At 59.6% G+C, this 55,683-nt stretch carries 58 protein-coding genes (2 of these 58 cut by a window edge); 44 read left to right on the top strand and 14 right to left on the bottom strand.

Going from position 1 to position 55,683, the window contains the following annotated elements:
* Positions 1-819, top strand: partial view of a glucans biosynthesis glucosyltransferase MdoH gene (gene mdoH / locus EA797_RS06575; RefSeq protein ID WP_122164321.1) — the final stretch only. It extends 1,761 nt beyond the left edge of the window; the window shows 819 of its 2,580 coding nt (coding positions 1,762-2,580); its start codon lies beyond the left edge, outside the window; its stop codon occupies positions 817-819.
* A 47-nt stretch (positions 820-866) separates the two neighbouring features.
* Here mdoH and EA797_RS06570 read toward each other — a convergent pair whose 3' ends face one another.
* From EA797_RS06570 to EA797_RS06550, 5 genes are all read right to left on the bottom strand, one after another.
* Entirely contained in the window at positions 867-1,505 is a 639-nt protein-coding gene (locus EA797_RS06570) for a c-type cytochrome (protein ID WP_122164320.1), read from the bottom strand.
* A gap of 10 nt (positions 1,506-1,515) precedes the next feature.
* Complete coding sequence (locus EA797_RS06565) at positions 1,516-2,514, bottom strand: copper resistance protein B (protein ID WP_167468770.1); 999 nt, start codon at positions 2,512-2,514, stop codon at positions 1,516-1,518.
* Positions 2,504-4,399, bottom strand: coding sequence for a copper resistance system multicopper oxidase (locus EA797_RS06560; protein ID WP_122164319.1), 1,896 nt, complete (start codon positions 4,397-4,399; stop codon positions 2,504-2,506). Before EA797_RS06560 ends, EA797_RS06565 begins: the two co-directional genes overlap by 11 nt.
* A 141-nt stretch (positions 4,400-4,540) precedes the next feature.
* Positions 4,541-4,984, bottom strand: a complete 444-nt coding sequence (locus tag EA797_RS06555) for a DUF411 domain-containing protein (RefSeq protein WP_122164318.1) — start codon at positions 4,982-4,984, stop codon at positions 4,541-4,543.
* A 25-nt stretch (positions 4,985-5,009) separates the two neighbouring features.
* Positions 5,010-5,273, bottom strand: coding sequence for a heavy-metal-associated domain-containing protein (locus EA797_RS06550; protein ID WP_122164317.1), 264 nt, complete (start codon positions 5,271-5,273; stop codon positions 5,010-5,012).
* A gap of 213 nt (positions 5,274-5,486) precedes the next feature.
* Here EA797_RS06550 and EA797_RS06545 point away from each other — a divergent pair, with 213 nt between their 5' ends.
* The 3 genes from EA797_RS06545 to EA797_RS06535 all read left to right on the top strand — a co-directional run bounded on the left by EA797_RS06545 (position 5,487) and on the right by EA797_RS06535 (position 8,153).
* Positions 5,487-6,170, top strand: coding sequence for a heavy metal response regulator transcription factor (locus tag EA797_RS06545; RefSeq protein ID WP_122164316.1), 684 nt, complete (start codon positions 5,487-5,489; stop codon positions 6,168-6,170).
* The gene (locus EA797_RS06540) at positions 6,167-7,534 is read left to right on the top strand and encodes a heavy metal sensor histidine kinase (protein ID WP_122164315.1); all 1,368 of its coding nucleotides are present in this window, start codon (positions 6,167-6,169) and stop codon (positions 7,532-7,534) included. Before EA797_RS06545 ends, EA797_RS06540 begins: the two co-directional genes overlap by 4 nt.
* Before the next feature lie 163 nt (positions 7,535-7,697).
* The gene (locus EA797_RS06535) at positions 7,698-8,153 is read left to right on the top strand and encodes a hypothetical protein (RefSeq protein WP_122164314.1); all 456 of its coding nucleotides are present in this window, start codon (positions 7,698-7,700) and stop codon (positions 8,151-8,153) included.
* Between the two features lie 22 nt (positions 8,154-8,175).
* On the opposite strand, the gene trhA is transcribed toward EA797_RS06535, so the two are convergent.
* A complete protein-coding gene (gene trhA / locus EA797_RS06530; protein ID WP_122164313.1) occupies positions 8,176-8,793 on the bottom strand; it encodes a PAQR family membrane homeostasis protein TrhA in 618 nt (205 codons plus the stop codon).
* A 27-nt stretch (positions 8,794-8,820) separates the two neighbouring features.
* Entirely contained in the window at positions 8,821-9,507 is a 687-nt protein-coding gene (locus EA797_RS06525) for a DUF4197 domain-containing protein (protein WP_122164312.1), read from the bottom strand.
* A gap of 138 nt (positions 9,508-9,645) precedes the next feature.
* On the opposite strand from EA797_RS06525, the gene EA797_RS06520 reads away from it, so the two are divergent.
* The gene (locus EA797_RS06520; protein WP_122164311.1) at positions 9,646-10,116 is read left to right on the top strand and encodes an N-acetyltransferase; all 471 of its coding nucleotides are present in this window, start codon (positions 9,646-9,648) and stop codon (positions 10,114-10,116) included.
* Here the strand turns inward: EA797_RS06520 and plsB are convergent.
* Together plsB and EA797_RS06510 are read right to left on the bottom strand one after the other, a co-directional pair.
* Positions 10,080-12,575, bottom strand: a complete 2,496-nt coding sequence (gene plsB, locus EA797_RS06515) for a glycerol-3-phosphate 1-O-acyltransferase PlsB (protein WP_122164310.1) — start codon at positions 12,573-12,575, stop codon at positions 10,080-10,082. The two genes, EA797_RS06520 and plsB, sit on opposite strands and share 37 nt — an antisense overlap.
* 147 nt (positions 12,576-12,722) lie before the next feature.
* Positions 12,723-13,199 (bottom strand): YqhA family protein, encoded by a 477-nt coding sequence (locus EA797_RS06510; RefSeq protein ID WP_122164309.1) that lies wholly within the window; start codon positions 13,197-13,199, stop codon positions 12,723-12,725.
* Between the two features lie 306 nt (positions 13,200-13,505).
* Between EA797_RS06510 and EA797_RS06505 the strand changes: the two genes are divergently transcribed.
* The 4 genes from EA797_RS06505 (at position 13,506) to EA797_RS06490 (ending at position 17,461) form a co-directional block, all read left to right on the top strand.
* Complete coding sequence (locus EA797_RS06505; RefSeq protein ID WP_122164308.1) at positions 13,506-14,429, top strand: ABC transporter ATP-binding protein; 924 nt, start codon at positions 13,506-13,508, stop codon at positions 14,427-14,429.
* Positions 14,426-15,157 carry an ABC transporter permease subunit gene (locus tag EA797_RS06500; protein WP_122164307.1) on the top strand — a complete coding sequence of 244 codons (732 nt, stop codon included), beginning with the start codon at positions 14,426-14,428 and terminating at the stop codon, positions 15,155-15,157. The genes EA797_RS06505 and EA797_RS06500 overlap by 4 nt, the downstream gene beginning before the upstream one ends.
* A gap of 10 nt (positions 15,158-15,167) precedes the next feature.
* On the top strand, positions 15,168-17,003 hold the full coding sequence (locus EA797_RS06495) for a GldG family protein (RefSeq protein WP_122164306.1): 1,836 nt from the start codon (positions 15,168-15,170) through the stop codon (positions 17,001-17,003).
* 248 nt (positions 17,004-17,251) lie between these two features.
* Positions 17,252-17,461 carry a cold-shock protein gene (locus tag EA797_RS06490; RefSeq protein ID WP_122164305.1) on the top strand — a complete coding sequence of 70 codons (210 nt, stop codon included), beginning with the start codon at positions 17,252-17,254 and terminating at the stop codon, positions 17,459-17,461.
* Between the two features lie 229 nt (positions 17,462-17,690).
* Here the strand turns inward: EA797_RS06490 and EA797_RS06485 are convergent, their stop codons facing one another.
* Entirely contained in the window at positions 17,691-19,346 is a 1,656-nt protein-coding gene (locus tag EA797_RS06485) for an electron transfer flavoprotein-ubiquinone oxidoreductase (protein WP_122164304.1), read from the bottom strand.
* Positions 19,347-19,678: 332 nt separating this feature from the next.
* On the opposite strand from EA797_RS06485, the gene EA797_RS06480 reads away from it, so the two are divergent.
* The 7 genes from EA797_RS06480 (at position 19,679) to EA797_RS06450 (ending at position 25,586) form a co-directional block, all read left to right on the top strand.
* Entirely contained in the window at positions 19,679-20,428 is a 750-nt protein-coding gene (locus tag EA797_RS06480; protein WP_122164303.1) for an electron transfer flavoprotein subunit beta/FixA family protein, read from the top strand.
* Positions 20,429-21,358, top strand: coding sequence for an electron transfer flavoprotein subunit alpha/FixB family protein (locus EA797_RS06475; protein WP_122164302.1), 930 nt, complete (start codon positions 20,429-20,431; stop codon positions 21,356-21,358).
* A gap of 126 nt (positions 21,359-21,484) precedes the next feature.
* Complete coding sequence (locus EA797_RS06470) at positions 21,485-22,309, top strand: substrate-binding periplasmic protein (protein ID WP_122164301.1); 825 nt, start codon at positions 21,485-21,487, stop codon at positions 22,307-22,309.
* Between the two features lie 10 nt (positions 22,310-22,319).
* Positions 22,320-22,670, top strand: coding sequence for a DUF4398 domain-containing protein (locus EA797_RS06465; RefSeq protein WP_244214065.1), 351 nt, complete (start codon positions 22,320-22,322; stop codon positions 22,668-22,670).
* A 23-nt stretch (positions 22,671-22,693) separates the two neighbouring features.
* A complete protein-coding gene (locus EA797_RS06460; RefSeq protein WP_122164300.1) occupies positions 22,694-23,467 on the top strand; it encodes an OmpA family protein in 774 nt (257 codons plus the stop codon).
* 121 nt (positions 23,468-23,588) lie between these two features.
* Positions 23,589-25,019 (top strand): aminotransferase-like domain-containing protein, encoded by a 1,431-nt coding sequence (locus tag EA797_RS06455; RefSeq protein ID WP_122164299.1) that lies wholly within the window; start codon positions 23,589-23,591, stop codon positions 25,017-25,019.
* Between the two features lie 24 nt (positions 25,020-25,043).
* Positions 25,044-25,586 (top strand): hypothetical protein, encoded by a 543-nt coding sequence (locus EA797_RS06450; protein WP_122164298.1) that lies wholly within the window; start codon positions 25,044-25,046, stop codon positions 25,584-25,586.
* 79 nt (positions 25,587-25,665) lie between these two features.
* Here EA797_RS06450 and EA797_RS06445 read toward each other — a convergent pair whose 3' ends face one another.
* Positions 25,666-25,833, bottom strand: coding sequence for a DUF2897 family protein (locus EA797_RS06445; protein ID WP_122164297.1), 168 nt, complete (start codon positions 25,831-25,833; stop codon positions 25,666-25,668).
* 157 nt (positions 25,834-25,990) lie between these two features.
* Here EA797_RS06445 and pyrF point away from each other — a divergent pair, with 157 nt between their 5' ends.
* On the top strand, positions 25,991-26,686 hold the full coding sequence (pyrF, locus tag EA797_RS06440; RefSeq protein ID WP_122164296.1) for an orotidine-5'-phosphate decarboxylase: 696 nt from the start codon (positions 25,991-25,993) through the stop codon (positions 26,684-26,686).
* A 55-nt stretch (positions 26,687-26,741) separates the two neighbouring features.
* On the opposite strand, the gene EA797_RS06435 is transcribed toward pyrF, so the two are convergent.
* A complete protein-coding gene (locus EA797_RS06435; RefSeq protein ID WP_122164295.1) occupies positions 26,742-27,746 on the bottom strand; it encodes an NADP-dependent oxidoreductase in 1,005 nt (334 codons plus the stop codon).
* A 216-nt stretch (positions 27,747-27,962) separates the two neighbouring features.
* Here EA797_RS06435 and EA797_RS06430 point away from each other — a divergent pair, with 216 nt between their 5' ends.
* Positions 27,963-28,724, top strand: a complete 762-nt coding sequence (locus EA797_RS06430; RefSeq protein WP_122164294.1) for an SDR family oxidoreductase — start codon at positions 27,963-27,965, stop codon at positions 28,722-28,724.
* Positions 28,725-28,735: 11 nt separating this feature from the next.
* Here the strand turns inward: EA797_RS06430 and EA797_RS06425 are convergent, their stop codons facing one another.
* On the bottom strand, positions 28,736-29,935 hold the full coding sequence (locus EA797_RS06425; protein ID WP_122164293.1) for a benzoate/H(+) symporter BenE family transporter: 1,200 nt from the start codon (positions 29,933-29,935) through the stop codon (positions 28,736-28,738).
* A 296-nt stretch (positions 29,936-30,231) separates the two neighbouring features.
* Between EA797_RS06425 and fliE the strand changes: the two genes are divergently transcribed.
* From fliE to flhB, 18 genes are all read left to right on the top strand, one after another.
* Positions 30,232-30,561 carry a flagellar hook-basal body complex protein FliE gene (fliE, locus tag EA797_RS06420; protein ID WP_073301514.1) on the top strand — a complete coding sequence of 110 codons (330 nt, stop codon included), beginning with the start codon at positions 30,232-30,234 and terminating at the stop codon, positions 30,559-30,561.
* A 15-nt stretch (positions 30,562-30,576) separates the two neighbouring features.
* Positions 30,577-32,364, top strand: a complete 1,788-nt coding sequence (gene fliF / locus EA797_RS06415) for a flagellar basal-body MS-ring/collar protein FliF (RefSeq protein ID WP_122164292.1) — start codon at positions 30,577-30,579, stop codon at positions 32,362-32,364.
* Positions 32,357-33,376 carry a flagellar motor switch protein FliG gene (gene fliG / locus EA797_RS06410; RefSeq protein WP_122164291.1) on the top strand — a complete coding sequence of 340 codons (1,020 nt, stop codon included), beginning with the start codon at positions 32,357-32,359 and terminating at the stop codon, positions 33,374-33,376. Before fliF ends, fliG begins: the two co-directional genes overlap by 8 nt.
* Before the next feature lie 17 nt (positions 33,377-33,393).
* Positions 33,394-34,182 carry a flagellar assembly protein FliH gene (gene fliH, locus EA797_RS06405; protein WP_122164290.1) on the top strand — a complete coding sequence of 263 codons (789 nt, stop codon included), beginning with the start codon at positions 33,394-33,396 and terminating at the stop codon, positions 34,180-34,182.
* A complete protein-coding gene (fliI, locus tag EA797_RS06400; protein ID WP_122164289.1) occupies positions 34,172-35,530 on the top strand; it encodes a flagellar protein export ATPase FliI in 1,359 nt (452 codons plus the stop codon). Before fliH ends, fliI begins: the two co-directional genes overlap by 11 nt.
* A gap of 3 nt (positions 35,531-35,533) precedes the next feature.
* A complete protein-coding gene (gene fliJ, locus EA797_RS06395) occupies positions 35,534-35,986 on the top strand; it encodes a flagellar export protein FliJ (RefSeq protein WP_122164288.1) in 453 nt (150 codons plus the stop codon).
* 169 nt (positions 35,987-36,155) lie between these two features.
* Positions 36,156-36,461: an STAS domain-containing protein gene (locus tag EA797_RS06390; protein ID WP_122164287.1), complete on the top strand. Its 306-nt coding sequence runs from the start codon at positions 36,156-36,158 to the stop codon at positions 36,459-36,461.
* Positions 36,461-38,164, top strand: coding sequence for an ATP-binding SpoIIE family protein phosphatase (locus EA797_RS06385; protein ID WP_122164286.1), 1,704 nt, complete (start codon positions 36,461-36,463; stop codon positions 38,162-38,164). Before EA797_RS06390 ends, EA797_RS06385 begins: the two co-directional genes overlap by 1 nt.
* Positions 38,157-38,549, top strand: coding sequence for an Hpt domain-containing protein (locus EA797_RS06380; RefSeq protein WP_122164285.1), 393 nt, complete (start codon positions 38,157-38,159; stop codon positions 38,547-38,549). Before EA797_RS06385 ends, EA797_RS06380 begins: the two co-directional genes overlap by 8 nt.
* Positions 38,550-38,681: 132 nt before the next feature.
* Positions 38,682-39,923, top strand: coding sequence for a flagellar hook-length control protein FliK (locus tag EA797_RS06375; RefSeq protein WP_122164284.1), 1,242 nt, complete (start codon positions 38,682-38,684; stop codon positions 39,921-39,923).
* A 192-nt stretch (positions 39,924-40,115) separates the two neighbouring features.
* Positions 40,116-40,646 (top strand): flagellar basal body-associated protein FliL, encoded by a 531-nt coding sequence (gene fliL / locus EA797_RS06370; RefSeq protein ID WP_122164283.1) that lies wholly within the window; start codon positions 40,116-40,118, stop codon positions 40,644-40,646.
* A gap of 12 nt (positions 40,647-40,658) precedes the next feature.
* A complete protein-coding gene (gene fliM, locus EA797_RS06365) occupies positions 40,659-41,630 on the top strand; it encodes a flagellar motor switch protein FliM (protein WP_122164282.1) in 972 nt (323 codons plus the stop codon).
* Between the two features lie 40 nt (positions 41,631-41,670).
* On the top strand, positions 41,671-42,141 hold the full coding sequence (gene fliN, locus EA797_RS06360) for a flagellar motor switch protein FliN (protein ID WP_122164281.1): 471 nt from the start codon (positions 41,671-41,673) through the stop codon (positions 42,139-42,141).
* Position 42,142: 1 nt separating this feature from the next.
* Entirely contained in the window at positions 42,143-42,562 is a 420-nt protein-coding gene (gene fliO / locus EA797_RS06355; RefSeq protein ID WP_122164280.1) for a flagellar biosynthetic protein FliO, read from the top strand.
* The gene (gene fliP / locus EA797_RS06350) at positions 42,562-43,338 is read left to right on the top strand and encodes a flagellar type III secretion system pore protein FliP (protein ID WP_122164279.1); all 777 of its coding nucleotides are present in this window, start codon (positions 42,562-42,564) and stop codon (positions 43,336-43,338) included. Before fliO ends, fliP begins: the two co-directional genes overlap by 1 nt.
* Positions 43,339-43,357: 19 nt before the next feature.
* The gene (gene fliQ / locus EA797_RS06345; protein ID WP_122164278.1) at positions 43,358-43,627 is read left to right on the top strand and encodes a flagellar biosynthesis protein FliQ; all 270 of its coding nucleotides are present in this window, start codon (positions 43,358-43,360) and stop codon (positions 43,625-43,627) included.
* A gap of 36 nt (positions 43,628-43,663) precedes the next feature.
* Entirely contained in the window at positions 43,664-44,443 is a 780-nt protein-coding gene (gene fliR, locus EA797_RS06340; RefSeq protein ID WP_122164277.1) for a flagellar biosynthetic protein FliR, read from the top strand.
* A 36-nt stretch (positions 44,444-44,479) separates the two neighbouring features.
* Positions 44,480-45,616: a flagellar biosynthesis protein FlhB gene (gene flhB, locus EA797_RS06335; RefSeq protein WP_122164276.1), complete on the top strand. Its 1,137-nt coding sequence runs from the start codon at positions 44,480-44,482 to the stop codon at positions 45,614-45,616.
* 188 nt (positions 45,617-45,804) lie between these two features.
* On the opposite strand, the gene sodC is transcribed toward flhB, so the two are convergent.
* Positions 45,805-46,326 (bottom strand): superoxide dismutase family protein, encoded by a 522-nt coding sequence (gene sodC, locus EA797_RS06330; RefSeq protein ID WP_122164275.1) that lies wholly within the window; start codon positions 46,324-46,326, stop codon positions 45,805-45,807.
* Positions 46,327-46,565: 239 nt separating this feature from the next.
* Between sodC and flhA the strand changes: the two genes are divergently transcribed.
* The 8 genes from flhA to EA797_RS06290 all read left to right on the top strand — a co-directional run.
* Complete coding sequence (gene flhA / locus EA797_RS06325) at positions 46,566-48,686, top strand: flagellar biosynthesis protein FlhA (RefSeq protein WP_122164714.1); 2,121 nt, start codon at positions 46,566-46,568, stop codon at positions 48,684-48,686.
* A gap of 16 nt (positions 48,687-48,702) precedes the next feature.
* Positions 48,703-49,977: a flagellar biosynthesis GTPase FlhF gene (gene flhF / locus EA797_RS06320; RefSeq protein WP_122164274.1), complete on the top strand. Its 1,275-nt coding sequence runs from the start codon at positions 48,703-48,705 to the stop codon at positions 49,975-49,977.
* Between the two features lie 91 nt (positions 49,978-50,068).
* Positions 50,069-50,896, top strand: coding sequence for a flagellar synthesis regulator FleN (gene fleN, locus EA797_RS06315; protein ID WP_122164273.1), 828 nt, complete (start codon positions 50,069-50,071; stop codon positions 50,894-50,896).
* A 16-nt stretch (positions 50,897-50,912) separates the two neighbouring features.
* Positions 50,913-51,638, top strand: a complete 726-nt coding sequence (fliA, locus tag EA797_RS06310) for an RNA polymerase sigma factor FliA (protein WP_122164272.1) — start codon at positions 50,913-50,915, stop codon at positions 51,636-51,638.
* Positions 51,639-51,755: 117 nt separating this feature from the next.
* Positions 51,756-52,130: a chemotaxis response regulator CheY gene (locus tag EA797_RS06305; protein ID WP_172830728.1), complete on the top strand. Its 375-nt coding sequence runs from the start codon at positions 51,756-51,758 to the stop codon at positions 52,128-52,130.
* Between the two features lie 23 nt (positions 52,131-52,153).
* Positions 52,154-52,948: a protein phosphatase CheZ gene (locus tag EA797_RS06300; RefSeq protein ID WP_122164271.1), complete on the top strand. Its 795-nt coding sequence runs from the start codon at positions 52,154-52,156 to the stop codon at positions 52,946-52,948.
* Positions 52,949-52,960: 12 nt separating this feature from the next.
* Positions 52,961-55,159 (top strand): chemotaxis protein CheA, encoded by a 2,199-nt coding sequence (locus EA797_RS06295; protein ID WP_122164270.1) that lies wholly within the window; start codon positions 52,961-52,963, stop codon positions 55,157-55,159.
* A gap of 47 nt (positions 55,160-55,206) precedes the next feature.
* Positions 55,207-55,683 carry the 5' portion of a protein-glutamate methylesterase/protein-glutamine glutaminase gene (locus EA797_RS06290; protein WP_122164269.1) on the top strand. 636 nt of this gene lie beyond the right edge of the window, so the window shows 477 of its 1,113 coding nt (coding positions 1-477); its start codon is at positions 55,207-55,209; its stop codon lies beyond the right edge, outside the window.

Here is a 55,683-nt window from a genome sequence, read left to right as displayed (position 1 = left end):
ACGCTGCTGTTTCTGCCCAAGTTGCTCAGCGTATTGCTGATCTGTATTCAGGGTGCCCATGAGTACGGCGGCCGCCTGCGGCTGGTGCTCTCGATGTTGCTGGAAACCTTGTTCTCGATGTTGGCCGCCCCAGTGCGCATGCTGTTTCACTCGGTGTTCGTAACTGCTGCGTTTCTCGGCTGGTCGGTGCAGTGGAACTCACCACAGCGCGCCGACAATGCGACGCCATGGGGCGAGGCGCTGCGTCGGCACGGCCCGCAAATGTTGCTCGGCGCGCTGTGGACGGCACTGGTGGCCTGGCTCGATCCGTCGTTCCTCTGGTGGTTGGCACCGATCGTGGTCTCACTGATGCTGGCGGCGCCGGTGTCGGTGATCACCAGTCGCACGGGGCTCGGGCTCGCTGCGTTCCGGCGCAAGCTGTTCCTGATTCCGGAGGAGTTCAACCCACCCCAGGAGCTGTCTTCTACCGATCGCTATACGCGGGAAAATCAGGCCAATGCCTTGCACAACGGCTTCATCGCGGCGACGGTTGATCCGATCTACAACGCACTGGTGTGCGGCATGGCGCGGGCCCGTCATGCCAAGGTCGTCCATGGTGCTGAGGTGCTGCGCGAACAGCGCATGCAGCAAATCCTTGATGCCGGTCCAGACGGTGCTGCCGAAGCGGCGCGCTGGCGGCTGCTGAACGATCCGGATGGTATGGCGCGGTTGCATCTGCGGGTCTGGCAGGATCAGCGTTACCAGAACTGGCGCGACGCTTATCGCTACCCGGGTCTGGCCAGCACTCCGCAAGAAACTATCGCATCCCCGCAAAGCTGATCCCGTGATCGTCGCGACGTCCTGGGACAGGACGTCGCGACGGCGAGTCAATGATGATGGTCGGTTCCGTCCGCATGATGGTGAACGTCGGTGGAAGGCGCACCTTTCGATTGCTGTGGGTCAGCGCCAGTCGGTTGATCGCTGCTTACATGACTCTCGCCACCCCCATGCTGATGGCCATCGCTCGCTGCCACCAGCGCCTGATACTCCATCGGCGTGAGGGCCGGCAATTGCTCTAGAAGGGCAACCATTCCCCATATGTAAGAGTCAGCCATGCTCTTGCCCCAGGCGGGCATCGCCGTGGATCTGATCCCGTGTTTGATGGTCCAGAAGTCCTCAGCCGGTTCGTGCTTACGATTGGCGTCCGTCAGGGCAGGCGGCGGTGGGTTGAGGTTTTCGCTGAGCTCGGTCGAAACGACGCCTGGCGCCAGATGGCAGCCGGCGCACATGGCATCGTAGTTCCCGGCGCCTGAGCGAATCAGCTTGGTATCGTTCAGATCAGGCACTTCAATGTCCTTGGCGCGTACTGCAATGGAACGGTGGCGGGCAGTTTCCAGCAGTGCGTGGATGGCATTGGCATGAGGCGCATCTGCACCGACATTGATGACACCGGAATACACAATGCCCGCCCCAATGACGATCAGGGCAAGCACGGCCAGTAGAAGTGTCACCAGTATCTTGAGCATGGCCACAGCCTCAGAACCAGAATCGGATGCCCGCCACCAGGCGCGCTTCGCTCGTGTCTTCATCCTCGGACCGCAGCATGTCGGCGCTGTTGCCATAGGCGCGAGTCCAGCTCACACCCACATATGGCGCGAGTTGGCGGTTGATCTCGTAGCGTAGCCGCAGACCGATACTGGCGTCACTGAAACCTGCACCCACGCCGCGGCTGGCGTCATTGCGCCCATGCAGGTTGACCTCGGCTTTGGGCTGCAGCACCCAGCGCTGGGTCAGCAGCATGTCGTACTCGGCCTCAAGCCGCAGAGAGGTCTGGCCACCCTCGCCGATGAAGGCAGTGGCTTCGGTTTCGAGTCCGTACAAAGGCATCCCCTGGATGCCGAACGCCGCCCATGTTTGCGGCGACCCTGGCTTGAAGTCCTGGCGAACGCCGGCAACCGTCTCCCACCAGGGGCCGATGGCATGACTCCAGAGCAGCTGCAGCTCCGCCTCTTCCGTATGACCATTGGTTCGCTCGCCTTCGGAACGGAACGCCAGGCGGTCGATATCGCCGCCCCACCAGCCGTTGAGATTCCAGGCCAGAGTGCTCCCGTCGTTGGCGTCCTGCCACTCCAGTTCGTCGGCGACAAACATGAAATGGCTGCCGCCCTGATGCATGTCATGCGCCGGCAGATCGGGGAACGCTGCGGCACGATCGGCGGGGGTGATGGCCGGAATCGGTGTGCGTGAGTGCTGTTCCGCCGGAACTGCCACTCTGGACGGGTGCGGCATCTCATGCCGGGAGTGATCCATGGCGTCATGGTTCATCTGGCCATGAGCGGGCTGTTGGTGATGGCCATGATGTGGGCGATCGTGCGCCGTTCCGTCAGCCCCGGCCCGTGAAGGTGCATGACCCCGATGCTCTTGGCCGCCATGACCGCCATGGCTGGAATAACTGGAATCATGCGTGGCGTCCTGCGCCTGAGCATTGACGGCGATCAGGCACAGCGCGGTGATCAATGACAGCTTAATGGTCATGCGATGAACTCTTCTTATGATCCCGTACGTGACCCATCTGGCCATGGTCCATGTCTTCAACCCGGACTTCGCGAAACATCCCGAGGTCCATGTGCATCAGCATGTGGCAGTGGTAAGCCCAACGCCCCAGCGCATCGGCCGTCACGCGGTAGCTGCGCCTGGAGCCGGGAGGCATGTCGATGGTGTGCTTGCGCACCATGAATTCGCCCTGTTCGTCCTCGAGATCGCTCCACAGACCGTGCAGGTGAATGGGGTGGTGCATCATGGTGTCGTTGACCAGCACAAAACGCACGCGCTCGCCGTATTTGAGCCGAATCGGCTCGGCATTGGCGAACGGGATGCCGTCGAAGGACCAGGAAAAACGCTCCATATGACCCGTCAGGTGCAGCTCGATAGTACGTGTAGGTGAGCGGCCGTCCGGGTCTGGGAAGGCGCTGCGCAGGTCGGCGTAGGTGAGCACTCGGCGACCGTTATTGCGCAGGCCGATGCCGGGATCGTCCAGCTTGGGCACTGGCGTCATGGTCTGCATGTCCACCAGCGGGTTGCCTTGTTCACTGGCCGGGTGCGACTGCATAGAGGCTACGCCGGACGCGTGGTTTGCAGCCGAATGATCCATACCGGCCATGCCGTGATGATCCATCTGGCCATGATCGGCGTGTCGTCGATCACCGCTCTCATGGCCCATGTGGCCATGATTGGTAGGTTGCGCAGCCGGCTGCGATTGTTGGCCATGACCGCCATGGGAGCCGTGATCGCCATGGCCCATGTCGTCCATGCTCAGCTCAGGGCGTGGGTCAGGCTTGGGCACCGGAGCGCTCAGCCCATGCCGCAGCGCCAGGGTGCCGCGCGCATAGCCGCTGCGGTCCATGGCCTGAGCGAAGAGGGTGTAGGCGTCTTGGTTGCCATCCGGCGAGACGAGAACATCGACGGTTTCGGCTACGGCCAATCGCAGTTCGTCCACCTCGACCGGCACCACGTTCTGGCCATCCACGGCGACGACGGTGAGCTTCAGCCCCGGAATGCGAAAGTCGAAATAGGTCATCGCCGAGCCGTTGATCAGGCGCAGACGCACCCGCTCGCCCGGCTCGAACAGGCCCGTCCAGTTGCCGTCCGGCGCGTGGCCGTTGAGCAGGAAGGTGTAGGTTTCGCCGCTGACATCGGCGAGGTCGGTGGGCGTCATATTCATCTTCGCCCAGGCCCAGCGATTGCCAACAGTCTCGCGCCAGCCCTGCTCGGCGACATCGTTGATGAAGTCGCCGAGCGTGCGCCGCCCTCGGTTGTAGTAGTCGGATTGCTTTTTCAGTTTGTCGAGAACCCGCGCCGGGCTTTCATCCGTCCAGTCGGTGAGCATCACCACGTAGTCGCGCTCGTAGGTGAAGGGCTCGGGCTCCCGCGGGTCGATCACCAGCGGGCCATATACGCCGAGCTGTTCCTGAAATCCCGAATGGCTGTGATACCAGTAGGTGCCGCTCTGCTTCACCCGGAATCGGTACTCATACATGCCGTCCGGTGCGATCCCGGCAAAGCTGAACCCGGGCACACCATCCATGTTGGCGGGCAGCAGAAGGCCGTGCCAATGGATGGACGTGTCCTGGGGCAGCCGGTTATGTACGCGCAGGGTGACGGTATCGCCCTCCTTCCAGCGCAGCAAAGGGCCGGGGATGCTCCCGTTGATTGCCATCGCGGTGCGTTCGCGACCGGTGAAATTGACGCCGAGCGAGTCAATGGTCAGGTCGAATTCGGAACCGGACAAAACGCCCTGATCGCCCGACTGACCAGGGCGCGCAACTGCCCATACGGGCTGGCGCCAGACGCCCATTCCGGCAACGACGCCGCCCGCGGCCAGTGTTTTGATGAATGTTCGCCGGCAAGCTCTGGACTGCATGCTTATCCTGTTTATTCGCTGGTTCACGGGAGGTACTGGCCTGCGCTGCGGGTACGTTGCAGCTGCGGTACGGTTTGCCACTTCAGGCGGGAACAAGGTGCTCCCGCGCGACGTGTGACGGTCAGGCGCAACGGGACAAGGCTACTTCACTGCGTAATCAGCCATGACCACGTCCTTGCCATCCTGGGTGAGGCCGATGACCTGGTAAGGCTGCGCTGGCTGACCGTAGTCCATCCCTGGCGAGCCGGCTGGCATGCCAGGCACGGCGATACCCGTCAGGTCGTCGCGTTTCTGTAGCTCGTGAATCTGCGCCACCGGCACGTGGCCTTCGATGAACTTACCGTCGATCACGCCGGTGTGGCATGAGCCCAGCCGCGGGGCGACGCCCAGCTGCTGCTTGATGGCGGACATGTTGCTTTCAACGTGATCACGCACTTCGAAGCCATTCGTTTCCAGGTATTTGATCCAGTCCTTGCAGCAGCCGCAGTTGGCGTCGCGGTGCACGTCGATCACGTCGGCGGCGTGCGCGCTGCCGGCCATGAACAGGGCGGCAACCAGGGCGAGTCTTGCTTGGGTAGTAGCCATGTGAAGCACTCCGAGGTAGAAATTCTCAGCGGCATCCGCAGCTGCTGCCACAGCCTGTGGTTCGCGCTGCAGTGGGGGCAGTCTGGCTGGTCAGTTGTGCCGGATAGCCGGCACCGTCCAGTGCGGCGAGCAACGCTGCTTTGTCCGGGCTGCCGTCGACGCGGACCAGGCCGCTGCCGAGGTCGACATTCACAGCATCGACCCCAACGACAGCGCCAAGCGCCTGGGAGACGCGACGCACACAGGCCCCGCACGTCATGCCTTGAACCTGAAGATCAATGGAGTTCATGGAAATCCTCCTGGGGTGCCGGTTCATCCGGCTGGTTGGATCTTCAACCTTGCCCTAGTGGCAAGGTCAAGCCAGCGCAGCCTGCTGTTCTCTTGCTGACAAAATAGCCGGGTGCGGCTTTCGGCAAGCTGAGCGCAACATTACTTTTCTGTCAGCTTGTGGCCCGGCGACGGCTATCCCGGCACACTCAACGAGGATTGAAAGGATGAGCCAATGAAACTGCTGGTCGCCGAAGATGAGCCAAAAACCGGGATCTACTTGCAGCAAGGCCTTAGCGAGGCCGGGTTTACCGTAGACAGAGTCACGACCGGCACCGATGCGTTGCAGCACGTGCTGAGTGCGCCTTATGACCTGTTGATACTCGACGTCATGATGCCTGGGCTGGATGGTTGGGAGGTGCTGCGCCTGGTCCGGGCCGCGGGACAGGACGTGCCGGTGCTATTCCTGACTGCGCGCGACAGGGTGGAAGATCGGGTCAAGGGGCTGGAGCTCGGTGCCGATGATTATCTGGTCAAACCGTTCGCGTTTTCCGAGCTTTTGGCGCGCGTGCGTACGTTGCTGCGACGAGGGCACGCGGCTGCGTTGCAGACTCAGCTCAAGATTGCGGACCTGGAGGTCGACCTGCTCAAGCGGCGTGCCATTCGTGCGGGCCAGCGTATCGATCTGACTGCCAAGGAATTCGCATTGCTGGAGCTGCTGCTGCGTCGGCGCGGCGAGGTGCTGCCCAAATCGCTTATTGCCTCGCAGGTCTGGGACATGAATTTCGACAGTGATACCAATGTCATTGAGGTGGCGATACGGCGACTGCGGGCCAAGATCGATGATGGATTCGAGCCGAAGCTGATCCATACCGCGCGGGGCATGGGCTACATGCTCGACGAGCCGGACGCGCCATGAAGCGGTTATCGCTCACAGCGAGGCTCAGCCTCATGTTCATGCTGGCCGTCACCGGTGTGCTGGGTGCGGCAGGCCTGTTTTTCAGCTTGCTGAGCCAGCACCACTTCGATGAACTGGACCGGCACACGCTTGAGGAGAAACTTCAGGCCAGCCGACAGCTGCTGCAACAGGTCGACGATCTGCGGCAGTTCGATACGCTGCTGCCACAACTGCAGGCACTGCTAGGCGGCCACAGTGACCTGTCGGCGCAGATATTCGACGCTGGAGGACGGCTTCTATTCGCACAGGGAAGCGCGCACTCCGAACACGTGGCGGCGGACAGGCGCGACAGCGAAGACGGCGAGCATAAACACGCCGGGCATGTCTGGCGCAGCGTGACTGGCCTCGTCGAGGTGGCAGGGCAGCCATTGCAGGTCGTGCTGGCCCTCGACGTGACTGCACACAAGGCCTTCTTTCACGTCCTCATCGGCTGGTTATGGGGCGCGCTATTGCTGTGCGCGCTAGTCAGCGGCCTGCTGGGCTGGGTTTTGGTACGCAGTGGTTTGCGCCCGCTTCGGGAGGTGACACAGGTGGCGGCTTCGGTATCGGCCAAGTCCCTGACCGAACGCATTCCCACCGAGTCGACTCCCGCAGAGCTGGAGCAGCTGGTCGTGGCCTTCAACGCCATGCTGGCCCGCCTCGAAGAGGCATTCGTACGGCTTTCGAACTTCTCCGCAGACATTGCCCACGAGCTGCGAACGCCGCTCAGCAACCTGATGACCCACACCGAGGTTGTGCTGAGTCGGGATCGTAGCAATGGGGACTATCAGGAAAATCTCCATTCCAATCTGGAGGAGCTGCGTCGCATGGCGCGGATGATCGACGACATGCTGTTTCTGGCCAAGGCCGACAACGGGCTGATCATCCCCGAGGTGCAATCCATCGAACTGCGGGAGTTGTGCGAGAAGCTGCTGGAGTTTTACCAGATGACCGCAGACGACCGCGGCATCCGCTTCGAGCTCTCCGGGTCTGCAAGGATCTTGGGTGACTCGGCGATGCTCCGGCGGGCATTGTCGAATCTTCTATCGAACGCATTGCGCTACACACCCGATGGCGGGGTCATTCGTGTGGACATCGTAGCAGGGGCAAATAGCGTCACGCTTACGGTCGGTAACCCCGGCGTCACCATCCCGCAGACACATCTGCCACGTCTGTTCGACCGGTTTTACCGCGTCGACCCTGCGCGCCGGGAGGGCAGCCCGAGTAACGCAGGTCTTGGGCTGGCGATTACCCGCTCGATCATCGAGGCCCACCGCGGAGAGATCCGCTGCGACAGCAACGACGGTTGGACCTCGTTCGAGATTCAGCTCAATCCTATCGTTTGATCTCCAGGATCAAAGCTGAGGTCGGGCGCGTTATTCCGAGCGATCCTTCCAGCCGATACCCAGCACTGGTCAATCGGGTACGGACGTGTTTGCATCGGGCTTCCGCTTTGCTCGCCACGTGCCGGCTATCACGCCAGGCAGAAACCGCAGCGGAGGAGGTGCCATGAACATCGAACGATGCGAAGACCTGATCGACTGGACCCGCAAGGCCCATGCGTTGTTAGCCGACTGCATGGCTGAAGGCGCCAAGGACAGAAGCGACTCCCTGGCCAGGATGCTGCTGGACTATCTGACGCAGCATGAACGGGAGCTGGAGGCAACCATTGTGCGAGTCAAGGAGCATGCCGAACCAAGCGCCTTGCAGGCTCCGCTGCATGATGCGCTGCAGGGCGATGTGCTGGCGCTTGATATCGATAGCGAAACCTTCGCAAAAATAAGTGTCGACGAAGTTTCGCAGCAGGTATTTGCTCTGCATAACCGAATCATCGACCTATATCGCTCTCTGGAAAAACGCCGCGAATTGCACAAGGCGAGCGGATTGCTCGGAGAAGTGCTGCAGCTTGAAGAGCGCGAAACCATGCGACTGGCGCATCAGGTCAATCGCATGCACGAAATGTGAATGTCAGAGCGGCCTGTCGTGTTCAGACGACGTAGCGCAATATCGTCACGAAGTGCAGCAGGCTGCCGGCAATCACGAACAGGTGCCAGATACCGTGCCAGTGACGGAAACGCTGGTCGTAAGCGAAGAAGATGATGCCTACCGTATAGAAGACGCCGCCGGTGACCAGCCAGATGAAGCCGGCCGTACCCAGCGCCTCGAGCAGCGGCTTGACCGCCACCAGCACGATCCAGCCCATCACCGCGTAGATGACGATCGACAGCACACGTGCTTCGGAGCGTGGCTTTATCTCCTGCAGCATACCGATCGCGGCCAGTGACCAGACGATGCCGAACAGCCACCAGCCCCAGCTGCCGCGAAGCGTGACAAGGCAGAAAGGAGTGTAGCTACCGGCGATCAACAGGTAGATCGACAGGTGATCGAGCTTCTGCATGATGCTCTTCGCCCGGCCCCGCACGCTGTGATAGAGGGTCGAGGTGCTGTAGAGCAGCACCAGCGTGAAGCCGTAGATGGCCATGCTGACGATCTTGGTCAGGTCGCCATCCATGGCGGCGAGGATCAACAGCCATACCGTACCGATTACAGCCAGCACCCCGCCGGCAAGGTGCGTCCAGGCGTTGAACTTTTCTCCGTGGTACATCCGTCTCGGTCTCGATTCAGTTGCCGATCAATTCCCCATCAGCACGCCGAATACTTTTTTCGCGATGCTGGTCGCTGCCTGCGCCGGGTTCTGGCGAATACCGGCTTCCTGCTCGGCGATCACAGTGAACAAGCCGTTGAGCGCTTGTTCGGTCACGTACCCTTCGACGGAGCCGTAGCGGGCGTCGACGGCGCCGAGCCCTGATGCCTTGCTTGCCAGCGCGTTGTATTGCTGTGCTACGCCCACTTGGTCCGTGGCCTGCTTGATGATGGGCAGGAATTTCGCCCGGATCTGCTCTCGGCTGGTCTTGTTCAGGTACTGGGTTGCAGAGTCATTGCCGCCCGCCAGGATCGACTTGGCGTCATTCACAGTCATTTTTTTCACTGCGTCGAGCAACAGAGCCTGCGCCTGCGGTACCGCCGCTTCGGCGGCTTTGTTCATGCCGTTTTCAAGCTCCTCGACCTGCGCGCCCATGCCCATCATCTTCAGCATGCGTGATGCTTTCCCGATGTTGCCCGGCAACTCGATGCGCACATCCGGATCGTTACTGAACCCGCCTGGCTTGCCGAGTTGTTGTACGGCGACCTTGGTGCCTTGGCTGAGGGCATCCTTGAGTGCCTTGTTGGCATCGCCCTGGCTGAGATCGGACAGCGACAAGGCGAAAGCGCTGGCGGACAGAACGAGGCTGACGACGAGCGTGGTGATGCGAAGCATGGGGATACCTTCGTGCGTGGGGTGGTGGATCGTATACCGGAGCAGAGCTGGCGATGCTAACGGATTATCCCTCGGAAGACAGCGATGCTCTTTGCGGGTTACCGTTTCCGACTTAGTTGTAAATGAATGGGTATTTCCATGATCCGACCCTATGGCCATCAGGACGTTGAGCGAATCCTGGCCATCTGGCTGAACGCGTCGACCCTGGCTCATGATTTCATCGATGCCAGCTTCTGGGAGTCGAAGCTGGACGATATGCGTGACGTCTACTTGCCGGTGGCTGAGACCTGGGTATGCGAGCGGGACGGGCAGCTTATTGGCTTCATTTCACTGGTAGAAGATGTTTTAGCGGCCATCTTCGTTTCACCTGAGCGGCAGGGCAAAGGCATCGGCTCGTCGCTGCTCGAACAGGCAAAGCGCCTCAGGCAGCAGCTACAACTCACCGTGTACAGCGCCAATCACGCCAGCGTTACCTTCTATCGACGTCACGGTTTCGAAGCCACAGCCCATTCGATCGACGAACACACCGGCCATCCCGAACTGGTAATGGCCTGGCATGGTGAGAAGCAGGTTCAGGCGGTTTCGATGGAAGCCGGGACATCGTCATGATGCGGCTCCAGTGCGACCTGGCGAATCGACAGGCGGATCTCGGCGGGTAGCACGCGCTTGGCCACGCCTTCGGCCAGCTCGCCGAGCTTGTCGTGATAGCCCAGTTTGCCGTGCTCATCCTTACGCAGCACGTCTTGGTCTTGCAGACTCTTGATGAAGTGGCGGAACAGGCTTTTGTCGAAGAATTCCGGCGCGTTGAGTCCATGCAGGATCGACAGTCGCTGGGCCATGACTGTACAGAGATTTTCCAGCTCCTCGGCATCGAGTGTGTGCTGGCCGCTGTTAAGCAGCAGCGAGATCGCCATGTAGAAGCGTTGCAGCGTCTGCACGATCACTCGCGAGAGCAGCGTGAGCAGAACGAACTGGCGTGAGCTAGGCGCCGGTCTGACATAGGTTTCGCCGTCGAGCTTGAGCAGGCCCTGGTCGACGAACGCGGCAAGCCACTGGTCGATCACTGCTTCAAGCTCTTCCGGCTCCCAGCGAATGAACAGCTCTGCACGCAGGTAGGGATACAACGCCTCGGTGAACCTCAGGATCTGTTCCCGGCTGATGCGCGAACTGCTCTGGAAGAAGCTTGCCAGCAATGCTGGTAGCGCAAATATGTGCATCACGTTGTTGCGGTAGTAGGTCATCAGGACGGCATTCTGTTCGTCCAGATAGAGGATGTTGCCCAAAGCGTCTTTCTGCTCGGCAAGCAGGCCGAGGTCCTTCACGTAACGGATCAGCGTTGCACCGTCGCCTTCAGGCAGGGTGACATGGGGTGAATAGGGCACCGCACGCAACAGGCTCTGATAAAGATCGAGCACGCGCGCGAGCGAACGGCTGTCCAGAGCCTGGCGGCTGGTGGACAGCATGGCCAACGCCACCAGATTGACCGGGTTGACCGCTGCCGCTTCGTTGAGGCGCTGTGCGATGCGCTCGGAGAGGCGGTTGGTGGCCTCGTTGAGCCAGTCCGGGCGGAACTCCGGAGCCAGGTTCTGTTGCCGCCAGCCGGGCTGTTGCTGTTCGAGGAATTCATTGAGCTTCAGCGGCTCGCCAAAATTCACCCACACCTGGCCGAAGCGCTGCCTGAGTGCGCCGATGACCTTGAAAAGATCGAAGATCGATTCCTTCTTTTTCGCAGCGCCACGCAGCTCGCCGAGGTAGGTGCGGCCCTCCAGCACCCGCTCATACCCGATGTACACCGGGACGAAGAGTATCGGCAGGCGCGAAGAGCGGAGATAGCTGCGCAGCGTGATAGCGAGCAGACCGGTCTTCGGTTGCAGCATGCGGCCGGTACGCGAGCGGCCGCCCTCCACGAAGTACTCCACCGGGAAGCCGCGGCTGAACAGGGTATGCAGGTATTCGTTGAACACCGAGGTATAGAGCGGGTTGCCCTTGAACGAACGGCGCATGAAGAAGGCGCCGCCGCGGCGCAGCAGGCTGCCGATCACCGGCATGTTGAGGTTGATCCCGGCCGCGATGTGCGGCGGCGTCAGTCCGTTGCGGAATAGCAGATAAGACAGCAGCAGATAGTCGATGTGACTGCGATGGCAGGGCACGTAGATGACTTCGTAGCCCTGGACCGCCTCCTGCAAAGGCTCAAGGTGGTTGACGCGGATGCCGTCGTAAATCTTGTTCCAGAACCAGGAGAGCACCACTTCGAGGAAGCGGACGGCGGTATAGGCGTAGTCGGAGGCGACTTCATTGCCGTAGCGCAGGGCACGGGCTTCAGCCTTTTCCAGCGAGATGCTCTCGCGTTCCGCCTCGTCCTTGATCGCCTGGCGCACCTGTGGCGCATGGACCAGCCCTTTGACCAGATTGCGACGGTGGGACACGTCCGGGCCGATCACTGCGGTCTTCTGATTACGGAAATGCACCCGCAGCATGCGGTGGGCCATGCGCAGCGTGCGCTCGTGTCCCTTGTTCTGTGCCACCAGTTCGTTGAGTTGAATCGGCGCGGAGAACTGCACGCGGGTTTTACGACCGAGCATGATGATGCTCAGAAGCTTGCGCAGACGACCGGTTACAGCCCAGCTGTCAGCGAACAGAAGCTTCCATGCACTGGTTTCGCGATCAGGCGAGCGGCCCCAGAACACGCTCACTGGAATGATCTGGGCATTGTCCACCGCATTCTGTTCCAGCGCCCCGACCAATCGTACCAGTGGCTCAGGCGTAACAGCCCTTGTGCGGGTTCCGAACCAGCTTGCTGCAGGGTTTAGAAAGATGAAAGCCGAGGGTTCGATGTGATCGCCCACCGCCACATCGGCAACGGGCCGCGGTAAACCCGCCTTGCTGCATTCGTGATCGAGCACCGCAAGGTCGCTCAGCGATGCGCGCGGCAGTACGTAAAACACCGGTTTGCTGCGATCCAGCTTGAGGGTGAAGGCGGACTGGTTGATGGTTTCTGAGCGCACCCAGACATACAGCACGCGGCGCACGATGGAGAAGATCAGACGGCGGATCGGAGAACGGGTCATCGGTAGATTCGGCTAGATAAGCGGGCAGCGCCCTCGAAGGCGGCAAGTGTGCCGTATGCGGAGGTGGCGGGCAAAAGTCTGAACGGATTGCGCGTCTGGCTTTACCCGCTTTGGCTCTGGATATAAACGCACGAACCGGCGAGGTATCTACTTCATGTTCTTCCACGCATACATCGACGAGAGCACCACCAGGCTCACTGCTGCGCCGAAGTACAAGGTTTCCAGTGCTGCGCCCATCTCGACGGCGTGCTCAAGAAACAAAATGACCATGATGACCACAGAAACCTGGATCAGCGTTTTCTTCAGGTCGTGAAATGTTCTGATGTCCATTGCACCTAGGAAACTGGGTTTATCCAAGGTCGATGGTGCGATAAAAAGCCGGTATAGGCTTACGGCGATGATCTGGAAAGTGATGGCTATCAACAGAAGATCCAGGAGCTTCAAAAGCTTGACGGCGAGACTTTTACTACCGGTTACGGTGTTGGGTGTTTCCTCGAAAAGACTCAGCAGGATATGAACCATGGTGTTGAGGCTGACGCCGTAGAGCAGAACGGCGGAGGCGGCAGTTGTCGCAACTGCGACCAGAACCAGCAAACGGCTGCTGTGGATGATTCGTTCGATCATGCTGTTCACCGGACAAAGGAAGCTCCCAAGGGTTGCGGCGCGCTTGCAAGGTCTGCGATTGCCAGTTATCCCGGCTGATCCTTTCGTAGCGTTTTCGACAAATTGGCCCTTCTGCAGGTCGCCCGTTCCGGCGTCTCACAGCGGGAAGCCGCTTCGTCTGAGGCTAGTTTAGGCTCAGGAATGTCCGCGACTTATCAGGGTGTTGTTTCAACCGGTTGCAATGCTGCAGTAGCTCTTTTTATATTCCGGCGCGCATTGGGTCTGAGTTGCCGGAGAGGCGAGGGGCCCGCCAGCACGGTGAGAACCATGATCGAACTGAAAAATCTTACAAAACGATTTGCCCAGCACACCGCTGTCGATGCGCTGACGTTCAGTGTGCAACCCGGCGAAGTGCTCGGCTTCCTTGGTCCTAACGGGGCAGGGAAGTCCACCACCATGAAGATGTTGACCGGCTTCCTGGCGCCTACGTCCGGAACGGCAAGCATCTTCGGCAGCGACATCCAGACCCAGACCCTCAAGGCTCAGCGCCAGATTGGCTATCTGCCGGAAGGTGCGCCGTGCTATGGGGACATGACGGTTCGCGGTTTTCTTGAGTTCATTGCCGAGGTGCGCGGCTACCGTGGTGCGGACAAGCGCGTGCGGGTCGATACCGCCGCGGGGCAGGTCGAGCTGGATACGGTGCTGAGCCAGAGCATCGATACTTTGTCCAAGGGCTTCAAGCGTCGTGTCGGGTTGGCCCAAGCCATCCTGCATGACCCCCGTGTGCTGATCCTCGATGAGCCTACCGATGGGCTTGATCCCAACCAGAAGCATCAGGTCCGCGAGCTGATCAGAGGCTTGGCACAGGATCGGATCGTGATCATATCCACCCACATTCTCGAAGAGGTCACGGCGGTCTGTACCCGCGCGGTGGTGATCGCCAGTGGCCGATTGGTGGCCGATGGCACACCTTTCGAGCTGGAAAGCCGATCCAAATATCACCAGGCCGTGACGCTGGTTGGTGAGAGCTCGTTGGATGACGTCGCCCTTGCTGCTTTGCCGGGAGTGGCTGGGGTCGAATTCAACCAGCCGGAGCGGAGCATCACCGTGTTGGCGAAACCTGGCCAGGTGATCTTTCCGCAGATCAACGCCTTGATCACACAGCAAGGCTGGACGGTAAAGGAGTTGAACGTGGAGCGAGGCCGGTTGGATGAAGTGTTCCGTACCTTGACGCGCGGGGAGGCGCTATGAGCCAGTTGCCGGTCATTTTCAAACGCGAGCTGGGAAGCTACTTCGCAACCCCGTTGGCTTACGTGTTGATCGTGATCTTTCTGGTGCTGTCCGGAGTGTTCACCTTTTATCTGGGCGGGTTCTACGAGCGTGGACAGGCGGATCTCGTTCCGTTCTTCAGTTATCACACCTGGCTTTACCTGTTCCTGATTCCGGCAATTGCGATGCGCCTGTGGGCCGAGGAACGCAAGTCCGGCTCTATCGAACTGCTGATGACTTTGCCCATCACTCGATTCGAGGCGGTCACCGGAAAGTTTCTTGCGGCTTGGGTGTTCGCCGGCATTGCCCTGGCGCTTACGTTCCCAATGGTCATCACCGTCAATTACCTTGGTGAGCCGGACAATGGTGCGATCGCGGCGGGCTACTTCGGTAGCTGGTTGTTGGCAGGTGCCTTTCTGGCGATAGGCTCGTGCATGTCGGCGTTGGCCAAGAATCAGGTGATCGCCTTCATTCTGGCCGTGAGCGTGTGCTTTCTATTCATCGTCAGCGGTTTGCCAATGGTCCTCGACGCCTTTGCCTGGGCGCCGCATTGGCTGGTTGATGTGGTGGCTTCACTGAGTTTTCTGATCCGTTTCGATTCGCTCAGCAAGGGTGTGATCGACCTGCGCGACCTGTTGTATTTCATCACGCTGATCATCGCCTGGCTGGCGGCCACCGCTGTGGTCGTCGATCTGAAGAAAGCGGCATAAGGAAGCCCACATGAAGCGAGTGATGTATTCCGGCGCCGGACTGCTGCTGATCGCATTAGCGGTGGTGGCTTTCAACGCGCTTTCCAGTCTGGTCTTCACAAATGCCCGGCTGGATCTGACCGAGCAGAAGCTTTACACCATTTCCGAAGGGACCGAGACCATTCTCGATTCGCTTCAGGAACCCATCGAGCTGCAGTTTTTCTATTCGGATAACGCGACCAAAGAGCTGGTAGCGCTGCGCAACTATGCACGGCGTGTCGAGGAGTTGTTGCGTGCATACGAGCGCCAAGCCGGTGGCAAGCTGAACCTGAAAGTGATCGACCCTGAGCCTTTTTCGGAAGAGGAAGACCGGGCGGCCGAGCTTGGTCTGCAGGCCGTGCCATTGAACCAGGGTGGTGACAAAGTCTACTTCGGGCTGGCCGGTACCAGAGCCGATGGCCAGACGCAGAGCATTCCGTTCTTTCCTCTGGACCAGGAAGAGTTTCTCGAATACGAGCTCAGCCGGTTGGTGCAAAGCCTGGCGTCTGCTCAGATGCCGGTGGTCGGTGTTCTCTCAGGTCTGCCGCTGACCGGCGGTTTCGACATGCGTATTCAGCAGGCTACGCCGCCTTGGATGGTGCTGGAGAACATCCGTCAGCTATTTCACATCGAGAGTCTCAAGCGCGACGTCGACATGATCCCGGCCAATGTGTCGGTACTGATGCTCGTCCATCCCAAAGACCTGCCCGAACAGACATTGTATGCCATTGACCAGTTCGTCATGCGCGGCGGCAAGCTGCTGGCGTTCGTCGATCCTTACAGTGAGGCTGATCCGGGCATGGGCATCGGTCCGGGCGAGTTCGGGGAGGGCAGGGCATCCGATATCGAGCCGTTGTTCGAAGCCTGGGGCGTGCGGATGGACTCGGGCCAGGTGATCGCAGATGCGTCTTACGCTATGTCGGTGGGGGTCGGCGCCGAGCGCAGGTCGGTCAGGCATCCCGGCTGGCTGAGCCTGCCACAAGGCACCATGGATGTAGAGGACGTTACAACGGCTTCGCTGGAAAGCATGACCATGGCTACGGCAGGCTTCCTGGAACCCACGGAAGGCGCTACTACCCGCTTCATGCCGCTGATCCAGAGCTCAAGCTTTGCCATGCCGATGGCGGCTGAGCGTTTCGCGTTCTTGGAAAACCCCGAGGAGTTGCTGCGTGACCTCGAACCCACGGGGGAGCGCTATACGCTTGCGGCGCGTATTCAGGGGCCGGCGCAATCCGCCTATCCGGACGGCATCGAGGGTCGCAAGGACGGTTTGAAGGAGTCGGACAATATCAATGTAATCGCCGTGGCTGATACCGACCTTCTGGCTGATCGCATGTGGGTTCAGGTGCAGGATTTCTTCGGACAACGCATGCCGCAGCCTTGGGCAGACAACGGCACCTTCGTAGTCAATGCGCTGGATAACTTGTCTGGCACGGACGCACTGATCAGCGTTCGCTCCCGCGGCCGCTTCGCCCGGCCTTTCGTGGTGGTCGAAGAATTGCAGCGGCAAGCCGAGAACCGTTTTCGGGAAAAGGAACAGATGCTGCAGCAGCGCCTGTCGGCAACCGAGGCTCAGCTGGCAGAGCTGCAGGGCCCTGATGAGAACGGTGCTATTGAGCTCTCGGCCGAGCAGCAAGATGCGCTACAGGGTTACATGCAGGAAAAACTGCGTATTCGCAAAGAGCTGCGCGAGGTGCGCTATCAGCTTAATGCCGATATCGAGGCATTGGGACGGGTGCTGAAATTCTTCAACATTGCCTTGGTGCCGTTGTTGCTGACGTTGGGCGTGCTCCTGGCATGGCTGTGGCGGCGACGCGGAAAAGCCTGAGGACAGTGACCGTCGACATACACGCGAGGGCGGATAGGTAAGGGGCGTCCGTGGTCGCTTTGCGGCCACGTCCACCGGCGAGAAACTGAAAGCCAGCGACATTTGCTGCTCTATACTCGCTCGCCGTTAGTCCTGAAACATACTTGTCACGCCCGCTTCGCTATATTCACTTGGCAGGCGGCCTCGACGGGTCAGGCTGATCGTCCTCCCCGGGTGGGGAATAATAAGAAGCGAGTTGGAGAAGTAGGATGGCTGAGCGCGAGACTGGAACCGTAAAGTGGTTCAACGATGCCAAGGGTTATGGATTCATCCAGCGTGGCAGTGGTGCAGATGTGTTCGTTCACTACCAGGCGATTCGTGGCGATGGCCACCGCTCTCTGGCCGAAGGTCAGCAGGTGGAATTTTCAGTCACGCAAGGCCAGAAAGGCCTTCAGGCCGAAGACGTGGCTGGGCTCTGAGTTCCACCACCAGAGCTGAATGATCGTCGGTCGAACAACCGAACATTGACAAGAGCCCTGGCATGCCAGGGCTTTTGTTTTGATGGTGCCTGAGCGCTGGCGTGCTGATGGTGGACGCGAGTGCGTTGGGCGCTACCCGTTACTTCCGCAAGCCAGGCTGAAACGGCGCAGCTCCAAAACGAAAAACCCCGCCAAACGGCGGGGTTTCTTCAACGGCTCCCTCAGCTGCTTACATGTTGGGGTAGTTCGGCCCCCCGGTGCCTTCAGGTGCCACCCAAGTGATGTTCTGCGCAGGGTCCTTGATGTCGCAAGTCTTGCAGTGCACGCAGTTCTGCGCGTTGATCTGGAAGCGCTTGCTGCCGTCGTCATTTGCCACCACTTCGTAGACACCGGCCGGGCAGTAGCGTTGGGCGGGCTCGTCGTACATCGGGAGGTTCTTGTCGATCGGGATGCTCGGATCGGTCAGCTTGAGATGAACGGGCTGCTCTTCTTCATGGTTGGTGTTGGATAGAAACACCGAACTGAGTTTGTCGAAGCTGAGCTTGCCGTCGGGCTTCGGGTAATCGATCTTCTTGGACTCGGCAGCGGTCTTCAGGCACGCGTAGTCTGGTTTTGTATCGTGCAGTGTGAAGGGTATCTTTCCGCCGAAGATGTTCTGATCGATGAAGTTGAATGCGCCGCCCTTTACCGTTCCCCACTTGTGAATCGCCGCGCCGAAGTTACGGCTCGCTTGCAGCTCGGTGTACAGCCAGCTGGCTTTGAAACCTTCCTCATAGCCGGTCAGCTCATCGCCACCTTCACGACCGGCGAACAGCGCGTCAGCCACCGCTTCGGCTGCCAGCATGCCCGACTTCATGGCTGTATGGCTGCCCTTGATCTTCGCAAAGTTCAGTGTGCCGGCATCGCAGCCGATCAGAGCGCCACCATTGAAAACCATTTTCGGCAACGAGTTGATGCCGCCTTTGGCGATGGCGCGCGCACCGTATGACACGCGCTTGCCGCCTTCAAGATACTGTTTGATGACCGGGTGATGCTTGTAGCGCTGAAACTCGTCGAAGGGGGAGAGGTACGGGTTGCTGTAGGAGAGATCGACGATCAGGCCAACCACGACTTGGTTGTTCTCGAGATGGTAGAGGAACGAGCCGCCAGTATTGTCGTCGTCCAGCGGCCAGCCCGCGGTGTGCACCACCAGACCTTGTTCATGTTTGGCAGGATCGATATCCCACAGCTCCTTGATGCCAATCCCGTAATGCTGCGGGTCTACATTGGCATTGAGCTGGAACCGATTGATCAACTGCTTGCCAATGTGGCCGCGGCAGCCTTCTGCGAAGAGCGTGTACTTGGCACGCAGCTCCATGCCCGGGGTGTACATGCCTTCCTTCGGATTGCCTTCGCGGTCGACGCCAAGGTCTCCGGTAAGAATGCCCCGGACGATGCCTTGTTCATCAATCAGCGCTTCCTGAGCGGCGAAGCCAGGATAGATTTCGACGCCGAGATTTTCCGCCTGCTGGGCCATCCAGCGGCAGAGATTGCCCAGGGAAATGATGTAGTTGCCTTCGTTGTGCATGGTCTTGGGGACCAGCGCATTAGGCAGCTTGCGCGCGGCTTCGGCACTCTTGAGCAGGTAGATGTCGTCACGTTTGACTGGAGTGTTCAGAGGAGCTTCAAGCTCTTTCCAGTTCGGGAACAACTCGGTCAAAGCGCGTGGCTCGAACACGGCGCCAGACAGGATGTGGGCGCCTACTTCGGAACCCTTTTCAACGACGCAGACGCTGATTTCCTTTCCGGCATCGGCGGCGCGTTGCTTCAGTCGGCAGGCAGCGGACAGGCCCGCGGGGCCGGCGCCGACGATCACTACGTCGAATTCCATGTATTCGCGTTCCATTGGCTATCTCCTACTCAAGGCTTGATTATTTTATAGATAGTGGAGGGCTGGATCGTGATCCCTGATCAAGCCGAGCTGCCGCATTATATATAGACGCCTGAAAGGGTCCAATACAAACGTTTGTTTGAATTTCTCCGAAGCCTGATAGAATCGGGAATCTGCGGCTTATGACGGGTCATTTGCGTTGTTGACCCCGGCTGATGCCAGCAGTCAAGATACGGGCAGTTTTGTGCTCGCCGAACAGGTTCGATGGCTGAAATGACGCCCGGTCCTGGAGCATGGCTCGGTTCGCCTCGGCGAAATTCTATTCACCGGAGAGTAACGAGGAATCCATGAAGATTCTTGTAGCTGTCAAACGAGTGGTCGATTACAACGTCAAGGTCCGTGTCAAGTCGGACAACTCCGGCGTCGACCTCGCCAACGTCAAGATGTCGATGAACCCCTTCTGCGAAATCGCTGTTGAAGAGGCCGTACGCCTGAAAGAGAAAGGCGTCGCGAGTGAGATCGTCGTGGTTTCCATTGGTCCGACTGCAGCGCAAGAGCAGCTGCGTACCGCTCTGGCATTGGGCGCAGACCGCGCCGTGCTGGTCGAGTCGACCGACGAGCTAAATTCCCTGGCAGTTGCCAAACTGCTGAAGGCCGTTGTCGACAAGGAACAGCCACAGCTGGTCATCCTGGGCAAGCAGGCTATCGACAGCGATAACAACCAGACCGGCCAGATGCTCGGCGCACTGACTGGATTTGCGCAGGGCACCTTCGCTTCGAAGGTCGAAGTTTCCGGCGACAAGGTAAATGTCGAGCGTGAAATCGATGGCGGTGCACAGACCGTTGCCTTGAATCTTCCTGCGATCGTGACCACCGACCTGCGCCTGAACGAGCCGCGCTATGCGTCGCTGCCGAACATCATGAAGGCCAAGAAAAAGCCGCTCGAAGTCCTGACGCCCGATGCGCTCGGCGTGCCCACGACTTCCACTATCAAGACCCTGAAAGTCGAAGCGCCTGCTGCACGCAGCGCCGGTATCAAGGTCAAGTCGGTAGCGGAACTGGTCGAGAAACTGAAGAACGAAGCGAAGGTACTCTAAATGACTATCCTGGTTATCGCTGAACATAACAATGCCGTTCTGGCTGCGGCCACCTTGAACACCGTGGCTGCGGCCAAGGCGATCGGCGGCGACATTCATGTGCTGGTTGCGGGTGCTGGTTGCGCTGCAATCGGTGAAGCCGCTGCCAAGATCGATGGCGTGTCCAAGGTTCTGGTCGCCGACGATGCTGCCTATGCCAATCAGCTGCCTGAGAACGTTGCACCATTGATCGCAGGGCTGGCGAAGGATTATTCCCACGTACTGGCTGCTGCCACTACCAACGGTAAGAACTTCCTGCCGCGTGTTGCCGCCCAGCTGGATGTCGATCAGATCTCCGAGATCATCGCCGTCGAAAGTGCCGATACCTTCAAGCGTCCGATCTATGCCGGTAACGCCATTGCCACTGTGCAATCCAGTGCGCCGATCAAGGTCATCACCGTTCGGGCTACCGGTTTCGATCCGGTTAATGCTGAAGGTGGCTCTGCGTCGGTCGAGCAGGTTTCTGGAGCTGGCGATGCGGGCGTTTCTGCGTTCGTCGGCGAAGAACTCGCCAAGTCGGACCGTCCAGAGCTGACGGCTGCAAAGATCGTCGTATCCGGTGGTCGCGGCATGCAGAACGGGGACAACTTTAAGCATCTGTATTCCTTGGCTGACAAGCTGGGCGCTGCTGTTGGCGCTTCGCGTGCGGCAGTGGATGCGGGCTTCGTCCCTAATGACATGCAGGTCGGTCAGACCGGCAAGATCGTTGCCCCGCAGTTGTACATCGCAGTGGGTATTTCCGGTGCTATCCAGCACCTGGCTGGTATGAAAGACTCCAAGGTGATCGTTGCGATCAACAAGGACGAAGAGGCGCCAATCTTCCAGGTTGCCGATTACGGCCTGGTAGGCGATCTGTTTGAGATTCTGCCGGAGTTCGAGCAGCTGGTTTAACCAAGCCGCTCATGAAAAACCCGCTCTTGTAGCGGGTTTTTTATTGGAGCGCTGGCTGCTTTAGCCGGTGGTAACATTCGTAGAACCTACGGACGTCTGTCCTATTCTCGAACCATGAGGTTATCCATGCGTTGTGCCGTTCTGCTGAAGTCCGCTTTGATTGCCTTGCTTGCGGCCACCCCGTTAACGGTAAGCGCAGCAGCTGCAAAGTGTGACCGGCTGATCGCAACGGGCGGCGCCGACAATCCTCCTTTTCTCTGGCGTGATCCGCAGAACCCCAAGCGCCTGGTCGGCGCGAATGCCGATCTGCTGAAAAAGATCACCGACTCGCTCGATCTCAAGCTGGAATTGCTCTACACCGGTGACGCCAGCAAGGCTTTGGAGCAAGTGCGCAGTGGGCGGGTAGACGTTCTAGCCGACGCATTGCTTGATCCAGAAGAGCTGGCGTATCTCGATTTCATTCATCCTTCCATCGTGTCGCTGCAGATGTCCGCGTGGGTGCGCAATGATCCAGGCTTTCTGTATTCGAGCCGAAACGAGCTGATGGGACGGTCGGGTACTTCTGTAGTAACGACTCGTTTTGACAGAGCTTTCGAACGTTACGCAAAGGAAAATCTGCGTCTACGCTCAGCGCCTGATTTAGGTGATGCGATAAAAAAACTGCTGGCAGGGCAGGCCGACTACGTATTGCATGAGCGCTATAGCACCGTCGCGCTGGCAGGCAAGCTTGGGATGCTCGGCGATATTCAGAGGTTGGAACCGCCAGTCTCGAGCCGCGGTTTGCACTTTGCGGTAGCACACGACTCGGCCTGCAACGGGCCGTGGCTACGGGGACAGCTGGCCATAAAAATGACAGAATTGCGCGCTGCCGGAGTGCCGGAGCAGCTGCTGGTGGAGAACCTGGAGCGCTGGAAGCAGCAATCAAACCCGGCCAGCAAGCCGCAACGCTAGGATTTATCAAGTGAAAAAAACGCTTTCCTGTGTGCTGTTGTTCCCCGCAATTGTCAGTTGCGCCAGTGATCCCGCCCCTGATGAGCAGATACGTCTCACTGAGCAGGCCCTCACTCAGGCGCGTTCGGCAGGCGCATCGGAGCAGACGGAGGAGCTGGCTCAGGCCGAGAAGAAGCTCGCCGCTGCGATGGTGGCGATGAAGGACAAGGATTACCGCGAGGCGCGCTTGCAGGCCGAGCAGGCGGAACTGGATGCCCGATTGGCCGAGGCCCGGGTGTTGAGTGAAAAAAGCCAGTTGGAAGTGGCCGAGCTCAATCGTCGCATCGCGCGCCTGCGTGAGCAGTTGGGGGCCATGCAGTGAAGTCGGTCCTTTTAAGCTCGGCCATGTTCCTTACTCTCGCAGCGATGCAGGGTTGTTCGAGCCAGCAATCCCAGCAGCAGTTGGAGCAGGCCGGGTTGGCGTTTGAAGCTGTCAGCGCCGATCTGCAGGTAGCCCGCGATGCGCCCAAGGATCTGGTTCGTGCGAGCGAATCGCTGGAACGGGCCAGACGCTTCGCCAGCTATTGGGGCAGCGCAGAAGACGTCGCCCATTACGCTTACCTAAGCCAGCGTTATGGTGAGATCGCGCTTCAGCATAGCGAGCAGATCCAGAACCAACGGCGCTCGACTCAACTGGCCATGGAGCACGAGCGTCTGCGTCAGGCCATTCAGGAAGCCAAACTGCTCGATACCCACGGGCAGCGACTGGAAGATCAGATAGCCAGCCTGGCTGCAACAGAGACCGATCGGGGTCTGGTCATGACGCTTAGCGATGTGCTGTTCAAAGCCGGTAGTGCCGAGCTTGGACAATCGGCTAACCGGACACTGTTCAAAGTCGTGCATTTCCTGCAGCTCAACCCCACTCGCAGGATTCGGATTGAGGGTTATACCGATAACCGTGGTGATGCCGCTAAAAACCTCAGGTTGTCAGAGGAGCGCGCTCAGGCAGTAGCGGACTTCATACAAAGCCTTGGTGTCAGCCCCGCGCGTATCGAGGTGGAAGGTTACGGCGAACAGTTTCGTATAGCCGAGAATGCTTCGGCCCGCGGGCGCGCTCAGAATCGACGGGTCGAAATTGTCTTCTCTGGAGAGGACGGGAAGCTGGAAAGCACTCGTTGATGCGCAGCGAAGTCATGCGCAAACGTAACTGACTGTGTCGGCGAGTTAACCGTTAACTGTATCGGTCGTTCATAACAGTGTTGTACTACTGTTATGGTTCAGTTGGCGGGAGACGGACCAGATGACCAATCTGTTGCTTTACCAGCGTATTGCACACCAGCTAGCCGAAGACATTCGGCAAGGCGTTTACCGTCCGGGTGAGCGTGTACCTTCGGTGCGCAAGATGAGCATGCAGCTGAATGTAAGCCATGCCACCGTGCTGCAGGCTTATGCCAACCTTGAAGACCAGGGGATGATACGTGCTCGTCCCCAATCGGGATTCTATGTTCACCACACCCCCGCGCTGACTGCTCCCACCCCGGACATCGCCCAGGTTGAAAGGCCAACCCTGGTCACGCGCAGCAGCATCATCAATCAAGTGCTGAGCGAATCACGTCGCGATGGGCTGATCCCGTTGGGAGCTGCGGTGCCGCATGTGGACTACCTGCCCGCACGCGCGCTGCATCAACAGTTGGCCAAGGTTACCCGGTTCCAGAGCCAGCGCGCCTTCAGCTACATGTTCAGCCCCGGCTATGAGCCGCTGCGCCGGCAGGTTGCGATCCGTATGCGTGACGCCGGGGTGGTTGTCGGGCCGGAGGAAGTGGTAATCACGCACGGTTGCGTCGATGCATTGCAAATGTCTTTGCGCGTGTTGACCAAACCGGGCGACCTGATCGCGGCCGAGTCACCCAGTTACTACGGACTGCTACAGCTGGCGGATCTACTAGGGCTGAAGGTCATAGAGATCCCCTGCGATCCGGACACAGGTCTTAGCCTCGAAGCCCTGCAACTTGCAGCAAGCCAATGGCCGATCAAGGCTTTGGTGCTGACAGCCCGCCTGAGTAACCCGCTTGGAGGGAGCATCCCCGACGCACGGCAGAAACAGTTGTTGAAATTGACGGCGAATTTCGACATCCAGGTTGTCGAAGACGATATCTATGGCGAATTGTTATTCGATGTCGGTTCGGTCCGAGCGCTCAAATCCAATGATACCGAGGGGCGCGTGATTTATTGCTCCAGCTTCTCGAAGACGATTTCACCAGGCGTGCGCATCGGTTGGATAATCCCGGGCCGATATCGGGAAGAGGTCCAGCGATTGCAGACGTTCAGTACGCATTCGGCGTGCAGCGTGACGCAAATGGCAGTGTCTTCGTATCTGGAAAATGGGGGTTATGACCGACATCTGCGATATATCCGCCACGAGTACAGGAAAAATATCAGCGCTGTGCAGTTGGCAGTGCAGCGTTATTTCCCCGAGGGAACCCAGATGACACGCCCGACCGGCGGTTTCATCCTCTGGGTAAGCCTCCCGGCTCGGGTCAATACGAAGGAGTTACACGTCCAAGCTTTAGAGCGCGGAATCAGCATTGCGCCAGGGCTGATATTCAGCAACACCGAACAGTTCAATCACTGCGTGCGGCTCAACTGCGGATTGCCTTGGTCGACAGAGGCGGAGCGGGCGTTGAAAACGCTTGGCGAGTTAGCGGGAGAGCTTTGTCGGCAGCCGAACTGATCAGACTTGAGGAGATGTGGGCTTATGAAATGGTTGGTTCTTCCGCTGTCGCTGCTGTCGCTGCTGGCGCTCAGCGCATGTGACAGTGAAAAGCTGCCCCCTCGTCCTGAGACGCCCCCTACGCCCAAAGTGGAGGCGCCTGCTGAGATCCCCAAGCCAGAGGTTTCGCTTGTCCCGGAGCCATCGTTTGACGAGCTGGAAGTCGACACCAGCGAGCCTCCAGAAATTCAGGTAGACGTAGAGCCGGTTACCGCAGGTGATCCCGAAGAGCTGCCGTCCGAGCGAGTGGTTTCGGCTCCGCCCCCGAAAACCCCCGCACCGAAAGCCAAAAAGAAGGTTGCCGTCGAGCAGGTGAAGCTACCCGAAGCAGAGCTCGATCTCAGCCTTCCAGAAGATTGGGCAAAGGACGGCGAGCCGGAGCAGAACACGGCTTCGATGAGCCTGTTGCCCCCCCTGTTCGGATCTGAGCGCTCTCGCTCCGTTCAGATGAGTGGCAGTCTTCTGCCAGGGTTGGATGGAGATGATGATATCGATGGCGCGCAGCTCAACTTCGAACTCAAGCGCTGATCTGCGCGGGCGAAGTTACCAAGGGCTTCGGCTGCTGGCGCAGTCTATCCGTGTGCGATGTTGGCTGGCTGCATGATGGCTATCGATTACGCGAATCTTCGGCATCCGCCTCTGCATTGCGCTGTGCGATGCGCTGTTTCTGCTCATCCGTCAGAGGAATTTTGCGTGCGCCCGCACGTAACATCAGCAGGCCGCCCACAACGGTGCCGATCACTAGGGCCAGCAACAGCCAGATATACCAAGGCATCTTTTTCTCCTGATCAAAAGAACTTAGTTCAACCTTACGCCACGCCAGGTGGCAGCGCTATTGCGCGTTTGAGTCGGCGTGAGATGGGCCTGGTCTGAACCCGCATCCACATCGGATTTCTGCGACAATGCGCGCCGAATTTTGCCGAGGACGCCCTATGACCTGCCAGACTCCGATCATCGTTGCGCTCGATTTTCCCTCCCGTGATGCTGCGTTGGCGCTGGCGGGGCAGCTCGATCCGGCGTTCTGCCGCGTCAAGGTCGGTAAAGAACTCTTCACTCGTTGCGGGCCGCAAGTTGTAGAGGCGCTGCAGGCTAAAGGGTTCGAGGTGTTTCTGGACCTGAAATTCCACGACATACCCAATACCACGGCCATGGCGGTTAAGGCGGCAGCCGAGCTCGGTGTATGGATGGTGAATGTCCATTGCTCGGGCGGGCTGCGCATGATGGCCGCGTGCCGAGAGGTACTGGACAAGGTTAACGGCCAGAAGCCTCTGCTGATCGGCGTCACGGTGCTGACCAGCATGGAGCAGGCGGACCTTGCCGATATCGGGCTGGATATGGAGCCGCAACAGCAAGTACTGCGGCTGGCGGGATTGGCAGCCAAAGCAGGGCTGGATGGACTGGTCTGTTCGGCGCATGAGGCCCAAGCGTTGAAGGCAACTTATGCGCAGCTGCAGCTGGTTACCCCAGGCATTCGCCCCACTGGCAGCAAGGCCGACGACCAGCGTCGGATCCTCACCCCGGCCGAGGCGATGGAAGCGGGTTCGGATTATCTTGTGATAGGTCGCCCCATCGCGCAGGCGCACGACCCGGCCCAGGCATTGGCGGCGGTGGTCGCCGAGCTGGCCTGACGCTCATGGCATGCGGTCGCCAAGTGCCCCAGCGACCGCATGCAACCAACCTCGATCAGCTGACTTTCAATACCAGCTTGCCAAAGTTGCCGCCGGTGAAGAGCTTCATCAGCGTATCGGGGAACGTTTCCAGACCCTCGACAATATCTTCTTTGCTCTTGAGTTCGCCGCTCTGCATCCAGCCCGCCATGTCCTTCATGGCCTCGGGATAGCGCGAGACATAGTCCATCACCACCATTCCTTGCATGCGGCCACGATTGACCAGCAGGGACAGGTAGTTGGCGGGCCCTTTGACTGCTTCCTTGTTGTTGTACTGACTGATGGCGCCACAGATGACGATGCGAGCACCTACGGCGATGCGCGTTAAAACTGCGTCGAGGATGTCGCCGCCAACGTTATCGAAATAGACATCGACGCCTTTGGGGCACTCACGTTTAAGTGCGGCATGCAGGTCCTCGTTCTTGTAGTCGATGGCGGCATCGAAGCCGAGCTCTTCGGTGAGAAAGCGGCACTTGTCGGCACCACCGGCGATGCCGACAACGCGACATCCTTTGATCTTTGCGATCTGGCCCGCGACGCTCCCGACTGCGCCCGCTGCGCCGGAGATCACCACAGTTTCACCCGACTTGGGCTCGCCCACCGACAGCAGCCCAAAGTAGGCCGTCATCCCGGTCATGCCCAGTGCGGAAAGGTAACGCGGCAGCGGCGCCTGATTCGGGTCTACTTTGTAGAAACCCTTTGGCTCCCCGACAAAGTAGTCCTGCACACCCAGTGCGCCGTTGACGTAATCGCCTTCTGCAAATCCGGAATGATTGGAGGCGATGACCTTGCCGACACCGAGTGCGCGCATCACCTCGCCGATACCTACAGGTGGGATATAGGACTTGGCATCGTTCATCCAGCCACGCATGGCCGGGTCCAATGACAGGTATTCGTTCTTGACCAAGATCTGATTCTGGCCAAGTTCAGGGAGGGGCTTTTCGACGAGCTCGAAGGTTTCGCGGTTTGGCGCGCCGACAGGGCGTTTGGCCAGCAGAAATTGGCGGTTGGTATTGTCCATGGAAGCCTCTTATGTGTGCAAAGCTTTGGTTTAGCCTTCTCCAGGCGTCACTGCAAGCAAGGCAGGAATGTTGGAATGCAATGGCATCCGCCTGAGTGATATCGCCGGCTCGGGCTTAATCGGCGCCTGTGTAGGCGGTATAACCATGACCAGCGTTCGGCTTGTGGTCACGTTGGGACTCAATGCCTTTCTATAAAACCAATAAGGGTATCTAGCATGAGCATGTGTTTTTCCGGTCAGGTCGCGTTGGTCACTGGCGCTGCAGCCGGCATAGGGCGGGTAACTGCGCTAGCGTTCGCAGAGCAGGGTCTAAAAGTGGCGGTCGCAGATCTGGACGAGGCGGGCGGTGAGGCTTGTGCGCAAGCAATTCGTGAGGCCGGCGGCGAAGCCGTCTTCATCCGCTGCGATGTCACCCACGACGCGCAGGTCAAAGCGATGATCGAGCAGACGCTGTCAGCTTACGGGCGGATCGACTACGCATTCAATAATGCCGGTATCGAGATCGAACAGGGCCGCCTGGCCGAGGGAAGTGAAGCGGAGTTCGACGCCATCATGGGGGTAAACGTCAAAGGCGTTTGGTTATGCATGAAGTACCAGCTCCCGGTGATGCTGGCGCAGGGCGGCGGAGCCATCGTCAATACCGCCTCGGTTGCGGGTCTGGGCGCTGCGCCGAAGATGAGCATCTATTCGGCGTCCAAACATGCAGTCATTGGCCTCACCAAGTCGGCTGCCATCGAATATGCCAAGAAGAAGATCCGGGTGAACGCCGTTTGCCCTGCCGTCATCGATACGGACATGTTCCGGCGCGCCTACGAGGCCGATCCGCGCAAGGCGGAATTCGCGGCGGCCATGCATCCCGTAGGGCGGATCGGAAAAGCAGAGGAGATTGCCTCTGCAGTACTTTACCTTTGCAGCGATGGTGCCGCGTTTACCACGGGGCACGCGCTCGCCGTGGATGGCGGAGCGACGGCGATCTGATCGGAAGCGGCTTAGCTTGAGCGCTTGGGCGCGCTGACGATCAACAACGTCAGCACGCCGGCAACCAATCCCCATAGCGCCGAGCCGATGCCGAAAAGCGTCAGGCCCGAGGCGGTTACCATGAAGGTAATGAGGGCCGCTTCCCGCTCGCGCGGCATCTGCATCGCCTGGGTCAGCCCGCTGCCAATCGAGCCGAGCAAGGCCAGCGCAGCGATGGACAGCACCAACGCTGATGGAAACGATGCGAACAGCGCAGCCAGCGTGGCGCCAAATATTCCCGCGATACCATAGAACACCCCGCACCACACCGCGGCTGTGTAGCGGCGTGCCGGATCCGGATGGGCCTCCGGGCCGCTACAGATGGCCATGGTGATCGCTGCCAGATGAATGCCGTGGGAGCCAAACGGCGCCAGCAGTACCGAGGCGATTCCGGTGACCGAGATCAGGGGAGATGCAGGTGCCTGGTATCCTTCGGCGCGAAGTACCGCCAGCCCGGGCATGTTCTGCGAAGCCATGGCGATTACAAACAGTGGAATGCCGATGCTGAACATCGCTGCAAACGACAGACTCGGGGTGGTCCATACGGGCACCGCGATCTCGAGACTCAATTGGCGAAAATCCAGCAGACCCAACACAGCGGAGAGCGCGCAACCCACCACGAGTGCGGATAGCACGGCGTAACGGGGCACCAGTCGCTTGGCGAGCAGGTAACTGAAGAACATCCCCAATACCAGCAGGGGCTGTACTTCGACGGCGCGGAATATCTCGCTGCCAATATTGAATAGCACTCCGGCCAGCAAAGCGGCCGCCAGCGAAGCGGGCACCTTGCGCATCAGGCGCTCGAAACTGCCGGTTAGCCCACATACCGCGATCAATGCCGAAGCAAAGATAAAGGCGCCGATCGCTTCGCCATATGGGACGCCTGGAAGGCTGCTGATCAATAGTGCAGCGCCAGGCGTTGACCAGGCGATCACCACAGGCGTTCTAAAGCGCAAGGACAGGCCAATGCTGCAGATCGCCATGCCGATCGACAACGCCCATATCCACGATGAAATTTGCCCTCCGGAGAGTCCTGCCGCCTGTCCTGCCTGGAACATCAATACCAGCGAGCTGGTGTAGCCGGTAAGCATGGCAATGAAGCCAGCCACAACCGTGGAAGCCGAGCTGTCCCTGAAAAAATGCTGCTGGGCCGATGGGGTAACTGAGGTCATCGTGGGCCGGATTCCGGTTGATGGGGGAAAAGGCTGGGGTGCGATCAGCCTTAGATAGGGCAACGCAGGCACGCTCCCTGCAGATCCTTAAAGATAGGGCAGGCTAAGACAGCAAACCGTCGACGTCGCGGTACAGCCATCAGGCCGATTTGCGTAACAGTCGTGGCGCTGCTTGGTGCCGTTCGTCCCTAGCGATTCAGCTCATTGAGATCGCCAGGTCAACACTGGCATCGATGTTGCTATTACTCCTATGCCTGCTGCGAGGCGTCAAAAAAACCGCAGCTGTTGGAGGAATGATGAGTCAGGGTATCGAATTCAATCGCTTGATGCTGGAAATGCGGGCCATGCAGACCGATGCAATGGCTCGTTCCAAGCCCGTGACTGCGGCGCCTGAAGTGGGTGCGCCCAGCTTTTCCGACATGCTCGGCCAAGCCGTCAACAAAGTGAACGAAACCCAGCAGGCCTCCAATCAGTTGGCCACAGCGTTTGAAATGGGACAGGGCGGAATCGATCTGACTGAAGTCATGATCGCATCGCAGAAAGCCAGCGTTTCCTTTCAGGCCATGACTCAGGTGCGTAACAAGCTGGTCCAGGCTTATCAAGACATCATGCAGATGCCGGTTTAAGGCAGGGTTTGAATAATGGCTGAAGCGATTAGCAAGGTTCCAGTACCGGTCGATGCGGACACGCCGAAGAAACCGCTGCTTGGTCTGTCTTTCCTGGAAAACCTCTCCGATATGTCGATGCTTCGGCAGATCGGCCTGCTCGTCGGGCTGGCTGCGAGCGTTGCCATCGGCTTTGCCGTCGTGCTCTGGTCCCAGCAGCCGGATTATCGTCCGTTGCTCGGCAGCCTTGCCGGGATGGATGCCGGGCAGGTGATGGAAACCCTGGCCGCGGCCGACATCTCTTACACCGTCGAGCCCACCTCCGGCGCCCTGTTGGTCAAGGCTGATGACCTTGCGCGCGCACGCTTGAAGCTCGCCAGCGCCGGCATTGGCCCGACCGACAGCAACATCGGTTTCGAAATTCTCGACAAGGAGCAGGGGCTCGGCACCAGCCAGTTCATGGAAGCCACCCGCTATCGTCGCGGTCTCGAAGGTGAATTGGGGCGTACCGTATCCAGCCTGAACAACGTCAAGGCTGCTCGGGTGCACCTGGCTATTCCGAAGAGCTCGGTATTCGTCCGTGACGAGCGCAAACCAAGTGCCTCGGTTCTTGTCGAGCTTTATCCCGGCCGCAATCTTGAGCCGAGCCAGGTGATGGCGATCATCAACCTGGTTGCCACCAGCGTTCCCGAGCTTACCAAGTCGCAGATTACTGTCGTCGATCAGAAGGGCAACCTGTTGTCCGATCAGCAGGAGTTGACCGAGCTGAGCATGGCAGGCAAGCAGTTCGACTACAGCCGTCGTATGGAGAGCCTCTATACGCAGCGTGTGCACAACATCCTGCAGCCGGTGGTTGGCAGCGGCCGTTACAAGGCTGAAGTGTCTGCCGATGTGGATTTCAGTGCGGTCGAATCCACGTCCGAAACCTTCAACCCTGATCAACCGGCTCTGCGCAGTGAACAAAGTGTCAGTGAGCAACGGCAGAGCAGCCTCGGACCGCAGGGCGTGCCTGGCGCGCTGAGCAACCAGCCTCCGGGGCCCGCTGCTGCACCCGAGAACGCCATTGCAGGTGCGGCTGGAGCAGCTGGTGCCATCGCTCCCGGGCAGCCCCTGCTCGATGCCAACGGCCAGCAGGTGATGGATCCGGCGACTGGCCAGCCAATGCTGGCGCCATATCCCGCCGACAAGCGTGAGCAGGCAACGCGTAACTATGAATTGGACCGCTCGATCAGCTACACCAAACAGCAGCAAGGGCGTCTGCGCCGTTTGTCGGTCGCGGTGGTACTCGACGATCAGATGACTGTCTCTGCTGATGGGCAAGCTACACGGGTGCCGCGTACCGCCGAAGAATTGGCGCGCTTTACACGCCTGGTGCAGGACGCCGTCGGTTTCGACGCTAGCCGTGGCGACAGCGTCAGTGTGATCAACGCGCCGTTCGCGCCTGATACGTTTAACGAGGCCTTCGCCGACGTACCCTTCTACTCAGAGCCTTGGTTCTGGGACATCGTCAAACAGGTACTCGGTGTACTGTTCATCCTGGTACTGGTGTTCGGCGTGCTGCGGCCGGTGCTGAACAACCTGACCAACGCTGGCAAGAGCAAAGAGCTGGAAGCGGTCAACGACGACGCTGACCTGGGCGACATGGAAGGTATTGACGGTGCGCTTAGCAGTGACCGTGTAAGCCTGAGCGGGCCGCAGAGCATCATGCTGCCGAGCCCGACCGAGGGGTACGATGCGCAATTGAATGCCATCAAGAATCTGGTAGCTGAAGATCCGGGCCGGGTGGCTCAGGTCGTCAAAGAGTGGATCAACGCCGATGAGTGATGCACGAGTTCCCGCCAACAAGCTGAACAAGGTCGACAAAGCCGCGATCCTGCTGCTCTCGCTGGGTGAAGCCGACGCCGCGCAGGTGCTGCGTCACCTCGGCCCGAAAGAAGTACAGAAGGTCGGCACGGCGATGGCGCAATTGCGCAATGTGCAGAAGAATCAGATCGAGCAGGTGATGGGCGAGTTCGTCGAGATCGTCGGCGACCAGACCAGCCTCGGCGTCGGTTCGGATGGTTATATCCGCAAGATGCTCACTCAGGCGTTGGGCGAGGACAAGGCCGGAGGCCTGATCGATCGCATCCTGCTCGGTGGCAACACCAGTGGCCTGGACAGTTTGAAGTGGATGGAGCCGCGGGCCGTGGCCGACGTGATCCGCTACGAGCACCCGCAGATCCAGGCGATCGTGGTGGCCTATCTGGACCCCGATCAGGCTGGCGAGGTGCTCTCGCACTTCGATCACAAGGTGCGGCTCGACATCGTGCTTCGGGTATCCTCGCTCAACACCGTCCAGCCGGCGGCGCTGAAAGAGCTCAACCTGATCCTGGAAAAACAGTTCTCGGGTAACGCCAATACCACGCGGGCAACGCTGGGCGGCGTAAAGCGGGCGGCGGATATCATGAACTACCTCGACAGTTCGGTCGAAGGTCAGTTGATGGACGCGATCCGCGACGTGGACGAAGATCTGTCGTCGCAGATCGAGGACCTGATGTTCGTTTTCGACAACCTTGCCGATGTCGACGACCGGGGCATCCAGGTGCTGATGCGCGAAGTATCCTCCGATGTGCTGGTCATGGCGCTCAAAGGCGCGGACGAAGCGATCAAGGAAAAGATTTTCAAGAACATGTCCAAGCGCGCAGGAGAATTGCTGCGCGACGATCTGGAAGCGAAAGGGCCGGTGCGCATCAGCGAAGTCGAAGGCGCCCAGAAGGAAATCCTCACCATCGCCCGCCGTATGGCCGAAGCCGGAGAAATCGTGCTCGGTGGCAAGGGCGGGGAAGAAATGGTCTAGCAAGGCACTGAGAACCAATGTCCAAGGAAAATCCCAGCGATGTCATCCGCGCGAAGGACGTCAACGTCTTCGATCGCTGGGCTTTGCCGAGCTTCGATCTCCATGGTGTGGAGCCGGACGAACTGGAAACGGTGGAACAACCGAGCGCCGAGGACGAGCTCTCACGTAGCGAGGACGTGCCGTTCGAGGAAGTCAAACCGCTGACGCTCGATGAGCTCGAGGCGATCCGTCAGGAGGCTTATAACGAAGGTTTCAGTACCGGCGAGAAGGATGGCTTTCATGCTGGGCAAATAAAGGCACGCCAGGAAGCCGACGCTGCACTCGCGCCGAAGCTGTCCAATCTGGAGCACCTGATGGCGCAGCTACTCGAACCTATCGCTGATCAGGATCGTAACCTCGAACATGCCATGGTCACGCTTGTCAGCCAATTGGCGCGCGAGGTCATCCAGCGCGACCTGCTGATCGATTCCAGCCAGATCAGAGAGGTGCTGCGCGAGGCACTGAAGCTGTTGCCCATGGGCGCCAGCAACGTGCGCATCCATATCAATCCCCAGGACTTCGAGCTGGTCAAAGCGCTGCGCGAACGTCATGAGGAAAACTGGAAGATTCTCGAAGACAGCGATCTGCTGCCAGGCGGCTGCCGGGTCGAGACCGAGCAGAGCCGTATCGACGCCAGTGTCGAAACACGTCTTAGCCAAGCCATAAACCAGTTGTTCGAGCAGCAGCGTGAGAATGCTACCAGCCCGCCGGAGGCCGACCTGCATCTCGAGTTGGATTCGGACCTGGAGACCCCCGATGCGCCTTGAACGCACCAGTTTCGCCAAGCGCTTCGGCACCTATGGCGATGCAATCAAGCTGCCCAGCCAGCCGATCCTCGAGGGTCGGCTGTTGCGTATGGTCGGCCTGACGCTCGAGGCCGAAGGGTTGCGTGCTGCGGTCGGTAGTCGGTGCCTGGTGATCAACGAGGACAACTATCACCCGACCCAGGTCGAAGCGGAAGTGATGGGCTTCTCGGGCGGTAAGTTGTATCTCATGCCGGTCGGCAGCCTTGCAGGCATCGCGCCGGGTGCCAGGGTCGTGCCACTGGCCAACACCGGTCGCCTGCCAATGGGGACCTCCATGCTGGGGCGCGTACTGGATGGGGCTGGCCGGGCGCTGGACGGCAAGGGCGGCATGAAAGCCGAAGACTGGGTGCCCATGGACGGCCCCGTTATCAACCCGCTGAAGCGCCATCCCATCAGCGTTCCGCTGGACGTGGGCATTCGCAGCATCAACGGTTTGCTGACGGTTGGCCGCGGTCAGCGTCTAGGCCTGTTCGCCGGCACCGGTGTGGGTAAATCGGTCCTGCTCGGGATGATGACGCGCTTCACCGAGGCCGACATCATTGTGGTCGGGCTGATCGGTGAGCGTGGCAGGGAGGTGAAGGAGTTCATAGAGAACATCCTCACCGAAGAAAGTATCAAGCGTTCGGTCGTCGTCGCATCGCCGGCAGACGATGCCCCGCTGATGCGCTTGCGTGCGGCCATGTACTGCACCCGTATCGCCGAATACTTCCGCGACAAGGGTAAGAACGTCCTGCTACTGATGGACTCGCTGACGCGCTTCGCCCAGGCCCAGCGCGAAATCGCCCTGGCCATCGGCGAGCCGCCGGCCACCAAGGGCTATCCACCATCAGTGTTCGCCAAGCTTCCAAGCCTGGTGGAGCGTGCTGGCAATGCGGAGGAGGGCGGCGGATCGATCACTGCGTTCTACACCGTTCTGTCCGAAGGTGATGATCAGCAGGATCCGATCGCTGATGCCGCGCGTGGTGTGCTTGACGGGCACTTTGTGTTGTCCCGCCGCTTGGCTGAGGAAGGGCATTACCCGGCCATCGACATCGAGGCCTCGATCAGCCGGGTCATGCCGCAGGTGGTCAGTGCCGAACATATGCGCAACGCGCAACGCTTCAAGCAGCTCTGGTCGCGGTTTCAGCAGAGCCGCGACCTGATCAGCGTCGGTGCTTATGTACCCGGCGGTGACCCCGAGACTGACCTCGCCATCGCCCGGCAGGCTGAAATGGTCCGCTATCTACGGCAGGGGTTGAACGAGGCTGAGGATCTGTCGCAGAGCGAAGCTTCGCTGATGAACGTATTCAACCCCAAGGCCGCGAGCTAACCCGTGGCGGCGAGCCGCGCGGCGCGCCTGGCGCCGGTGATCGACATGGCCGAGCGAGCCGAGCGCGAAGCCGCTAGATTGTTTGGTCAAGGGCAGACGCAGCTGGCTCAGGCCGAAGCCAAGCTCGGCGAGTTGCAGCAATACTTCGGTGACTATCAGCAGCAATGGATGACCCAGGGCAGCCTGGGCGTGTCCGGACAGTGGCTGCTCAATTACCAACGCTTCCTCTCTCAACTGGAATCGGCCATTGGGCAACAACAGCGCAGTGTGGATTGGCACAGCAACAATCTCGATAAGCTCAGAGAGCAATGGCAACAGCGTCGCGCGCGGCTCGATGGGCTAAGAAAGCTGGTTGATCGGTACTTGCAGGAAGCAAGAACGGCGGCAGACAAGCGCGAGCAGAAATTGCTCGACGAATTCTCGCAGCGCCTGGCAGGCAGGCCGAAACAGGAATGATGCTTGCTGCGCCGGGTTTTGAATGCTAAATCTTCATGCAGCTCGTGCGCTGCAAGACGCCTGCTCATCTGAAAGCAGGCGCGTTTTTTACGCTGCGTCATTCGGCGATGCGCCACCGCTGGTCAGCAGCAGGGCAGCCACCGTAACCGCTTTGGATCAGGAGTTTTAAATGACCATCAGTTCACAGCTATCGGCAGATGGACAGGAGCTGACGATTACCATCCAGGGGCGCTTTGATTTCAATACCCATCAAGCTTTCCGCGACGCTTATCAGCGCGCTGGTGACGCCCCGCGCCGTTATGTGGTCGACCTCAGTGGTGCAACCTATCTCGACAGTTCAGCGCTTGGCATGTTGTTGCTCCTGCGTGATCACGCGGGCAGCGATAAAGCCGATATTCGCTTGATCAACTGCAACCCCGACGTTCGCAAGGTGCTATCGGTTTCCAATTTTGAACAACTGTTCTCGATAGCGTGATGCCCGGCCGGCTGTCCATACTCATCGCCGAGGATGGTGCGGCCGACCGCATGCTGCTGGCCGCCATCGTCAGCCGTCAGGGTCATCGGGTATCGACGGCAGCAAATGGTGCCGAGGCTGTACGTCTATTCGAGAGCGAGCGGCCCCAGCTGGTATTGATGGATGCATTGATGCCGGTGATGGACGGCTTCGATGCGGCGAGAGAGATCAAACGGCTGGCCGGCAACGAGCTGGTACCCATCATCTTCCTGACCTCCCTGACGGAAAACCAGGCGCTGGTACGTTGTCTCGAAGCGGGGGGCGATGACTTCATTGCCAAGCCCTACAACCCGATCATTCTTGAAGCGAAGATCCAGGCCATGCACCGCCTGCGTCGCCTGCAGGCGACGGTGCTCGAGCAACGCGATCTGATCGCCAGGCGCAACCAGCAATTGATTGACGAGCAGCGAGCTGCCAAGGCGATCTTCGACAAGGTTGCCCATGCGGGTTGCCTGAATGCCCCTAACATCCGCTACCGCCAATCGCCGCGCGCGCTGTTCAACGGTGATCTGTTATTGGCTGCACACGCGCCTGCAGGTCGGATGTTCGTGCTGTTGGGCGACTTCACCGGTCATGGATTACCGGCCGCAATTGGTGCCATGCCGTTGGCCGAAACCTTTTACGGGATGACTGCAAAGGGCTATTCCAGCAATGAAATCCTTCGCGAGATCAACGCCAAGTTAAAGCTGATCCTGCCGGTGGAGATGTTCTGCTGCGCCACTTTGCTGGATATCAACCTCGAACAAGGCATCTTGCGTGCGTGGAACGGCGGCTTGCCGGACGGCTACCTGCTCAAGGCCGATGGCGGGCGGCTGCCGCTGCGCTCCAGATTCCTGCCGTTGGGCGTGCGCGATGTCTCTTCATTCGATGACAGCTTCGAGACATTGCCTATAACGCAGGGCGACCGTTTGCTGCTGATGTCGGACGGGGTGCTGGAAAGCTTCAATGCCGACAACGAGCTCTTTGGCGAGCAACGATTGCTCGCCGTCATGGATGCAAATAGCGACCCCTCGGCATTGTTTGACGAGATTGAGGAAGCGCTCCATGCGTTTCACGGTCAAACCCTTGACGACCTCAGTCTGGTCGAAGTCAGTCTGACCACCGATGAACAGGTACTTACCTACCCGCAGCTCAATACGTATCCAACCAACGCCCGGGACCTCAACGCACGGGACTGGACGACCCGGATCGAGCTACGTCCCGCTAGTCTGCGCATGGCCAATCCTTTGCCGATGACCATGCAGCTACTGTTGAAGATCGCACCGCTTCGAGGGCGGGCAGGGATCATCTATACGGTGCTCAGTGAGCTCTATGCCAACGCGCTCGAGCACGGTGTGCTGCTGCTCGATTCGGCCCAGAAGAGCGACGCTGAGGGGTTCGCCCGGTACTACGAGGAGCGCCAGCGCCGGTTGAGTGGGCTCAGTGACGGCTTCGTTTCCATCGAGCTGAGCGTCAAGTCGGACGGGCCTACTGGCTACCTGCGCATCGGTGTGCGCGACAGCGGCCCGGGGTTCGATGTGCAGAGCGCATTGAACAAGCAGTACTGCGCCGAGTGCCTTGGTGGCCGGGGCCTTCGCATGATTCGCCAACTGAGTGAGCGCTTCTACTGGACGCCGGACGGGAAAGTGCTGAACGTGGAGTTCCACTGGGGCAGTCATGCATAATCCGCCGTTTTCAGCCGGGAGCGTTTCCGTGGCCGATCATCTCGACAGCAATGTGCTGGCGACGCTTCAAGAGGTGATGGAGTCAGAGTACCCGGTGCTTCTGGATACATTTCTCCTTGATTCTGAAGAGCGGTTGCGCCTGCTGCAGAATGCCTGTCAGAACGGCGAGGCGGAAAAGTTGCGCCAAGCGGCCCACAGCTTCAAGGGAAGTTGCAGCAATATGGGCGCAACGCTGCTGGCGGATCTTTGTCGCCAGATGGAAGAAACCGCTCGCCGTGAACGCCTGGATGAAGCTGCCGGACTGATCGAGCGCATAGAGCGTGAGTTCGCCATCGTACGCATTCTCTATCGCGCTGAACGCCAGCGCTGGAGCGCATCGGGCTGATCGCTGCCGGGCAGCCCGCCCATGCATCTCTAGCCTGGCTGCCACATGAAGTGCAGCGGCTTATAACTTTCGCTCTGATGGCCTGGACTTTGCTTGGGGATAAGCACGTTCCCATTCTCAGCGGAAAGATCCATGGCCGTTTCCCCCGATCTGTTGCTCAATATCAAGGCCCCGACGGCTGCCGCCAAGGCAGCGAACGCCGGTCCCAAATCCACCTCTCAGTCCAGTAATGATGGGGCCTCCAGCTTTGCTAACGTCTATGCAAAGGAGCGCCAGGGCAAGCCTGCTGAAGCTCAAGGTGCCCAGTCCAAGACAAGCCGGGACAAGCCAGTTGGCGAAAAACCGAGTCAGGAAACCGACAAGGCAAGCGGCAGCGGCAAGCCAGTTGCAGGCGAGCCCGGCAAGGATTTGCCCGTCGAAGCGGAGGCGGCAGATGCCGAGCTCGAAAGCCCCGAGGTCGAGCTTGATCCATTGTTGTTGTTCGGCATGGGCGGGTTGAGCGAAGCCGGCAATGACGTTCCGGCCGATACCGCTCCGCCTACTGGTGACGCGTTTCTGACAGCCCTGGCACAGCCACAGCCACAGTTGACAGCTGAGGGAGATCTCGAAGGCGAGAGCGAGCCGCAGCTGTCTGGGCAGCAAAAACTCGACATGCAATTGGTAGCGCAGAAGACTCCACTTGCAAATCAGCTCGTGCCTGAAGAAGCATCTCTGGAAACCCAGGAGACGCTCCCGGCCAGCCTTCTGGGTGAGGAGCCGGGCGAGGATTCGGACGAAAGCAAACTTGAAGAAGGCTTCGGTGAGCTGCTCGATAAACTTGATGTACCCAAGGAGAGCCGCACCAGTGCCGCCGATGCTGCGATCAACCGGCTCAATCCGCTGACTCAGGCCATCGCCCAGCAAAATCAGGCGCAGCAGATTCACAAGCCGCCCATGGTTCCCGGGCAGCCTGTGCAAATGCAGCAATCCGGCTGGACCGAGGCTGTGGTCGATCGGGTGATGTGGCTATCCAGCCAGAACCTCAAGTCTGCCGAGATTCAGCTCGATCCCGCCGAACTCGGCCGCATGGAAGTGCGTATCGAGATGAACAAGGATCAGACTCAGGTAACCTTCATGAGCCCACATGCGAACGTGCGCGATGCGCTCGAAGGCCAGATGCAGCGTCTGCGCGACAGCTTTGCGCAGCAGGGCATGAGCATGGACGTGAACGTTTCCGATCAGTCACGAGGCTGGAATGGAGAGGGCAGCGAACCGCGTAGTCGGGGCGTCGCCGGCGGCACGGTCGCAGGGGATGAGGAAGTCGTTCAAGGGGCGGTGGAGATAAACACCGGACGCATGGGTGGCGATCGCGGTCTGGTGGATTACTACGCCTGATTTCCGACTGGCTGGCCAGAACCGGGCTTCGTGCCCGGTTTTTTTTGCGGCAGCGCCGTCGGGCTGGGACTATTCGTCTGCTAAACGGCTGCTGCCTGCAGCAATCGTTTACGTCGATCTTGCCCTGGTCGATACTTTGGCACAGCAGTTGCTCGATGTGAGTGATAACCCTTGGGATGACGGATATTTGGCATGGCAAAGAAACAGGGACCTCCAGACGTAGCGAGTCCCGGCGCCGAGGGCGGTGGGAAGGGCAAGCTCAAGCTGATCATCTTTATCGTCATCGGCCTGTTACTGGCCATCGGATTGTCGGTTGGCGGGACCTTCTACTTCATGTCACGCGGGGGCGAGAAACCCGCGGCTGACGAGGCAGCTGCAACGCCGGCTGCACCTCAGCGGCAGGCTGCCATCTATGAAGTCCTGGCACCGGCCTTCATCGTGAATTTTGCCAATGCCGGCGGCCGTCAGCGCTACATGCAGGTCAGCGTGGCGCTCATGTCACGTGATCAGGCAGCACTCGACGGGCTGAAGGAACACATGCCGTTGTTGCGCAATCAACTGGTTATGCTGTTTTCCAGCCAGGAGTTCGCCAGCCTGGCAACGCCGGTCGGTCAGGAGATGCTCCGCCAGCAGGCAACGGCTAGTGTCCAGGAGCTGGCGCAAAAGGAACTCGGCAAGCTTGCGATAGAGCAAGTACTGTTCACCAACTTCGTATTGCAATAGGGGTCGTTGTAGATGGCTGTTCAAGACCTGCTCTCGCAAGACGAGATCGACGCGCTCCTGCATGGAGTCGACGACGGTCTGGTCGATACCGAAAGCGATTCCGAACCGGGCAGCATCAAGAGTTACGACCTGACCAGCCAGGACCGGATCGTCCGCGGGCGGATGCCCACGCTGGAGATGGTCAACGAGCGTTTTGCCCGTTACACCCGCATCAGCATGTTCAACCTCCTGCGCCGCTCCGCTGATGTTTCGGTGGGAGGCGTGCAGGTGATGAAGTTCGGTGAGTACGTGCATTCGCTGTATGTACCCACGAGCCTCAACCTGGTCAAAATCAAGCCGCTCCGCGGCACATCGCTGTTCATCCTCGATGCCAAACTGGTGTTCAAGCTGGTAGACAACTTCTTTGGTGGCGACGGTCGCCACGCCAAGATCGAAGGTCGAGAGTTCACACCCACCGAGCTGCGCGTTGTGCGCATGGTGCTGGATCAGGCATTCATCGATCTGAAGGAAGCCTGGCATGCGGTGCTAGACGTCAACTTCGAGTACGTGCATTCGGAAGTGAACCCTGCACTGGCCAATATCGTCAGCCCTAGCGAAGTGGTGGTGGTGTCCACTTTCCACATCGAGCTGGAAAGCGGTGGCGGCGATTTCCATGTGACGATGCCGTACTCGATGATTGAGCCCATCCGCGAGATGCTCGACGCCGGCTTCCAGTCAGACGTCAGCGATCAGGACGAGCGCTGGGTCAACGCGTTGCGTGAGGACGTGCTGGACGTGAAAGTTCCGCTCAGCTCGACCGTCGTGCGGCGTCAGCTCAAGTTGCGCGACATCCTTAACATGCAGCCGGGTGATGTGATCCCGGTGGAGATGCCCGAAGACATGATCATGCGCGCCAACGGCATGCCGACCTTCAAGGTCAAGTTGGGCGCGCACAAGGGCAACCTGGCCCTGCAGGTGCTCGAGTCGGTCATGCGACCTCGTTGATTCAGCCAATATTCAATTACCAGCCGGTCGAGGATTAGCGATGGCAGACGATTACGAAAACACATCCCCAGAAGAGCAGGCGCTGGCCGATGAATGGGCTTCGGCACTGGCCGAGGCGGGCGACACCAGTCAGGACGACATCGACGCCTTGTTGAATCAGGGGCCGGCCTCGGCACCATCGCCGCCACGTGCGCCGCTGGAAGAGTTTGGCAGCAGCCCGCGGGGCGCTCCCCTGCAGGCCGGTCTCGAAGGCCCGAATCTGGACGTGATTCTGGATATCCCGGTTTCGATCTCGATGGAGGTCGGCAGTACCGAGATCAGCATCCGCAACCTCCTGCAGCTCAATCAGGGCTCGGTGGTCGAGCTTGACCGTCTGGCTGGCGAACCGCTCGATGTTCTGGTCAACGGGACCTTGATCGCGCACGGCGAAGTGGTGGTGGTGAACGAGAAGTTCGGCATTCGTTTGACGGACGTGATCAGTCCGAGCGAACGCATCAAGAAGTTGCGCTGAGATGCGAATCCTGGCTTTCCTATCGCCATTGCTGGCTTTGCCGGCAATGGCGGCCGAACCGGCGGCAAGCATGAACAGCACCGGAATGGGCACGCAGATGACCAAGCTGCTATTTGGCCTGTTGCTGGTGATCGGCCTGATTTTTCTGCTGGCTTGGTTGTTGCGACGGATGCAGCAGATCAACCCCCGCAGCAACCAGGCAATCAAGCTGATTTCCAGTCATGCATTGGGTCCGCGCGAGCGGCTGGTCCTGGTGCAGGTCGGCAGTGAACAAGTCCTGCTAGGGCTGAGTGCTGGCCGCATCGCCCCGTTGCATGTGCTCAAGGAGCCGGTTCATCTGCCGGACGCCGAACCCGCCAATCCGGAATTTGCCCAGCGCCTGATGGAGTTGCTTGGCAGGGATCAGAAGGACAAGCCCTGATGCTTCGATTGTTGTTGGCGGTCCTTCTGGTGTTGGCCGCCCCGTTCGCCGTGGGGCAGGACGCAGGCGGCCTGCTCATGCAGGGCGACAATCCTCTGTCGATCCCTGCGATCACCTTGAGTACCGACGCCGAAGGTCAGCAGGAATACTCGGTCAGCCTGCAGATCCTGTTGATCATGACGGCGCTGAGCTTCATTCCGGCGTTCGTCATGCTGATGACCAGCTTCACGCGAATCATCATCGTGTTTTCCATCCTTCGGCAGGCGCTGGGTCTGCAGCAGACCCCGTCGAACCAGATTCTTGTCGGCCTGACCATTTTCCTGACGCTGTTCATCATGGCGCCCGTGTTCGAACGTATCAACAATGAGGCCGTCCAGCCTTATCTGAACGAGCAACTGTCAGCGCCAGATGCAATCGCGCGCGCTGAGGTCCCGCTGAAGAATTTCATGCTCGCCCAGACCCGCGAGAGCGACCTGGAACTGTTCGTCCGGCTGTCTCGCCGCACCGATATCATGACGCCGGATGCAGCGCCGCTGACCATTCTGGTTCCTGCCTTCGTTACATCTGAGCTGAAGACTGCTTTTCAGATCGGCTTCATGATCTTCATTCCGTTCCTGATCATCGACATGGTGGTGGCCAGCGTTCTGATGGCCATGGGCATGATGATGCTTTCGCCATTGATCATTTCACTGCCGTTCAAAATCATGTTGTTCGTGCTGGTCGATGGCTGGGGTTTGATCATCGGTACGCTCGCCAGCAGTTTTGGCACGCTCTAGCGGCTGAAGGGAGACACGCATGACACCCGAAGTCGCGGTTGATCTGTTCCGTGAGGCCCTGTGGATGACGGCCATGATCGTCGGAATCCTGGTGGTGCCGAGCTTGCTGGTGGGGTTGGTGGTAGCGATGTTTCAGGCGGCTACGCAGATCAACGAACAGACTCTGAGTTTCCTGCCGCGTCTTTTGGTGATGCTGGTGACGCTGATCTGGGCCGGCCCCTGGCTGGTCCGCGAGCTGATGGAGTACACCGAAGGCCTGATCCAGAACATTCCGATGATCATCGGTTAACGACGATGGCCCATTCTTCGCGCGAGGCGTGCGCCAGTGCTTGAGCTCAGCGATGCGCAGATCGGGGCCTGGGTCGCGCAGTTTCTGCTGCCCTTGTTCCGCATCGCCGCGCTGCTGATGAGCATGCCCATCATCGGAACCCAGCTGGTGCCGATGCGCATTCGCCTTTATCTGGCGGTCGCCATCTCAGTGGTGCTGGTCCCTGGGTTGCCGCCGGTACCGGTCGTGGAGGCGCTGAGCGCACAGGCGCTGGTGCTGATCGCCGAACAGATCCTGATTGGCGTGATGCTGGGCTTCGTGCTGCAGCTGTTCTTTCAGGTCTTCATCGTATCCGGGCAGCTGCTTGCCATGCAGATGGGCTTGGGCTTCGCATCAATGGTAGACCCGGCCAATGGCGTCTCGGTCCCGGTGATCGGCCAGTTCTTCAACATGCTGGTGATCCTGCTGTTTTTCGCCATCAACGGGCATCTCGTGGTTCTGGAGATTCTCACCGAGAGCTTCATTACGCTGCCGATTGGCGGCTGGCTGGTCGGCACCAATCATTTCTGGGAGGTCGCCGGCAAACTCGGTTGGGTGCTGGGTGCAGGTCTGCTGCTGGTACTGCCTGCGATCACCGCGTTGCTGGTGGTCAACCTTGCCTTCGGTTTGATGACACGTGCTGCGCCGCAGTTGAACATCTTCTCGATTGGCTTTCCGCTCACGCTGGTGCTTGGATTGATCATTGTCTGGATAGGGATGGCCGACATCCTTGCGCAGTACCAGACTTTCGTCAGCGAAGCGCTGGCAATGCTCCGCGAACTGATAGGTCTGCGCTGATGCATAACCTTTCCTTACTGTTGCCGGAGGCTCTCCATGGCTGAAAGCGAAAGTGGCGCCGATAAAAGCGAGGAACCCACCGAGAAACGTATTCGGGAATCGCGTGAGAAGGGCCAGCTGGCCCGCTCCAAGGAGCTGAATACGGTGGCGGTAACGCTCGGTGGCATCGGCGGTTTGCTGGCCTCTGGCGGCAGCCTGGCTGGAAGCCTGATGGCTATCATGCAGGGCGGCTTCGAGCTCAGCCGTGAAACCGTGCTGGACGAGTCGGCCATGGTACGTCTACTGATGAGCAGCGGCATGATCGCGCTGGAAGCCATCATGCCACTGCTCATCGTGCTGTTGATCGTGTCCATCATCGGCCCGATATCTCTGGGCGGCTGGCTGTTTTCGGCAAAGTCCATGGCCCCCAAGGCCAGTCGCATGAATCCCGGCCCCGGCCTCAAACGGATGTTCTCCACCAAGGCGCTAGTGGAACTGCTGAAGGCTTTGGGCAAGTTCCTGGTGGTGCTGGCGGTGGCGTTGGCGGTTCTCAGCGCCTATCAGGACGATCTGCTGTCGATTGCCAAACAGCCCCTTGATCTTGCCATCATGCACAGCGCCGAAGTGGTGGGCTGGTGCGCGCTCTGGATGGCCTGTGGGCTGATTCTAATCGCTGTTGTAGATGTCCCTTTCCAGCTATGGGACAACAAGCAGAAGATGATGATGACCAAGCAGGAGGTACGCGACGAATACAAGGACAGCGAGGGCAAACCCGAGGTCAAATCGCGTATTCGACAACTGCAGCGTGACGCGGCTCAGCGTCGGATGATGCAGGCCGTGCCAGAGGCCGACGTGGTCATCACCAACCCGACCCACTTCGCCGTGGCGCTCAAGTACGACGGCAGCAAGGGCGGCGCGCCTATGCTGGTGGCCAAGGGTGGAGACTTCGTTGCCTTGAAGATCCGCGAAATCGCTAACGAGCATCGCGTTACCGTCCTTGAATCCCCGGCGCTGGCACGGGCGGTGTACTACTCAACCGAGCTTGATCGGGAAATTCCTGCGGGGCTCTATCTGGCGGTGGCTCAGGTGCTGGCCTACGTGTATCAACTTCGCCAGTATCGAAGCGGTAAAGGTAAGCGGCCTGACCCGCTGAACAATCTGCCGATCCCGCCAGACCTTCGCCGGGATGAATAAGCGGGCTTCGCCAAGGCGGGCAAACCTACGGCCGATGGCGCGATGTGAGCGGTCTCAGAAGAGAGCGACAGGGCAGGGCGGATGAGATCCGCTTCCATGAGACGATAGGGCGGTAGAACTCACCTCGCGGCATTGCGATTTGCCGCGCTGCGAGCTCGCCCGCCCTGGCTTGCAGGAATGCTGGAAATCTATTCGATCAGACCACAAGCAACCCGAGCGCCCCCGCCACCGAGCGGTTCAGGGTGATCGGAATGGTTGTCGCCGCCCTTGTGAACCATCAATGCCAGGCCCTTGATATCGCCCAGGCTCTTCAAGCGTGGCGCCAGAACCGGCTGTGTGGCTTTGCCGTCGCTGCCGACCATGAGCGCGGGAAGGTCGCCCAGATGGCCGTCGCCCCAGGGTTCGCCGTGCTTGCCAGTGTTCTTCGGATCCCAATGTCCGCCTGCCGCGCCCGCAGGGACTGGCTGACCGTCCTTCTCTTCGGGTTCACAGCTGCCCTTGGCATGAATATGAAATCCATGAGTGCCAGGCTCCAGGCCAGACAGCTCTGGGCGGAAAACCAGCCCGTATTCGTTCGTTTCGATCTTGACCGTGCCAACGGAATTGCCAACGCCCTGGGCGTTCACTGAATTGACCTTCACGTTCAGCGTTTCCGCCTGTACGCCAAGTACCGTGCAGCCGGCGATTGCCGCGATGATCCACTGTTTCATGGGTAACTCCTGTGACTGTCCATGGCGGTCGCACCGCCAGATGAGTCGCCTCGCGATTTTGCCGTGACGACGACGCACTCCGTGAGACTGCCGAGGGTGCCGTCGGTTCGGATTCGCGCGCATCCACACCGGTCTACCTCGCTGGCCTCGCTTGCTTCGCAAAGTTGGACCCCTTCTTGCTATAACCCGGACAGGACGCGTTTTGCGTCAATTCTTTGGTTCTGTCTGTCGGGGTCTACGTGGATCGCACGCAACTCATCAATATTCGCAACGGCCTGACGGGCGCGGGGCGCGGCAACCTGGGCGTCCCGCTTCTGTTGCTCGTGATGATGGGCATGATGATGCTGTCGGTGCCGCCGTTCCTGCTGGATCTGCTGTTCACCTTCAACATCGCCCTGTCGATCGTAGTTCTGCTTGTCAGCGTCTATGCGCTGCGCCCGCTGGACTTCGCGGTGTTTCCGACGATTCTGCTGGTCGCGACCTTGATGCGTCTTGCCCTGAACGTGGCATCGACGCGGGTGGTACTGATCAACGGCCATGAGGGCGGTTCAGCTGCCGGGCATGTGATCGAAGCTTTCGGTAATGTGGTGATCGGCGGCAACTATGTCGTCGGTATCGTCGTCTTCGCGATCCTGATGATCATCAACTTCGTGGTTGTGACCAAGGGTGCGGGACGTATCTCGGAAGTCAGCGCACGCTTTACCCTGGATGCAATGCCAGGCAAGCAGATGGCGATCGATGCCGACCTCAACGCCGGTCTCATCGACCAGTCCGAAGCCAAGCTGCGCCGCGTGGAAGTCGCCTCGGAGGCCGATTTCTACGGATCGATGGACGGTGCCAGCAAGTTCGTACGTGGTGATGCGATCGCCGGCCTGCTGATCCTGTTCATCAACCTCATCGGCGGTGTCGGCATCGGCATGGCGCAGCACGGCATGAGCTTCAGCGAAGCCGGCCAGGTCTATGCGCTGCTGACCATCGGTGACGGCCTTGTGGCTCAGATCCCTTCGCTGCTGCTGTCGACCGCTGCGGCCATCATGGTGACCCGCGTCACCAGCTCCGAAGACATGGGCCAGCAGGTCAACCGCCAGATGTTCGCCTCGCCGAAAGCGCTGGCTGTAGCCGCGGGCATCATGATCGCCATGGGCCTGGTGCCCGGCATGCCGCATATGTCCTTCATCGGCCTTGGCGCCGTTGCTGCCGGCGGCGCCTACTGGATCTGGCATCGCCAGAAACAGGTCAAGAAGCAAGCCGAGCAGGAAGTGCAAAAGCAACAGGAACTGCTTCCGGCTCAACGCACCGCGGAAACCAAAGAGCTTGGCTGGGACGACGTGACTCCGGTGGACATGGTTGGTCTCGAGGTGGGTTACCGGTTGATTCCGTTGGTCGATCGCAACCAGGGCGGCCAGCTGCTGGCGCGGATCAAGGGCGTTCGCAAGAAGCTCTCCCAGGACCTCGGCTTTCTGATGCCGTCGGTACACATCCGCGATAACCTTGACCTGCTGCCCAACGCCTATCGCTTGACGCTGATGGGTGTGAGCCTGGCCGAGGCCGAGGTGTATCCGGACCGCGAACTGGCGATCAACCCCGGACAGGTATTCGGCCCGCTCAACGGCATTGCCGCCAGGGATCCGGCGTTCGGTCTGGAAGCCGTATGGATCGAAGCAAGCCAGCGTGACCAGGCACAGTCGCTGGGCTACACGGTGGTAGACGCCAGCACCGTGGTCGCGACGCACCTGAACCAGGTGCTGCACAAGCATGCCCATGAGTTGCTCGGCCACGAAGAAGTCCAACAGTTGATGCAGCTGCTTGCCAAGAGCTCGCCGAAGCTCGCCGAAGAGCTTGTGCCGGGGATGATTTCACTCTCAACGCTGCTGAAGGTGCTGCAGGCACTGCTGCAGGAGCAGGTGCCAGTACGTGACATCCGTACCATCGCCGAAGCCATCGCCAACGTCGCTGTCAAGAGTCAAGATCCCGCCGCGATGGTAGCTGCGGTACGTGTCGCGCTGTCCCGCGCAATCGTGCAAAACGTTGTGGGGCTTGAGCCTCAGCTGCCTGTGATCACCCTTGAGCCAAGGTTGGAACAGATATTGCTCAATAGTCTTCAGAAGGCAGGACAAGGCTCAGAAGATGGCATTCTTCTCGAGCCGGGAATGGCCGAGAAATTGCAACGTTCTCTGGTAGATGCGGCACAGCGTCAAGAAATGATGGGTAAGCCGGCGATTCTGCTGGTGGCAGGTCCGGTTCGCGCGATGTTGTCGCGATTCGCCAGACTGGCAGTCCCCAACATTCATGTACTGGCCTATCAGGAAATACCGGATAACAAGCAGGTCACCATCGTCTCGACGGTGGGTCAGAATTAACTGAGGGTAACAGGCCATGCAGGTCAAACGTTTCTTCGCAGCCGACATGCGTATCGCCATGAAGATGATTCGTGACGAGCTGGGCGCCGATGCCGTGATCACGGGTAACCGTCGCGTCGCCGGCGGCGTCGAGTTGACCGCTGTGCTTGATTACCCGATGGAGCCGGTGGCCGCCAAACAGCCGAACGCCGCGCTTGAAGCCGAGCTGCGCAAGACCCAGGCTCGAATCGCCAGCGCCCACGCCGAGGTCAGTGCACCGCCGCGCAGTGCGGCCGGTCAGGATCGCCAGCTGAGCCCGGAGAAGCCTGCCGTCGCAGCGGCTCCGGTGCAGAACTCATCGTTCGATTCCTCTCGGGCTGTCGAGGCGATGCAGTCGGAGCTGCAAGGTCTGCGCGAGCTGATCGAAGTCCAGCTCGGATCGATCGCCTGGGGTCATGAGCAAAGCCGTCGCCCGCAGCAAGCCGGGCTCTGGCGTCGCCTGCAGCGCATCGGCCTTCCGGCCGAGCTGTCTCGTGCACTGCTGGAGAAGGTATCAACCGTATCCGAGCCTCGCCAGGCCTGGCGTATGGTGTTGGCGTACCTGGCGCAGTCGATCAAGGTCACCAAGGTCGAGCCGTTGGATGAGGGCGGTGTGATCGCGCTGGTCGGCCCGGCTGGTGCTGGCAAGACCACCACGCTGGCGAAGTTGGCGGCGCGTTATGTACTCAAGCACGGCCCGCAGAGTATCGCGCTGGCAAGCATGGACAACTACCGCATCGGTGCTCAGGAACAACTCAAAACGCTGGGTCGTATCCTGGACGTACCGGTGCTTCAGATCGATCCCACCCAGCCGCTGAGCCAGTCGCTGGAATCGGTAGCCCGCAAGCGCCTGATTCTCATCGACACCGCCGGTTTGCCGGCGAACGACCCGATGATGCGTGTACAGCTGCAGGCGCTGGCAGAACGCGGCATCAGGGCAAAAAACTATCTGGTGCTGCCGGCAACCAGCCAGAGCCAAGTGCTCAAGGCGACTTGGCATCACTATCGTCCGTGCGGGCTGGCGGGCTGCATTCTGACTAAACTGGATGAGGCTGGAAGCCTCGGTGATGTGCTTGGCCTGACCATCAGTCAGCACCTGCCCATCGCCTACCTCGCCGATGGTCCGCGAATCCCGGACGATCTGCATTTGCCGCGCAGCCATCAGCTGGTGAGCCGTGCAGTGAGCCTGCAAACCGAGGAGAATCCCAGTGAGGAAACCATGGCCGACATGTTTGCCGGTCTGTACAACGGTTCCTCACGGAAAGCCGGATGAACGCTTTGCTCCGTGACAGGTACAAAGAAGACGCGTTCTGGCTGAACGCATCGATAGCCCAAGGGCTCAAGCAAGAGATAGGCGTGTAGAAATGGGTATTCATCCCGTACAGGTTATTGCAGTGACTGGCGGCAAGGGCGGTGTTGGCAAGACGAACGTGTCGGTCAATCTGTCTCTGGCCCTGGCCGAACTCGGCCGCCGGGTCGTGCTGCTGGATGCCGACCTCGGTCTGGCCAATGTCGACGTGCTGCTTGGTCTGACTACCAAGCGCACCCTGGCCGACGTCATCGCTGGCGAATGCGATCTGCGAGACGTACTGATTCCGGGGCCGGGCGGCATTCGTGTCGTACCCGCGGCCTCTGGTACTCAGAGCATGGTGCAGCTGTCCAGTCTGCAGCATTCAGGGCTGATTCAGGCCTTCAGCGATATCGGCAACGATATCGACGTTCTGATCATCGACACCGCAGCTGGCATTGGCGACGGCGTCGTGAGCTTCGTTCGCGCTGCCCAGGAAGTACTGCTGGTGGTGACCGATGAGCCCACGTCGATCACCGATGCTTACGCATTGATCAAGCTGCTCAATCGCGACTACGGCATCAGCCGCTTCCGCGTATTGGCGAACATGGCACATGCGCCGCAGGAAGGCCGCAACCTGTTCGCAAAATTGACTAAGGTGACAGAACGCTTCCTCGACGTTGCGCTGCAGTACGTGGGCGCCATCCCGTATGACGAAGCGGTGCGCAAGGCGGTGCAGAAACAGCGCGCCGTGTACGAGGCCTATCCGCGAGCCAAGTGCTCGCTGGCATTCAAGGCCATCGCACAGAAAGTTGACACCTGGCCGCTACCGGCATCGCCACGCGGTCATTTGGAGTTCTTTGTGGAGCGCCTGGTCAGGCCCGCCGCAGAGCCTAACCAATAAGCGGGCTGGAATCGGTATGTATAACAGCAAAGCTCAGGCTAAAGACTCGCAATACCAGCTCATCGACCAGTATGCACCCTTGGTCAAGCGGATCGCCTATCACCTCCTGGCGCGCTTGCCGGCAAGTGTGCAGGTCGATGATCTGATGCAGGCCGGCATGATCGGCCTGCTGGAGGCGTCAAAAAAATACGACGCGGGCAAAGGTGCCAGTTTCGAGACCTACGCCGGCATTCGTATTCGTGGCGCCATGCTCGATGAGGTCCGCAAGGGTGACTGGGCGCCGCGCTCCGTGCACCGCAATTCGCGCATGGTCAGCGAGGCGATTCGGGCAATCGAAGCTAAAACCGGCCGCGACGCTAAAGATCAGGAAGTTGCGGCCGAACTTAAATTGAGTCTCGATGAGTACTACGGCATTCTGGGCGACACCTTGGGCAGCCGCCTGTTCAGCTTCGATGATCTGCTACAGGAAGGTGAGCACGGTGAGTTCGAGGAGGATGCTGCCAGCACCCATCCGGAGCCGTCCCGCGATCTGGAGGACGAGCGTTTCCAGCAGGCGTTGGCCGAGGCCATCAGCAACCTGCCAGAACGTGAAAAACTGGTGCTTTCGCTGTATTACGACGAAGAGTTGAATTTGAAGGAAATCGGCCAGGTACTGGGCGTCAGTGAGTCGCGGGTCAGCCAGCTGCACAGTCAGTGCGCGGCGCGTCTGCGGGCTCGTCTTGGCGAGTGGCGCTCCCGTTAACGGCAGGTTCGCAAAAAAGCATTAGAGGCCGCTTACGAGCTTCGTTAATGAAGCCCGCAACAGACCGTGAGCAGGTTCTGAGATTCGTGATTTACGGAGGTGTACTTGGACAAGAACATGAAAATCCTCATCGTCGACGACTTTTCGACCATGAGACGGATCATCAAGAACCTCTTGCGCGATCTGGGATTCACCAACACAGCTGAAGCAGACGACGGCACTACCGCGCTGCCGATGCTGAAAAGCGGCAGCTTCGATTTTCTAGTCACCGACTGGAACATGCCTGGCATGAGCGGCATCGACCTGCTGCGCGCTGTGCGTGCCGATGAACGTCTCAAGCATCTCCCGGTATTGATGGTGACTGCCGAAGCGAAGCGCGATCAGATCATCGAAGCCGCGCAGGCCGGCGTTAACGGATACGTGGTCAAGCCATTCACGGCTCAAGTGCTCAAAGAGAAGATCGAAAAGATCTTCGAGCGCGTCAACGGCTGAAGCAGTAACGCCGCGAGGGCACTATGACGCAACCAGACCAAAGCCTGGCAGAGTTCGAAGCGACTCTGAGGGCTAATGCACCCCAATTGATTGAAAGTCTGCAGCAAGGTCGCTTCGACGAAGCGACGCAGATGTTCAACGAGCTCAACCAGGCGCGTAATCACGGGATTTACCTGGAAGTTGGCAAGCTCACCCGTGAACTGCACAACGCCATCGTCAAACTCGAGATGGACACCTGCGCCACCGGGGGGGATCCGTCACCGATCACCGATGCGACTGATCGGTTGTCCTATGTGGTGGAGATGACCGAAAAAGCGGCCAACCGCACCATGGACCTGGTTGAAGAGTCGGCGCCGCTGGTCAATTACGTGAGTTACGAGGCGCAAAGCCTGACTGCCGACTGGCAGCGCTTCATGCGTCGCGATATGAACGCCGAACAGTTCCGTGAACTGGTCAAACGCATCGATCAGTTTCTTCAGCGCAGCATGAACGATGGCAGCCAGCTATCGCAGAATCTCAGCGAAATCATGCTTGCTCAGGACTTTCAGGATCTGACCGGGCAAGTGATCAAGCGGGTCACCCGTCTGATCACCGAACTCGAAAGCAATCTGCTGAATCTTGTGCTCATGGCCGGCCAGGTCGACCGCGTAGCGGGCATCCAGCATGACCGCGACGCCATGCGCGCCGAGCAGGAAAAGAAAAAACAAGAAAAAGAGCCTTCCAATGGTGAAGGTCCGCAGATGCATGCCGATATACGTGAGGATGTCGTATCCGGGCAAGACGATGTCGATGATCTGCTTTCGAGCCTGGGCTTTTAGGGGAAGGTGAATATGAGCTTCGACGCCGATGAAGAAATCCTCCAGGACTTCCTGGTAGAGGCCGGCGAGATTCTCGAACTATTGTCAGAGCAACTGGTGGAGCTGGAGAGCAGCCCCGATGACACAGCCTTGCTCAATGCGATTTTTCGCGGTTTCCACACGGTTAAGGGCGGTGCCGGTTTCCTCCAGCTGCATGAGCTGGTCGAATGCTGTCACATAGCCGAAAACGTCTTCGACATCCTGCGCAAGGGTGAACGTCGCGTCGACTCGGAATTGATGGATGTCGTGCTGCAGGCACTGGACTCCGTCAACGAAATGTTCACTCAGGTGCGTGAGCGTACTGCGGTGACTCCGGCTACTCCGGAGCTGCTGGCAGCGCTGGCGCGTCTGGCCGAACCGGCTGGGGCACATGAGCCGGCTGCGGAAGTGACGGTCGAGCCCGAGCCAGAAGTGGCAACGGCTGATAATGAATTCGAGCAGTTTCTTGGCGCGCTTGATCAGTCCGCCGAGAGCCCGGCTGCCAGCACCGCCGACGAGATCACCGACGAGGAGTTCGAGTCGCTGCTCGACCAGCTTCACGGTAAAGGTCAGTTCGTCGCAGACGCAGGACCTGCGCCTGTCTCTAACGACACGCTAGCCGCGCAGAAGCCTGCCAGCGACGAGATCACCGACGACGAGTTCGAGGCGTTGCTCGACCAGCTTCATGGCAAGGGCCAGTTCGCCGAGCCTGTTGCTGCGCCGACTCCCGCCGTAGCCGCTGACAAGCCTGCTGGTGCAGGTGGCGACGAGATTAGCGATGACGAATTCGAAGCGTTGCTTGACCAGTTGCATGGCAAAGGGAAGTTCGAACCCGAGGTGGCTTCTCCTATAACGGTTGAATCCGAGCCTGCTGCGAAGCCTGCACAGGCGCCGGCTCCGGCTGCGAAAAAGGCCGTAGCGGCCAAGCCGGCGGCGGCGCCCGCCCCGGCCAAGGCAGCTACCGTGCCAGCCAAGGCAGAGGCATCTGCCAAGGCGGCTCCTGCGCCTGAGAAGCCGGCGAGCGAAGCTGAGACGACAGTTCGCGTCGACACGGCGCGGCTCGATGAAATCATGAACATGGTCGGCGAACTGGTACTGGTGCGTAACCGCCTGGTGCGTTTGGGTTCCAACAGCGCCGACGAAGCGATGGCCAAGGCCGTATCGAACCTCGATGTGGTGACTGCCGACCTGCAAAGCGCCGTCATGAAGACGCGCATGCAACCGATCAAGAAGGTGTTCGGCCGCTTCCCGCGTCTGGTTCGCGACCTTGCACGCAGCCTCAAGAAGGAAATCAATCTTGAACTGGTCGGCGAAGAGACCGACCTGGACAAGAACCTGGTCGAGGCGTTGGCCGATCCGCTCGTGCACTTGGTGCGCAACGCGGTCGACCACGGTATCGAAACGCCTGAAGAACGTGAAGCCGCAGGCAAGCCCCGCACCGGTCGGGTGGTGCTGTCCGCCGAGCAAGAGGGCGACCACATCCTGCTGTTGATCACCGATGACGGCAAAGGCATGGACGCGGACGTCCTGCGTGCGAAAGCGGTGGAGAAGGGCCTGCTGGACAAGGATGCAGCTGACCGCCTCAGTGATCTAGATTCATACAATCTGATCTTTGCCCCGGGATTCTCGACCAAAACCGAGATCTCCGACGTATCCGGTCGCGGTGTCGGCATGGACGTCGTAAAGACCAAGATTTCGCAGCTCAACGGCACGGTCAACGTGTTCTCCAACAAGGGCCAGGGATCGCGTGTCGTCATCAAGGTCCCGCTCACGTTGGCGATCATGCCGACCCTGATGGTGATGCTGGGCAACCAGGCCTTCGCCTTCCCACTGGTCAGCGTCAACGAGATTTTCCACCTCGACCTGTCCCGTACCAACGTGGTGGACGGTCAGGAAGTGGTCATTGTGCGCGACAAGGCGCTGCCGCTGTTCTACCTCAAGCGCTGGCTGGTACAGGGCGCCGAGCATGATGAGCAACGCGAGGGCCATGTGGTGATCCTGAACGTGGGCAATCAGAGCATCGGCTTCGTGGTCGACCAACTGGTGGGGCAGGAGGAGGTCGTGATCAAACCACTGGGCAAGATGCTGCAGGGGACCCCGGGAATGTCCGGTGCGACCATTACCGGCGATGGGCGTATAGCCTTGATCCTGGATGTCCCGAGCATGCTCAAGCGGTACGCACGCCGGATCTGATCAGTAGCAAGCGGTTTCATACGGACCGCTGTCGCTAGGAGTGTTTTATGGCAGTCAAGGTCCTGGTGGTGGACGATTCCGGCTTCTTCCGCCGCCGTGTTTCGGAGATCCTTTCTTCTGATTCGAATATCCAGGTGATTGGCACCGCCACCAACGGGCGGGAGGCCATCGATCAGGCGCTGGCGTTGAAACCGGACGTCATCACCATGGACTACGAGATGCCGATGATGGACGGCATCACGGCGGTCCGGCAGATCATGCAGCGGTGTCCGACACCTGTATTGATGTTCTCCTCGCTTACCCACGAAGGGGCGCGAGTCACACTCGACGCGCTGGACGCCGGGGCGGTGGACTTTCTGCCCAAGAACTTCGAGGACATCTCGCGTAATCCGAACAAGGTCAAGCAACTGCTTTGCGAGAAGATCCACACGATTTCGCGAAGCAATCGACGCTTCAGCAGCGCCAGCAGTAGCGCAGCTACCGCGCCGGCCGCTCCAGCCTTCGCATCGCGTTCGGGGAGTAGC

The sequence above is a fragment of the Stutzerimonas zhaodongensis genome, assembly GCF_003696365.1.
Taxonomy (GTDB): domain Bacteria; phylum Pseudomonadota; class Gammaproteobacteria; order Pseudomonadales; family Pseudomonadaceae; genus Stutzerimonas; species Stutzerimonas zhaodongensis.
This window is presented reverse-complemented; position numbering and strand designations above follow the sequence as displayed.

Excerpts from the sequence above, each read along its gene's own strand:
- EA797_RS06570 (WP_122164320.1), bottom strand. The coding sequence starts at position 1,505 with ATGCTCAAGATACTGGTGACACTTCTACTGGCCGTGCTTGCCCTGATC.
- EA797_RS06565 (WP_167468770.1), bottom strand. The coding sequence starts at position 2,514 with ATGACCATTAAGCTGTCATTGATCACCGCGCTGTGCCTGATCGCCGTC.
- EA797_RS06560 (WP_122164319.1), bottom strand. The coding sequence starts at position 4,399 with ATGCAGTCCAGAGCTTGCCGGCGAACATTCATCAAAACACTGGCCGCG.
- EA797_RS06555 (WP_122164318.1), bottom strand. The coding sequence starts at position 4,984 with ATGGCTACTACCCAAGCAAGACTCGCCCTGGTTGCCGCCCTGTTCATG.
- EA797_RS06550 (WP_122164317.1), bottom strand. The coding sequence starts at position 5,273 with ATGAACTCCATTGATCTTCAGGTTCAAGGCATGACGTGCGGGGCCTGT.
- EA797_RS06545 (WP_122164316.1), top strand. The coding sequence starts at position 5,487 with ATGAAACTGCTGGTCGCCGAAGATGAGCCAAAAACCGGGATCTACTTG.
- EA797_RS06540 (WP_122164315.1), top strand. The coding sequence starts at position 6,167 with ATGAAGCGGTTATCGCTCACAGCGAGGCTCAGCCTCATGTTCATGCTG.
- EA797_RS06535 (WP_122164314.1), top strand. The coding sequence starts at position 7,698 with ATGAACATCGAACGATGCGAAGACCTGATCGACTGGACCCGCAAGGCC.
- trhA (WP_122164313.1), bottom strand. The coding sequence starts at position 8,793 with ATGTACCACGGAGAAAAGTTCAACGCCTGGACGCACCTTGCCGGCGGG.
- EA797_RS06525 (WP_122164312.1), bottom strand. The coding sequence starts at position 9,507 with ATGCTTCGCATCACCACGCTCGTCGTCAGCCTCGTTCTGTCCGCCAGC.
- EA797_RS06520 (WP_122164311.1), top strand. The coding sequence starts at position 9,646 with ATGATCCGACCCTATGGCCATCAGGACGTTGAGCGAATCCTGGCCATC.
- plsB (WP_122164310.1), bottom strand. The coding sequence starts at position 12,575 with ATGACCCGTTCTCCGATCCGCCGTCTGATCTTCTCCATCGTGCGCCGC.
- EA797_RS06510 (WP_122164309.1), bottom strand. The coding sequence starts at position 13,199 with ATGATCGAACGAATCATCCACAGCAGCCGTTTGCTGGTTCTGGTCGCA.
- EA797_RS06505 (WP_122164308.1), top strand. The coding sequence starts at position 13,506 with ATGATCGAACTGAAAAATCTTACAAAACGATTTGCCCAGCACACCGCT.
- EA797_RS06500 (WP_122164307.1), top strand. The coding sequence starts at position 14,426 with ATGAGCCAGTTGCCGGTCATTTTCAAACGCGAGCTGGGAAGCTACTTC.
- EA797_RS06495 (WP_122164306.1), top strand. The coding sequence starts at position 15,168 with ATGAAGCGAGTGATGTATTCCGGCGCCGGACTGCTGCTGATCGCATTA.
- EA797_RS06490 (WP_122164305.1), top strand. The coding sequence starts at position 17,252 with ATGGCTGAGCGCGAGACTGGAACCGTAAAGTGGTTCAACGATGCCAAG.
- EA797_RS06485 (WP_122164304.1), bottom strand. The coding sequence starts at position 19,346 with ATGGAACGCGAATACATGGAATTCGACGTAGTGATCGTCGGCGCCGGC.
- EA797_RS06480 (WP_122164303.1), top strand. The coding sequence starts at position 19,679 with ATGAAGATTCTTGTAGCTGTCAAACGAGTGGTCGATTACAACGTCAAG.
- EA797_RS06475 (WP_122164302.1), top strand. The coding sequence starts at position 20,429 with ATGACTATCCTGGTTATCGCTGAACATAACAATGCCGTTCTGGCTGCG.
- EA797_RS06470 (WP_122164301.1), top strand. The coding sequence starts at position 21,485 with ATGCGTTGTGCCGTTCTGCTGAAGTCCGCTTTGATTGCCTTGCTTGCG.
- EA797_RS06460 (WP_122164300.1), top strand. The coding sequence starts at position 22,694 with ATGTTCCTTACTCTCGCAGCGATGCAGGGTTGTTCGAGCCAGCAATCC.
- EA797_RS06455 (WP_122164299.1), top strand. The coding sequence starts at position 23,589 with ATGACCAATCTGTTGCTTTACCAGCGTATTGCACACCAGCTAGCCGAA.
- EA797_RS06450 (WP_122164298.1), top strand. The coding sequence starts at position 25,044 with ATGAAATGGTTGGTTCTTCCGCTGTCGCTGCTGTCGCTGCTGGCGCTC.
- EA797_RS06445 (WP_122164297.1), bottom strand. The coding sequence starts at position 25,833 with ATGCCTTGGTATATCTGGCTGTTGCTGGCCCTAGTGATCGGCACCGTT.
- pyrF (WP_122164296.1), top strand. The coding sequence starts at position 25,991 with ATGACCTGCCAGACTCCGATCATCGTTGCGCTCGATTTTCCCTCCCGT.
- EA797_RS06435 (WP_122164295.1), bottom strand. The coding sequence starts at position 27,746 with ATGGACAATACCAACCGCCAATTTCTGCTGGCCAAACGCCCTGTCGGC.
- EA797_RS06430 (WP_122164294.1), top strand. The coding sequence starts at position 27,963 with ATGAGCATGTGTTTTTCCGGTCAGGTCGCGTTGGTCACTGGCGCTGCA.
- EA797_RS06425 (WP_122164293.1), bottom strand. The coding sequence starts at position 29,935 with ATGACCTCAGTTACCCCATCGGCCCAGCAGCATTTTTTCAGGGACAGC.
- fliE (WP_073301514.1), top strand. The coding sequence starts at position 30,232 with ATGAGTCAGGGTATCGAATTCAATCGCTTGATGCTGGAAATGCGGGCC.
- fliF (WP_122164292.1), top strand. The coding sequence starts at position 30,577 with ATGGCTGAAGCGATTAGCAAGGTTCCAGTACCGGTCGATGCGGACACG.
- fliG (WP_122164291.1), top strand. The coding sequence starts at position 32,357 with ATGAGTGATGCACGAGTTCCCGCCAACAAGCTGAACAAGGTCGACAAA.
- fliH (WP_122164290.1), top strand. The coding sequence starts at position 33,394 with ATGTCCAAGGAAAATCCCAGCGATGTCATCCGCGCGAAGGACGTCAAC.
- fliI (WP_122164289.1), top strand. The coding sequence starts at position 34,172 with ATGCGCCTTGAACGCACCAGTTTCGCCAAGCGCTTCGGCACCTATGGC.
- EA797_RS06390 (WP_122164287.1), top strand. The coding sequence starts at position 36,156 with ATGACCATCAGTTCACAGCTATCGGCAGATGGACAGGAGCTGACGATT.
- EA797_RS06385 (WP_122164286.1), top strand. The coding sequence starts at position 36,461 with ATGCCCGGCCGGCTGTCCATACTCATCGCCGAGGATGGTGCGGCCGAC.
- EA797_RS06380 (WP_122164285.1), top strand. The coding sequence starts at position 38,157 with ATGCATAATCCGCCGTTTTCAGCCGGGAGCGTTTCCGTGGCCGATCAT.
- EA797_RS06375 (WP_122164284.1), top strand. The coding sequence starts at position 38,682 with ATGGCCGTTTCCCCCGATCTGTTGCTCAATATCAAGGCCCCGACGGCT.
- fliL (WP_122164283.1), top strand. The coding sequence starts at position 40,116 with ATGGCAAAGAAACAGGGACCTCCAGACGTAGCGAGTCCCGGCGCCGAG.
- fliM (WP_122164282.1), top strand. The coding sequence starts at position 40,659 with ATGGCTGTTCAAGACCTGCTCTCGCAAGACGAGATCGACGCGCTCCTG.
- fliN (WP_122164281.1), top strand. The coding sequence starts at position 41,671 with ATGGCAGACGATTACGAAAACACATCCCCAGAAGAGCAGGCGCTGGCC.
- fliO (WP_122164280.1), top strand. The coding sequence starts at position 42,143 with ATGCGAATCCTGGCTTTCCTATCGCCATTGCTGGCTTTGCCGGCAATG.
- fliP (WP_122164279.1), top strand. The coding sequence starts at position 42,562 with ATGCTTCGATTGTTGTTGGCGGTCCTTCTGGTGTTGGCCGCCCCGTTC.
- fliQ (WP_122164278.1), top strand. The coding sequence starts at position 43,358 with ATGACACCCGAAGTCGCGGTTGATCTGTTCCGTGAGGCCCTGTGGATG.
- flhB (WP_122164276.1), top strand. The coding sequence starts at position 44,480 with ATGGCTGAAAGCGAAAGTGGCGCCGATAAAAGCGAGGAACCCACCGAG.
- sodC (WP_122164275.1), bottom strand. The coding sequence starts at position 46,326 with ATGAAACAGTGGATCATCGCGGCAATCGCCGGCTGCACGGTACTTGGC.
- flhF (WP_122164274.1), top strand. The coding sequence starts at position 48,703 with ATGCAGGTCAAACGTTTCTTCGCAGCCGACATGCGTATCGCCATGAAG.
- fleN (WP_122164273.1), top strand. The coding sequence starts at position 50,069 with ATGGGTATTCATCCCGTACAGGTTATTGCAGTGACTGGCGGCAAGGGC.
- fliA (WP_122164272.1), top strand. The coding sequence starts at position 50,913 with ATGTATAACAGCAAAGCTCAGGCTAAAGACTCGCAATACCAGCTCATC.
- EA797_RS06305 (WP_172830728.1), top strand. The coding sequence starts at position 51,756 with ATGAAAATCCTCATCGTCGACGACTTTTCGACCATGAGACGGATCATC.
- EA797_RS06300 (WP_122164271.1), top strand. The coding sequence starts at position 52,154 with ATGACGCAACCAGACCAAAGCCTGGCAGAGTTCGAAGCGACTCTGAGG.
- EA797_RS06295 (WP_122164270.1), top strand. The coding sequence starts at position 52,961 with ATGAGCTTCGACGCCGATGAAGAAATCCTCCAGGACTTCCTGGTAGAG.